Genomic DNA, 55,646 nt, shown 5'->3' with positions numbered 1-55,646 from the left:
TCATCCACTTCCTCGCCGGCTTCCTCCATTTCCTCACCCATTTCATCAGCGGTATCGGAGGCGGACTCGGCAGCGCCCTCTACCGGGCCTTCCTGCGTGCCGGTTGCGTCCTCGAAGGTCTCCTCGGTAGCACTGGCTGCGTCTTCGCCCATTTCCTCAACATTCTCGGCAGCCTCGCCAAAATCCGCGCCTTCTTCGCTGTCGTCGCTGCAGGCAGCCAGCCCCAGAACCAGCATCAGTGTGAAGAAACTCAGCGTCAGCTTTTTCATCAGGTCATTCCTTTTGGTTAGTGAAAATACGGCTTTGGTTGGTGATATTACGCCAGCCCCGAAAACATCGAGACAGGGTTCATGTTTGCCGTGTAGCCACCACCGATACTAGGACACTACCTGTATAAATTGCATTGCCACCAGGTTACCGGATGTCAATAACCGTTGAGGTTATAACCATCGACAATCAGGATGTGATCCACGGCCAGCAGTACGCCCTTGTCCAGGGCGATAAAGTCGCCCCCCGGACGGGTGAACAGATCCCGGATACGTGAATGTACGACCTGAATCTGGCCTGCTGCATCCCGGTAGACCAGTTCAACAATCTGCTGCTGGAGGATGTAATGGGTCAGTTTCGTCCTGAGGGAAGTTTCCAGTAAGGGCCTTGCGTTCGCCATACTCTTGCCTGTGGTGAGCGAAACCGAAAACGGCGAATTCCTGGAAAAACGCCATGCTGGATAATTCTTGTTGGTAGTGATGCAAGTCTGGATCACTTTGACGGTATTTTCCAGAAACCGTGGGCGCCGGGACGGGCACCTGTCAGCCGTTTGCGCCTGTTGTCTGTTCCCTGCCCGGCGTTTTGTTTAGAATAGCCCCGATTCAACAGGTTACCACTCCCCTCCACCTCACCACTTAACAGGATGATCCATGGACTGGCTTCAGGTTGCGATCCTCGCCCTGGTACAGGGAATTACCGAATTCCTTCCGGTGTCGTCCTCTGCCCATCTGATTCTGGTGCCGGTACTGACTGACTGGCAGGACCAGGGCCTGGCCTTCGACGTTGCGCTCCACCTGGGCAGCCTGCTGGCGGTGGTGCTGTACTTCCGCAGAGAGCTGACCGACATGACCGGCAGCTGGTTCCGCTCCTTGCACACCCGCAAGCCGGACGCTGACGCCAGGCTGGCCTGGGCGGTATTGCTGGGCACCATACCGGTGGGGCTGGCCGGCCTGGCGTTCAAGGACACCATTGAAACCGTACTGAGGTCACCGCTGTACCTGTCTGCCGGGCTGATCGTGTTCGGGGTGGCGCTGGCCTGGGCCGACCTGCGTCATCGTGGCAGTCGCTCGGAATACCAGATGACCTGGAAGGACGTGGTGGTAATCGGCTGCGCCCAGGCGGTGGCACTTTTCCCGGGCACGTCCCGCTCCGGCATCACCATCACCGCCGCCCTGTTCATGGGCATGAACCGGGAAGCTTCGTCGCGCTTCTCGTTCCTGTTGTCGATTCCGGTGATCGTTTTGGCCTGCGCCCTGCTGATCAAGGACCTGGTGGAAACGTCGGCCCCCATCCAGTGGGGCGCCATGGCGGCGGGCACCCTGCTGTCGGCGGTGTCCGCCTACCTGTGCATCCACTTCTTCCTGGCCTTCATCAAGCGTATCGGCATGATGCCCTTCGTAGCCTACCGGATCATTCTGGGCATTATTCTGATCGGCGTGTTTGCCTGAACCACAGGCCGGCCCGGGGGAATCAGAACCAGCCTGCCCGCATGTCCAGACAGGTGGTGTCCTGATTCTGCAGCAGCACCAGGTCCTGCGCCACTTCCGGCAGGGTCCAGTGGAAGAAGTAGCGGGCCGCCTGCAGCTTGCCCAGGCAGAAGCTTTCCTCGCCAGGCCCGGCTTCCGCCAGCAGGCGCGCCGCGGCATTGGCCTGTTGCAGCCACATCCAGCCCGCCAGCATCTCGCCGAACAGATGCAGGTAACGGCTGGCGTTGGCCAGCACCCGGTCTCCGGCCCCGCCCTGCAGGCCCTGCCCCAGGCCCTGGGTGACCTTCACCGCCCGTTGCAGGGTTTCACTCAAAGACAGAGCCCACTGTTGGGTGTCCTGGGTGGTGGCGGCCTCCAGATCCTTCTGCAGGGACTGCAGGAACAACTGCAGGCCATGACTCTGATGCTGCCACACCCGCTGACCCAGGAATTCCCGCGCAAGGCGGCCGGATTCATCAGGATCAGGGATCTGGCTGGCATCGCGCGCCCTTCCCAGGCTCACTGAGGTCAGCCACGCGGCGTGCCGTGGCCACCAGGCAAGCAACGGTTCGAGGAATGCCAGCAGGCGTTCGCTGTTCGCTCGCTGGTCCGCCTCGGGGTGGCTTTGCACGTCCTCAGCCAGGGAGGCGCCATACAATCCCATGGCCAGGGCAGCCTCGCTGCGACTTTTCGCCACCAGCAACCGACCTCGCAGATCCGCCGATTCCGGTGCGTCCAGATCCGCCATGTCGAGGGTTGTCAGCAATGTCCGGTAGTCCTGCCACGCACTGACAGATGCGGCCATGGGCGCGGCTATCAGGTCTTCCGAACGGGTACGGAACAGGCGCGATTGCTGGCCGGCGGTTTCGTAGAGGGCATTACCCAGCGTCAGGATGACTTCCGGCACCACGCCAACGGAGTCGCCCGCCAACGCTTCCGCCCGCTCGTCACCGGCACCGCTGCGACCTGCCGAGAGCCGGCCAAAGGTTTCCACCACGGCCCGGAGGGAGCTGTCCGAATGGGCCTGATAGCGTTCGCGGGCGGCCAGAGCACCGGTATCGAGGACGTCAAATAACTGGAACAGAAATTCCCGGGATTCGACCTGACTGGCAAGCATGACTTCTCACTCTTCTGATGGACAACGGGCCAGGGTCCGAAGAACCCCGACTGGCCTGTGGGCGTGGAGGCGACAGCCTCGCACAGGCCAGCCATCAGATCCAGACCAGGTGCGGGATGCTGACCGTCGCCTGCCGGGGGGCGATGTTCCGACCGGCAGGTGCAGCCTGCTGAGCAGAGTCCTGTCAGACCACCCGGGGGTAGACACCGCCGGTGCCACCCTTGGACAGAACCCATTGCCACAACTGGAGGTCCCGGGACCGGAAGGCGCCGGCGCAGGACAGCAGGTAATAACGCCACATCCTGAAAAAACGCTCGCCAAGCTCGTCGGCGAACCGGGGCCAGGCCTCCTCGAAATTGCGGTACCAGGCCATCAGCGTCTTGTCATAGTCCGGGCCAAAGTTGTGCAGGTCCTCCACCACGAACAGGTTGTCCACCGCATCGCCGATCTGGCCAATGGAGGGAAGCTCGCCGTTGGGGAAGATGTATTTGTCTATCCAGGGGTCATTGCCATGGGAGCGCTGGTTCTTGCCGATGGTGTGCAGCAGGAACAGGCCGCCATCTTTCAGACAGCGCTCGGCCACCTCCATATAGGTCCGGTAGTTCTTCTGACCAACGTGCTCGAACATGCCGATGCTGACGATGCGGTCGAAGGTCTCATCCACGTCCCGGTAGTCCTGCAGCCGAAACTCGAGAGGCAGCTCCGGATACTGCCGGCGGGCGTGCTCGGTCTGCTCACGGGAGATGGTGATACCGACACACTCCACCCCGTAATGCTCGGCGGCATAGGCCATGAAACTTCCCCAGCCACAGCCGATATCCAGCACCCGCATGCCGGGTTCCAGCTGCAATTTGCGGCAGATCAGGTCGAGTTTGGCTTCCTGGGCCTCGTCCAGCGTCGTGGCGTCCTTCCAGTAGCCACAGGTGTAGGTCATGCGGGCGTCCAGCATGGCCCCGTAGAACTCGTTACCGAGATCATAGTGCCGCTCACCCACTTCCTTTGCCCGCGAGACGGTCTGCCGGTTGAACAGGCGAGCCTTCAGGTAATGCAGCAGCAACCGCCTCGGTCTTACCTGCTGGGCCAGACGGGCGCGCAGTAGCCGGTAAATGAATTCGTCGAGCGCCTGCGCCTCCCAGGCACCGTCCATATAACTCTCGCCCAGTCCCAGGTTGCCGCCCGCAAAGATACGTTCGGGAACGTCGGGAGCATTAAGCTGCATATCCCAGGGCCGGTCTCCGCCCAGGTCAATATCGGCTTTTGCCAGAAGCTCCCGCAGATAGTCCTGAAGGGGTGACCGACCTGCAACCCTCGCCTTGCCAGTTTGTTTTAACAGCTCCATGAACTTGTCCCTCCTGACATACCGTAGAGTTTATCCGTCTATTTTCAAGATAGACCCAAAACATCCATTTTTTTAATTGGTCTGCTCAATGAGCCCGGAAAAAGCCTTCTATGACGTCAGGAGCGACACGACCATGACGTCACCGACCCTCTCAGGCCAAAAAACGATGACCGTGTCTCAACAAGAAATATTTGATGTAAGACATGTCATATTTTTCGAGACATTTACTGGTTTTGTCTTAATTAACCGTTAGCCTTGCTGTACAGGTTCCGGTTAAGCACCGGTAACCCGATATGAGAGAAACTGGAGTTTCTCCAATAAAAACAGGGCCCGGTGGCCGGCACAGCCATCTCCAGTGGGCCCGAGAAGTGATGAGAGGGAGGTGCCTGTGTCAGAAGACAAACCGTCCAATGTACCCATCAATTCCGGAAGGCGGCAGTTGCTGATAGGCTCCGGCCTGCTTGGTGCGGCAGCCGCAGTGAACCCCGGCATGGCGTTCGCAGGGTGGCGCCGTGGCCATTGGGGCTGGGGTCACCCGGAGGAAAACGTTGAACCCGTTGACTGGACCGTCGAACAACTGCGCACGGCGCTTGATGCACTGAGGGACGATACCTTCTTTGCCATGATTGCCTTTGGCGTTCCCGGCGACGATCCCTACTCCGAGTACCAGGGTGTCAGCACGCCCTATCCCGGTGGTATCACCACCCGGGCGGATCTTTACCTGTCCGGTGGCACCGATCTGCTGGTGCCCATGCCGACGGCATTCATGAACCAGATGCTGGCCTCCATCGCCACCTACCTGCGCCTGTCTCCCATGGACATCCCCGAGATGGCGTCTGAAGACGTGGGCGAGAACGGTGAGTGGATTCTGGAAAACCTCGACCGCACCTTCACCGAGTACCTGGAAGGCGAAGTCTCCAACTCGGTGCTGGTGGCACTGCTGCTGAACCTGGCCGCAACCCGTGTTGCCGGCTCCATCGACGGCCCATTCCCGTCACCCTTTGCCAACCTGTCCTGGGATCAGAAAGCCCGGGTATTCGAGGAACTGGAAAACCAGCACTCCTGGCTGAGGCGAGCCATCACCTGGGCCATCCCCGACTGGCATTACCGGGAAGCCGCCCCTGGCGTACTCAACCTGATGATATCGTTCATGCTGCGCGTCAGTGGCTTTGGCAGTTACTGTGAGTTTGCCGTGTTCAACCCGGCCACCCGTGAAGTGGCCCAGCGTCCGCTGGGTTGGGTTCTGAGCCAATATGCGCCCGATGCACCGCCAAGCGGTATCGGTAGCGACGACTTTATCGGTTATTTCCAGGGTCGGAGGAGTGTCTGATGCGTGATGTGATTATTATTGGCGCCGGTGGCGGTGGCCCCGTAGTCGCCAAGGAACTGGCCGAACGCGGCCTGGATGTATTGATGCTTGAGGCGGGCGCACGCCATGCCAACCCGGAGCAGGAGTGGTCCGCCCTGGAAAACCACATGAACAGCTCGCTTTCCGGCAAGCTGCGCTTCGGGCCCTCGGACCCGGCCAAACCGGCGTGGTTCCGTGAGCAGACCACCCCGGGCTCCTTTTCCCAGGTGGCCGGTGTCGGTGGCACCACCCTGCACTACTATGGCAACAGCCCCCGCGCCATGCCAGGCGTGTTCGCCGGCTATAGTGGTCGTGACCGCCGAATGTACGACCATCGCCACAAGTTCCCGTTCAGCTACGACGAAATGCGTGGTTACTACGAGTGGACCGAGGCGACCCTGCCGGTACAGACTGCGGCCATGGGTACCAAGGAAAAAGCCTTTTTCGATGGTGCCGCGGCAGCAGGCCTCACACCGATCACTGGCAAGGACGTTACCCATGCCGGTTTCCGCCCCCAGGAAAACGCCATACTGCAACCCGGAGGCACCGCCGGCCAGACCAGCGATCCATCACAGCTGAACTACCCCAATGCCACGGGCTGCACCCTGTGTGGCCACTGCTTCCAGGGCTGCATGTTGCCCAAGGGCGCGCCGCGCAACCTGAAGGCCCGTCGTTCTACCGATAACAGCTACACGCCGATGGCGCTGACGGCGGACCTGTGGAAGTCCGGCGGCAAGGCCGTCACCCTGGTCAGCGATGCCTATGTCACCCGCATTCTGTCCGACCGTCGCTGGGGTCGTCGCATGCAGAAGGCAACCGGTGTGGAATGGCGCGACGTCAATACCGGTGAAGTGCACAGCGAGGACGCGAAAGTTGTGGTCATGGCCGGCGGCTGTATCGAGAACCCGCGCCTGTGGATGAACAGCGACCTGCCCGATCCCAACGGCTGGGTAGGCCGTGGCCTGACCGATCATGCTCTGGACTGGGTCACCGGCATCTTCGACCACGACGTGGGCGGTGCCAAGGGTACCTCCTGTTCGTCCCGTGCCGACTTCCCGGGTTATGGCGCCATCCAGAACACCGCCAACACGCCGGGCGCAGCCGCCAACAACCTGGCTCTCAGCGACAGCGGCATCCGCGGTGCCTATACCAATGGTTTGGGCTCCCGGGGCGCCTGGGACGGCGAGGCCGGCCGTGTCTTTGGTACCGAGCTCAAGGACATGATGTCAGACATCAACCGTCAGATGAGCATCCTGGTACTGACCGACGATGACGTGGAACGCCAGAACAGGGTGGATGTCTCCCGCGTGTTCGAGGATGACCATGGCCCTGTGGCCCGGGTCAGCATCGACAAGCGTCGCCGTTCACGTCGCACCCAGCGCAACCGGGACTACCTGGCCAACAAGTCTGCGGAGATCCTGCGGGCCGCCGGCGCGAAGAAAATCATTCGCACCGACTGGACGCCGGTACTATTGCACCTGCACTCCTCAATGCGCATGGGTGACCATCACCGCAACTCGGTGCTGGACCAGAACTGTGAAGCACGGGCCGTGGAAGGCCTGTTCATTGCGGACAACTCGGCCCTGCCGAACTCTCTCGGCGGGCCCAACCCGACCCTGAGCACCCAGGCGCTGGCCACCCGTACTGCCGAGAAGATCTTCCAGCAGTACTTTGACGGCGATGCCTGGGTCGGCAGTGAAAGCCCGATCTGCTCCATTGATGACGTGGTCACCCAGGCCGTGATCAACCGGGGTCTCTGAAACCTGCGCCGCCAGGGGAAGGTGGCCAGAGCCGGAAAGGACTCCGGCGAACGTTGGGGGTAACACTCTGCTTGCAGAGTGTCGTTTGGCCCGGCAGTTTCTGCCGGGCCTTTTTTGTGGCTGACCGTCAGGGTGTCAGCAAATCCAGACAGTGGGAGAGGGTCTGGGTGATGCCGGCATTCAGGCGCAGATCCAGCATGTCATCGGCACGGGTGCGGCCGAGATTGAGCGCTGCCATGGGTTTGCCCCACTCCCTGGCATAGCGGCAGAAACGCAACCCGGAATACACCATCAGCGATGACCCCACCACCAGCAAGCCGTCCGCCTGACGAAGATGGTCCAGCCCATGGTTGACGCGCTCTCCGGGCACAAAGTCTCCGAAAAACACCACATCCGGTTTCAGGATGCCGCCGCAGTGGGGGCAGTCGGCAACGCGAAAGCGGCTGAAATCCGCCTCCAGATCCGCATCCCCGTCGGGAGCAACGCCAGCAGTGAGATGAAGAAACCCGGGATTCAGCTCGGCACACCACTCATGGACCTGATCCCGGTCACAGCGATAAGCGCAGTCCATACACAGCACTTGGTCCGCACGACCGTGCAGATCGATCACCGCCCGGCTGCCGGCCTTCTGATGCAGCCGGTCAACATTCTGGGTGACCAGCAGGTTGGTGTAGCCAAGGCGTTCCAGTTCCGCCAGATGTTGGTGAGCCAGGTTCGGGGTGGCGTTGCGAATCACCGGCCAGCCCAGCAGACTTCGCCCCCAGTAACGCTGGCGAAGCGCCGGGTCTGACAGAAAGGCACTGTGCTGTACGGGCTGACGGCGCTTCCAGGCACCCCGGGCGTCGCGATAGTCGGGAATGCCCGAATCCGTACTGACCCCCGCCCCGGTCAGCACCAGCAGCCGGGGATGGCGGTGAACATAGTCCGCCAGCTGCCCCGCGGCCTCTGCGGCGGCCTGCTCTGCCGGCTCGGGTCCATGGCAGGGCATGGGAACCGACCGTGTTGTGGGACGCATGGATCTCATGACCGGTCTCCGGTTGTCTGCCGTCCATCCAATAATGGCTGCAGAGACATGAGCCTGTCGGTGAGAAAGTTCTGTGCCACACGGATGCGGGCCATCCTGCGCGAGTCCTGCTGCGCCAGCAACCACAGGTCAATGCTCTCTCCTTCCAGGGGGCTGGACAACCGTTTCAGGTCAGCGGTGCGGTCGCCCAGGTAACAGGGTAATACCCCCAGGCCGCCACCCGACCGGATCAGGCCGCACATTCCCAGCAGACTGTTGCACCGCAGGGTTGCCGTCGCCCGGCGCAGGTTTCGCCGGTACCAGCGGCCCGTTGCCAGATGCACGAAACTGTCGTCCGGAATAACCCATACGTGCGTACCGGGCAGATCGGATTCATCGAACGGGTGCCGGTCAAGATAGGCCTGGCTACCGTAAATGGCGGACTCGATACAGCCAATACGCGCGCCCACCTGGGTCTGTTGCGGCTGGTTGGTGGGCCTTAATACCAGGTCAGCGTCGCGCTGGGTCAGACCGGCCACATCCGTGCTGGAAATAGCCTCCAGTTCGATGCCCGGATGGTCGACAAGCAGATCTGCCAGCAGGGGGGCCAGCAGCCCGTTAAGCAGACTGTCAGTAGTGGCAAGGCGGACCCGGCCCTCCGGCTGGGCTTCCTGCCCCACCAGGCGGCGTTCGAGGTTTTCCATATCCACCGACAACCGGTCTGCTTCCCGGAACGCCAGGTCGCCGGCGGGGGTCAGTGCCAGGCCGTCCCGGTTGCGCTCGAACAGTTGAACACCCAGTTCTTCTTCCATCTGGTCCAGCCGCCGCAGCACGGTGGTCTGGTGCACCCCCAGCAATTCTCCGGCCCTGGCCAGAGTGCCGCCATTAGTCAGCGCATGTACGTATCTCAGGTAATCCCAGTCCATATTCAGTACCGGTGTCTCATATTACTGCAAATTTGCAACGGAACTATGGAGTTTAACGTATTTAAACTGCGGATGAGAGCGGTCAAAATACGCACACCCTGACGAATAGGACGTTAACTATCCGCCGGGAGGCAACGACTCATGCAATCAAACCAACCTGAGGAGGTAAGACGTATGCAAGATCGCGCCGTAGTAACCACCCCCGTCCCCTCCACCGTGCTGCACAACGCCGTTGAGGTTCGCCGGGAATATACCCGCCTGGCCGCCCGGAAAGCTGTGAAAATGGTGGCTCGCTGGATGCATACCGCCCAGCACCGTATCTCGCTTTATACCCGGCCCAATCGTCCGGCTGCAGGCTAACGGCAGAAAACCGGCCGGCAAGGCCCAACGGGACTGGCGGAACGCAAAAAGACTTGCCACGGGCACATGGGGCAGGCAGCATTCCGGTTCCATACACAGAACAGGAAACTGATCATGACACAGGCTACCGCCCGCCATATTCTCGTTGAAACCGAAGCCAGGTGCGATGAACTCAAGCAGGCCATCGAGAACGGACAGGATTTCGCCGAAATCGCCCGTGAACACTCCCGCTGCCCATCCGGTCGCAATGGCGGTGATCTCGGTTCATTCGGCCCCGGTCAGATGGTTCCGGAATTCGACAAGGCTGTGTTCAACGGCGAACTGAATACCGTTATGGGTCCGATCCGTACGCAGTTTGGTTACCATCTGCTGGAGGTTACCAGCCGCTCCTGATACCAGGAGCCTTTTGCAATCGGGCCCTCGCTACCGGGCCCGGCGAAAAGTCAGGTTGAAGCGGACATGACCGGTGGCATCACACCGGCCATCCGGGACCGGCGCAATACCATGGTATCGCAGCCGGTCCTCTCCCCCCCATACCAGCACATCCCCATGTTCCAGCCGTAACCTGGCGGGAGATCCACCCCGTTTCAGGCCACCCCACAGCAATATCGCGGGCAGCCCGAGTGACACCGACACCACGGGCCATTGCAGATCCTGCTCGTCCTTGTCCTGATGCAGTCCCATGCGGGCGCCGGGACGATAACGGTTGATCAGGCAGACATCGGGTTCGAATCCTGCAAAACCAGCTCTTTCGGCCACGTCACGGGCCAGCCCCGAAAATGCTGGCGGCATGGCCGGCCAGGGTTTGCCGGTTTCCGGATCCACCTCGCTGTACCGGTAGCCGCGACGGTCGGTCACCCAGCTGACGTCGCCGCAGCCGGTCATGGCAGCCGACATCCGGCGACCACCCGGGGTCATCATCTGGCGAAAGGGAGACAGGGCGGATACCGCCCGGATGCCGTCCAGAAGCTCGCCGGCCAGGGGCGTGGCATATTGCCGGAAAAGGAAGGCTCCCGGCCCCAGCTGTTCCGGCTCTCCGGGTGCGCTGAGCACATCCTGATCTGTAAATAAATCCGGCACTGGTTACCTCACTGATTACCGTCGGAGTTGACCCCCAGGGTCACTATACGGCGCTTTCCGGCGTTTTGCCGGCGCATTCATCGCACCGCATGCTACCTGAATCACGACAAGATGCCTTGTTGACGCGCTTTGTGCCTCGCTGGCCCGGTTTATGCTCCATTCCCTGCAGACGCCAGTTTACCGGCTGTTCGTAAAACAAGCTGACACCACCGGAGAGTCGTCATGACCGTTGTCACCTCAAGCCCGCAGGCGGATCTTCTCCACCGGCTGTACGAAAACAAGCAGAAACAGCTCGTTGCCGCGAGCAAACAGGGCAATTCGCTGCTTTACCGGGTCCTCGAAGCCGAGGCCCGTGCGATCAGTGACGCTCTGGACTCTGCCACCCGCCGCTGAGCTACACCTGCGATCAGAACCTTTCTGTCGCAGCAACCACGAGTGTGGTACATCGGATCGCCACCGGAACTGCTGGCCAGCATTTCGGGACACGCCGCCTCGCAACTGATTCCCGACATCGAGCAGGCCATTGCCGACTACCCCTACCCCGACACCTATGAAGCCTGGCCCGGCCCCAACAGCAATACCTTTGTGGCCTGGGTTATCCGCCGGGTTCCGGGGCTTGATGTCAACCTGCCCAATACCGCCATCGGCAAGGATTATCTTGGCAACGACTATCTCGCCCAGACGCCTTCAGGTGTCGGCTACCAGCTGTCCGCCGGGGGCTACTTCGGCATCCTCGCGGGGGTGCGGGAAGGCCTTGAACTGAATGTGCTCGGCCTGTCTCTGGGCGTTGACCCCCGGCATCTGGCCATCAAACTGCCGGGCATCGGCTCCCTTGGCCTGCTGAACCCCTGGCCGCAGATCTCCCCTGCTCCATGACCCCTTTCTGAACGCTGAATTACCCGAGATTCACCTGCCCCCGCAAATCAGGCAAGTCGATCAAGTTTTGCCTCACGTTTAAGTGAGACTCCTAACAATAACGTCTCATTGTAAAAGCATAATATAGAGGGTGCTAAAGAACCCTGAAGAGGATCTGTAAGCCACCCCTATTTTGAAGCATGCCAAGGAGGCGTTCGTGAAACGAGAGAGAGAAACACTCAACCACCCGCTGAATCCGGGTCGCCGCCGGGTGCTGGTGGGCTCCGGAGTCCTCGGCGCTGCCGCCGCGGTAGCGCCGGGCCTGCTGGTGCCCGGCAGGGCCCATGCCGACCTGGACAACAGTGATGTCCAGTGGACCACGGAACAGCTCAGGGCCGCGCTGGAAGCACTGCGCAATGATACCTTCTTCGGACTGGTGGCCTTTGCGGTGCCCGGTGATGACCCCTACAGCCAGCAGCAAGGCGTCGCCACCGGCATTCCCGGCGGCATCGGAACCCGTGCCGACCTGTATCTTGCCGGCGGTATCGACCGGGTTGTTCCCCTGCCGCCACAGTTCATGAACCAGCTGCTGAACGGCATCGGTGCCTACCTGGACGCTGCTCCCCTTTCCATTCCCGACGATGCCGCCGCCAACCTCGGCGACAACGGCGAATGGGTCCTGGAAAACCTGGATGCCTCCCTCGGGCGGTACCTGGAAGGGGACGTGCCCAACTCCATCATGCTGACGCTGCTGCTGAATCTGGTGGCCAACCAGGTGATTGAGCCGCCGGGCAGCGGGCCATTTGTAGCGCCCTTCTCCAACCTGAGCTGGGAACAGAAGGGCCGGGTCATGGCCGCCCTGGACGGTGAGAATTCGTGGCTCAGGAATGCCTTGCGGTGGACGATTCCCGACGCCGCTTTCCGGGACGCGGCACCGGGGGTGCTGCAGGCGCTCATTTCTTTCGTGATCCGGATTGCCAGCTTCGCCAGTTATAACGAGTTCGCCGTGTTCGATCCGGAGAACCTGACCGTCGCCGAGCGGCCACTTGGCTGGGTACTCAGTGGCTACGAACCGGATGCGCCGCCGATTCCTGATGGCGGCAATGATTTTATGGGTTATTACCAGGGACGGAGGAGTGCAGACAATGCGTGATGTCATTATTATCGGCGCCGGTGGCGGTGGCCCCGTAGTCGCCAAGGAGCTGGCCGAGCGGGGCCTGGATGTGCTGGTGCTGGAGGCCGGCGCACGCCACGCCAATCCGGAACAGGAATGGTCCTACCTTGAAAACCACATGAACAGCACCCTGACGGGCAAGTTCCGGGTGGGTCCTTCCGACCCCACCAGGCCCGGCTGGTTCCGCGAACTGACGAAGCCGGGCAGCATCTCCCAGGTAGCCGGTGTCGGCGGCACCACCCTGCACTATTACGGCAACAGCCCCCGGGCCATGCCGGGCGTATTTGCCGGTTACCGGGGCGCCGACCGCAACCTTTACGACACCCGCTTCCGCTTCCCCTTCACCTATGACGAGATGCGGCCCTACTATGAGTGGACCGAGGCCACCCTGCCGGTACAGACGGCGGCCATGGGCAAGAAGGAGAAGGCCTTCTTTGACAGCGCGGAAGCTGCCGGCCTGTCGCCCCTCACCGGCAAGGACGTCACCCGGGCCGGCTTCCGCCCCCAGGAAAACGCCATCCTGCAACCCGGTGGCAACGCCGGCAAAACCCGGGACAGCTCACAATTGCGATACCCCGACGCCACCGGCTGTACCTTTTGCGGTCACTGTTTCCAGGGTTGCCAGATTCCCAAAGGCGCGCCCCGGAACCTGAAGGCCCGCCGTTCCACGGACAACAGCTACATTCCCATGGCACTCACTGCCGACCTGTACAAGCCGGGAGGCAAGGCCGTCACACTGCTGTCGGACGCCTATGTAACCCGCATCATCAGCGATCGTCCCCGGTTCAGCCTGGGCCGCGTGGCCAGGGGTGTGGAATGGCGCGACACCAATACCGGCGAGACTCACAGTGAGGAAGCCAGGGTGGTGATCATGGCCGGAGGCTGTATCGAAAACCCCAGGCTGTGGCACAACAGTGAGTTGCCGGACTTCAACGGCTGGGTCGGACGGGGCCTCACGGACCATGCCCTGGACTGGGTGGTGGGCCAGTTTCCTCATGATGTCGGTGGTACCGAGGGTGCGGCATCCTCCTCCCGGGCGGACTTCCCCGGCTACGGCTCCATCGAGAATACCGCCAATATGCCGGCCATCCATGCCAACAACCTGAGCGACAGCAATACCGGCATCCGCTCCCTGTACGACAATGGCCAGGCGAACACCGGGTCCTGGGATGGCAAAAGCGGCCGGGTCTATGGCACCGAACTCAAGGACATGATGTCCGATGTCAATCGGCTGATGGCGGTACTGATCCTTACCGATGACGATGTGGAATACCAGAACCGGGTGGACGTATCCCAGGCCTTCACTGACGAGCATGGCCCGGTGGCGAGGGTGCGAATGGAAAAGCGCAACCGTTCGAGGCGTACCGTCCGTAACCGCAACTACCTGACCAATCGTGCCGCGGAAATCCTGCGGGCCGGCGGTGCCTCGAAGATTATCCGTATGGACTGGAACCCGGTCCTGTTGCACATGCAGTCGTCCATGCGCATGGGCGACAGTGCCCGCAACTCGGTGCTGGATGAAAACTGCGAGGCCCGCGCGGTGGAAGGGCTTTACATTGCCGACCATTCCGCATTGCCCAATGCCATCGGGGGGCCCAATCCCACCCTGACGTCCCAGGCACTGGCTACCCGTACTGCGGAGAAAATCTTCCAGAAGCACTTTGGCGGCGACTCCTGGGTTAGCCGGGAAAGCCCGGTCAGCTCCATTAACGATGCCGTAACCCGGGCCGTCATCCAGCGGGGAATCTGACCGCTTCCCCTGCAGTAACAGCCCGGCCCAGCCGGGCTGTCCTTCCTCCTCTTTGCCGGCCCCCGAACCCCGGGCCGGCCTTTTCCCGGGCATACGTTTCAACAATTACCGTATCTGAAACCCGGCTCGCAGTCAGTCGCCGTATGCAGATAATATAATCAATACAAACTCTCACGGAGAAAGCCATGGGTCAGTCCGAACTGCCATTGATCGACCTGTTTATTCGCCTGTCCATCGCCACGGGCCTGGGCTTTTTACTCGGGATTGAGCGAGAGTTACGGGGCAAGCCAGCCGGGCTGCGCTCGCACATGCTGGTGGCCATGGGCTCCGCCGCTTTTGTCATGGTCGGCATGGAGATTCTGTATGCCACGGCCACGGGCGACCCGTCAGCGCGTATTGATCCCACCCGCATCGTCGAGGGTGTTGTTGGCGGGATCGGTTTTCTGGGTGCAGGCTCCATCATCCAGGCGCGGGGCCACATACAGGGCATTACAACCGGGGCGTCCATCTGGATCGCCGGGGCTGTGGGTGTTGCCAGCGGTGTGGGCAACCTCCCTCTGGCCGGGCTTACAGCGGCCTTTGCTCTGGTGACCATCACAGTGCTGGGCTTTTTCGAGAAAGAAGTACTGAGTGACCGGGATCAGTAGAAGTTGCCAACCAGCCGGGTGCCACCCAACTGGTCCATTTGCCGCCGGATCCAGGACACCCTTTCCCGGACGTAGGGCGAGGGATTGCCGGCATCAAATACCTTGGGGTTGGGCAACACTGCTGCCAGTCGCGCTGCCTGGGTGGCGGTCAGCTGATCCGCCGGCACGCCAAAGTGGACCTGGCTGGCGGCCTCGACCCCGTATAGTCCGGGCCCGAACTCCGCCACGTTGAGGTAGACCTCCATAATCCGACGCTTTGGCCAGAGTCCGTCCATGGCCACCGCCAGTGCGGCTTCAACTCCCTTGCGAACATAACTTCGCCCGCCCCACAGAAACAGGTTCTTGGCGGTTTGCTGGGTAATGGTACTGGCACCACGCAGGCCCTCACCGCCCCGGAACTCGTTGACCGCTGTCGCGATGGCGTTGGTATCCAGGCCCCAGTGGGTCAGAAAGCGCTGGTCTTCGCTGGCAATAACAGCCAACGGCATCCAGGGGGAAATCTCGTCCAGAGGCACCCAGTTGTTCCGGACACCGGACAGCGAGCCGGATTCCACCTGGTATCCCAGGATGAAAGCGGTGGTGGGCGGGTTCACGAAACGGAAGAGCAGCAGCACCACCAGGGTCAGGCCGAGGCCCAGTAACACCAGCAGGAAAAGCCACCGCAGGGTGATCCTCACCAGCTTCACGGGTGTTCCCTGATACAGGTTTGTCGACTTTCAGCGTGCCTTTGCGGACGATGGGCACGGCACGGCTGTGCAGCAAGGGGCACTAGCGGGGCTCCAGCATCCGGACCAGCTGATTCCCCACCGAGGAAACCGGTCCCATAATGGCATCGTGGATCGCATCACCGGCGCTGGTGGTATAAGCCTTGCCATCGGTGGATTCCAGGAACCCGAGATAGGCATCGAGGTCCCGATCGGAGAATGGCTCGTACATGGACAGGAACGTCAGATACACCTGTTCCCGAATCTGGCCCTCGATGGCGGGGCGATTGTCCTCGATCCGGGCACGTACCGATTCAACGGATTCGTCTTTGCTCAAGGCCGCCAGGGAATCAGCAAGTTCGAGCTGAACGGCCATCGCGGTTTCCACTGCAGTATCCGTGGCTTGCGTGGCGCGGTTATAGCGCTCGAACAGCTGCTCACGGGGCGTGCCATTGAATTGCTGTCGCAACGAGGGCGCCGCTGCCCTGACGGCTTCCCAGTCAGCCGGCGAGGCCGCGTCTGCCTCCGCACCGGCTATGCGCTGGCCCAGGTCGGACTGATACCACGCCTGTACCGCCTCCAGCTGTGAGGTATCCAGATCTTCGGAGAGATCCGCCGCCAGCCGGGAGCGGATCTGCCGGGGGTCGAACGCGCGGCTGCCAATGCCGGCAATGGTCTCGGCCACAAAGGGGTCAACCTGCCCGGTGCCTGCCAGCCCGTCACGGATGCCGGCCTTCAACATCGCCCGGGAACGATCAGCAATCGCCCCCAGGGGCGAAAGCCGGACCACGGATTCCGCCAGCGGTGATGCCTGCGCCGCCGACGCGAGCAGGCTCAGCAGCAAGCCGGCGATAAGTGCAAGGGCCGCTACCCGTGAATGTGACTGACGCATGACAATACCCCCACCAAAGAATCTCAGGCCCGTTTATGACATGGCGAGCCAACCCGGGCAAGACAAAGCGGAGGGGTTTCGATGACGGTTTGGACATCTGGTGTTCCGACACCAACGGGCACTGCAGCCGGAACCAGGCAGCCGCGGGGCCGGGTCCCGAACGCAAAAAGGCACCCGTTGCAGCGGGTGCCCTTTTTAACGCGTCGGCAACGGACGTCTACAGGCTGGCGAGGGCATCCTCGACAATCTGCATGCCTTCATCGAGTATGTCGTCCTCGATAGTCACCGGCATCAGGAAACGGATGGTGTTGCCATACATGCCGCAGCTGAGCAGGATAAGACCGTGCTGCTTGGCATAGGCCGTCACCTTGGCGGCGAGATCCGCCCGGGGTTCCCTGCCCTGCTTGTCGGTCACCAGCTCGATGGCGGCCATGGCGCCAAGATTGCGAACGTTGTCCACGTGTTCGAACTTTTCCTGCCACTGGGCAAAGCGTTTGCCAAGCTTGTCGCCCAGCGCCTGGCTCTTGCCCAGAATGTCCTCTTCCTCGAACACTTCCATCACTGCCAGAGCCGCCGCGCAGGCGGTGGGGCTGCCAGTGTAGGTGCCGCCCAGGGAATTGGGGCCGGAGGCATCCATCACCTTGTCGGTGCCGACAATAGCCGAAATCGGCATGCCATCGGCCATGCTCTTGGCCATGGTCATGATGTCCGGCTCAACGCCGCTGTGCTCGATGGCAAACAGCTTGCCGGTACGGCCGAAGCCACTCTGGACCTCGTCGACGATCATCAGCATACCGTGCTCGTCGCAGATTTCGCGGATCTTCTTCAGGAAGCTGGTTGAAGCCGGATAGAAGCCGCCCTCACCCAGCACCGGCTCGATCACCACGGCGGCGGTATCTTTCGGGTTGGCATCGGTTTTCAACACCATTTTCAGTCCACGGAGGGCCTCATCCTCGGACACGCCGTGATAAGGCACCGGGAAAGGCGCACGGAAAACCGTGCCTGGCATGGGGCCAAAGTCGGTGGCATAGGGCGCGACCTTGCCGTTCATGGCCATGGTCATGAAGGTACGACCGTGATAACCACCGTCAAAACAGATCACGTTGGTCTTGCCGGTGGCGGCGCGGGCTATCTTGAGCGCATTCTCCAGGGCTTCGGCACCGGAGTTGGCGAGCATCACCTTGCCGTGACCGCGTACCGGTACCACCTGGCTCAGCTTTTCCGCCACCCTGACATAGCCCTCATAGGGCATGACGGTCTGGCAGGTATGCATCAGCTTGTCCAGTTGCGCCTTGACCGCTTCGACCACTTTGGGATGGCGGTGGCCAATGTTGAGCACACCGATACCACCGGCAAAGTCGATCATGCGCTTGCCGTTGGCATCCCACAGCTCGGCGTTACGGGCGTGGTCTGCAAACTGTTCGTTCGGGCTGGCAGCGCCGGCTGCCACATACCGTTCTTTCAGCTTCTGCAATTCTTCGTTGGTCATGCGTCGCCTCAGACTTGTTTCAGAATAGGTTGGATGTGTGTTCAGTATGGTCGAAGGAAGGCCTGTCTTGCCACCCCGCCCGGGGATAAATCCGCTGCCTTTAAGGTATCTATAAATATCTTTTATGTTCTGTTATCAGAATAATTCAGTTGATTGATAGGGGCGCCGGTTTCATAGTGATCTCACTGCACAGGATCTGATCAGCGTTCGCTGTTCAGGCACCACCAACAACCGCCGACGCCCCGGAGGCAGATTATGGATTTCCAGTATTCCGACAAGGTCAAGGAACTGCGCCAGCAACTGCTGACGTTCATGGACGAGTACATCTATCCGAACGAAGAGGTTTACCAGCAACAGAAAGAAGCCAATCAGGCACGTGGCCGCACCTATGCCAAGGTACCCATTGTTGATGAGCTGAAGGAAAAGGCAAAAGCCCAGGGTCTGTGGAACCTGTTCCTGCCGGAAGAGGAATATGGCCCTGGTCTTACCAACCTGGAGTATGCACCGCTGGCGGAAATCATGGGCCGGGTACTGTGGTCCTCGGAAGTGTTCAACTGCGCCGCCCCCGACACCGGCAATATGGAAGTGCTGGCCCGCTATGGCAGCGAAGAGCAGCAGGCCACCTGGCTGCGGCCCCTGCTGGACGGCCAGATCCGCTCGTCCTTCGCCATGACCGAGCCCGCCGTAGCCTCCAGCGACGCCACCAACATCGAAACCCTCATTCAGCGAGATGGCGACGACTACCTGATCAATGGCCGCAAGTGGTTCATCACCGGCGGCTGTGCCGAGGAAACGAAATTCTTTATCGTGATGGGCAAGTCGGACCCGGACAACGCCGACCGCCACAAGCAGCAGTCCATGATTATCGTGCCCAAGGATACCCCGGGCGTGACCATTGTGCGGGACATGCCGGTGTACGGTTACTATCACGCGCCCAAGGGTCACCCGGAAATCCTGTTCGATAACGTGCGGGTACCCGCTGGCAACCTGATTCTCGGTGAAGGCCGGGGCTTTGAAATCGCCCAGGGGCGGCTCGGACCGGGTCGTATTCACCATTGCATGCGGGTGATCGGCCAGGCGGAGCGGGCGTTCGAGATCATGTGCCAGCGGCTGACGTCCCGCGTGGCCTTCCACAAGCCGCTGGCAGATCAGGGCGTTTGGCGCGAGCGGATTGCCGACTGCCGCATTGCCATCGACCAGACCCGTTTAATGGTGCTGCAGGCAGCCCAGATGATGGACCTGGTCGGCAACAAGGTGGCCAAACAGCAGATTGCCATGATCAAGGTGGCCGCCCCGGACATGGCGCTGAAGGTGATCGACTGGGCGATCCAGGCCCACGGCGCCGGCGGCTATACCGAGGACTTCCCCCTCGCCGACATGTGGGTCTATGCCCGTCACCTGCGGACAGCGGACGGCCCCGACGAAGTGCATCGCAATTCCATTGCCAAGGAGGTCCTCAAGGCCTACCGGTAACAACGATAATGGCCCGGCAGGCAAGCCGCCGGGCCATGGTTCCCCTTCTGCATTCTTCGAGTGCCGCTCTGCTCCCTGCCCCCATCATTCCCGCCGCAGCCTGTACCCGAGGCGCACCACAGGGACACAAAGCGTTACGCGCTGTTACGGCACCTGCACTGATCATTAATTACAATTCACTATAATTGCGTGTAATCCCACCAGACGGAGGACGACGCCCATGCCAGCCGGCGCCGACCCCATTGACTGCGACAACCTGCAGGCGCTGTTCGACCTGTGCAATGGACGTTACTTCAACGGCACCCTGCGGTGCAGTGACGCCTTCACCGTGAGCTACAGTGCTGCAGAGCGGCAGATGAGCCGGTTCCGCTACTGCACGGACACCGGGCAACCCCTGGCCATCGACCTGTCTTACCGGCTGCGGGACCACCCAAGGGCGCTGCGCAGCATTCTGGTGCGGGAGATGATCCCGATGCTGGCACTGCAGTGCTACCGGGATACCGGCGACGTCACCTTTCTGGACCGTGAGCCTCTCTACGGTCACCTGTTCATTGAGCCCGGTCTCGGGGCGTTTTTTCTGGCCCAGATGGAACACCTGAACCTGCAGTTCCCGGAGCTTTGCCTGACCGTCAAACCCCGCTTTGGCAGCGGCTCACTGTTTGACCAGAACCGGATCCCCACCGCCCGACTGGTGATCATACCAACGGACCCGGCCAATAACGCCGGCGTCATCTATCGCCTGCACGACAAGGCACCGACCCACTGGCGCGCGCTGCGGGAAATGGCATGGCTTCACCACAACGCCCATGACATCAGTATACTGCGGGTGTCCGGGGCGCTCGCCGAGGCCTACCCCTTGCTGCGCAAGGACCACCAGCCACGGGCCAATGCCCGCGCACATCCGGAAACAGACTTCGATCTGGTGGTTCAGGAACTTCGCGATCACCGCCTGACCGCCGAGCTGAAGGCAACCGGAGTGCCGTCGGAACCGGATGCCGTCAGCGGGCAGTTCGCCGGCTGGCACCCGGAAGCCTACTCGGGCTACTGAAGCGTCCGTCAGGCATTTTCCCCGAACGCCCCGATCACCTTCAGGCTGCCCGGGCGGCAGGTAACGGCAACCGGTGTCTTGCCCGCCACATCCCCATCCACAGTCACCGTCTTGACATGGCGAGTGGTGACCCGGCAATGCGGCCAGGTCAACTTCACAACGGTCTTTTCATCTTTCGGCGTGCGCCCCAGGAAGCGGGTTGTGATGAACGCACTCATCAGGGTCAGTACCGAGGCAGGGCGCACGGCAATCACCACCAGTTCACCATTGGTAAGGCTGGCGCCGGGAACCTTGCTGCCACCCCCGAAATAGCCACCATTGGCAATTGCGATGGAAAGCCAGCGTCCGGCCACGGTCGCCGTATCCGTTGTGATGGTGGCCCGGAACCCACGCCTGGAGAACACGCGCCGGGCCAGGGAAAACAGGTAACTGAGCTGGCCCAGGCGCTTCTTGGCGTCACCATTGGCGCTGGCATCCCGGGCGGGCATGGTGCCCAGGCCGATATGAACAACGTTCAGACACAGACCGCCATCCAACGCCGCCACGTCCACCGGGTGCGGGCTGTACTCGACCAGAGCCTGGCAGATGGCTTCCGGGTCGTTGTCGATACCCAGGTTGCGAAAGAAATCATTGGCGGTGCCCGAGGGCAATACCGCCAGGGTGGCGCCCGTCTCCAGACACAACCCCGCCGCGCGGTTCACCGAGCCATCACCGCCGGCCACGAGGATGCGGTCACCTGGCATGACCTCGCGGACCCAGTCCAGGCGGTCCAGGTCGCAGCCTCTGACGCCATCCAGACCAACTTTGGCGAGGTGCTCCCGCCAGAAGCCCTCATTACGTTCGTCGCCCCCTGCCTGCGGGTTGGCCAGAAGCCAGTCTGTCATCACCCCTCCGGAAGTCTCTGTCATCGGGCATCGGATACGCCGGCGCATTCACTGGCCGGGAACCGGCTCACGCTGCCACTGCCTCCACAGGTTAAACCATCCGGCAGGTGACCGGATGACAATCCGTTCACGGCCCGCATCCACCCGGCACCGGCACGTCAATCGCCGCAGGCCCCAGCGTCACGCAGCAGGTCAACGAATTAATCAGACGGGACACCAGGACACCTGATCAGGGGGCAGCAATCAAAAGTTCAGGAAGCCGGGCTCGTGCCCCGTACGGGTACGGCTGCGCTGAAGGATATTGGCAGGCTCTTCTGCCACACTCTGACGAATGTAAAAATCCACGAGTTTTTCAATGACGAAGCGGCGCACGGGCTTGTGATAGCAGGCCTGCATGCCCGCCTTCAGGCATCGCTGGCGAAACTCGGGCGTATCATTGGTGGTAATCCCGATGATGGGGACATCCGGCGGCAGCAGTTGCCGGAGACGAATCTCCAGTGCGGCTTCGGGCCCATCAAGACGCGGCATCTGGCCGTCCATGAGAATCATGTCCCAACGCCCCCGCTGTACGGTATCCAGTGCTTCCATGCCATCGGCGGCGCTGACGGGGTCAACATTCAGCCTCATCAGCTGCTTGCGCAGAATCATCCGGTTGATCGGATCATCGTCCACCACCAGCACCCGGGGGATGCCTCCATTGCGGACAGACAACTCCGGGTCATCAGCCACCGACGACCGGGAGAAACCGCCGTGCTCCGGCTCCCCGACGGGATCCGGTTGCCTCCGCCGACGCCATACCCGCTCGTTACCGAATTGCAGCATCTTGACCCAGAGGATGAGCGCCACTTCCAGCAACAGAATGCCGCCAATCAGCACAATGGGGCCATGGAACGGCAGTGAAGGCTCACTCCAGGTGTCACCCGGAATACTGAGACTGTTCCAGACCAGCGCCGGCATGATCGCAGCCAGCACAACCACCGTATAACTGATTATGCGGAACCCGCGCGCGCGGCGAGCCCCGGGAAGCCGCGGGAAACGACGCCTGATTTTACCCCATGTCATTGGCGCACGGGGTGTGCCAGACTCGTTCTTTCTGCGGGCAAGTCCCATCAAGGTCCTCCAAACTGGTCATCGAGCCCGCCGAGAAGACGGTTCCCTGATACCCCACCTGGCATATTCGGCCAGACGGCGAACGTTTCGACTCAAAAAACCGGAGGAGCTATCTGAACCTGAGACTGACGGTGGAAGAACCGCCCTTCCGGGGCAGATAACCTGTCCAAAACATGGATTTTTGGTCCATTCAAACTCACACCATGACCTGAGGAACCACAGAACAACAGCTATGGTGTTTGCATTCATTCTTCCCCTTACCAGATTATGGACTGGTTGTAATAGAGAGTGAAAGAGCGAGCCGACAGAATTATGAAGCTGGTAGACATTTAGTGGGAGCCAACATGTTGTCGGACATCAACCCGGTATGGCTGGGTGCCTTTGCAAGTCTGCTGGCCGGTATGGGTACAGGGCTGGGCGCCCTGGGCGTGTTCCTGGTTCGCCGCCTGTCGCCGCGGCTGGAGGACGGGCTTCTCAGTGCCGCAGCCGGAGTCATGCTGGCGGCCTCATTCTTTTCGCTATTGCTGCCGGGCATCGAGTATGGCGAAGCCTTGACCGGCAGGACCTGGCTGGCCTCGCTCATCGTTATCGCGGGGCTGTTGATGGGTGCCGGCGTCCTCTACTGGCTCTACCGGCGCCTTCCCAGCGACAGTGACAGCCTGACGCCGCCGGGACCCCATGCTCCCGAAATAAGGCACGTGCATCGTATCTGGCTGTTCGTGATTGCCATCACGCTGCACAACTTCCCCGAAGGCATGGCCGTGGGCGTTGGCTTCGGCACCGGCGACCTGGGCAAGGGTACGGCCCTGGCCATCGGCATCGGCCTGCAGAACATTCCCGAGGGTCTTGCCGTTGCCGTGTCGCTATTGGGAATCCGCTACTCCCGCACCCAGGCTTTTCTGATTGCCTTTTTCACCGGCCTGCTGGAGCCTCTGGGCGGGTTGTTCGGCAGTACCATGGTGTGGCTCGCCCAGCCAATGATGCCCTGGACCCTGGGCTTTGCTGCCGGCGCCATGCTGTTCATAATCAGCGACGAAATCATTCCAGAGACACACCAGCGGCCCTATAAAACCCTCGCCACCTTCTCACTGCTGGGTGGCTTCGTGATCATGATGTTCCTCGATGCCAGTCTCGGCTAGTGTCCCGCCTGAAGGCACCTGACCGGACCCTGTTGCCCGGAAAGCTGTGATCAGGTCATAATCCACTGTACAAACTGTTACCTGATCATTACTTTTATCAAACAGACGCGACATCGAGCAGCGTCTAGATTTTACCCATATACAACAACAATAGGCCGGAGAAAACACACCTCCGGTACGGGAGTCGTCAAAATGTCAGCACCTGTTGATCGCCTTCAGGAGCGTGTTGTCGATGCCAGCGAACCGCTGGCCGACATCATGCCATCCGCCATCACTCTGGCCATGATGCTTCGCCACCGCAATACAGCCAGCTGGCTCCGGTCGGAGTTCGAGGGTTACGACCAGGCAGCGGAACTGCCCGGCTACCGACACGATGTCAATGGCCACATCGTGGCAAGATCCCCCCAATACGGCTGGATACCAGCCCCCATCGACCGCCACCAACTGCGACAGTTCGGACACCTGGACCTTCGTGACGATGTCCCCGGGCTCGAGCAAACATGCCTGAACTGCAAGAAGGGTACTGGCCACCGCATCAGCCTGCCGGGAGACCAGTTGCTGGAGCTTCAGCACAAGATCAACCTGTCCGCCGAACTGGCCATCAATATCAGCCGCAGCACCTACTGCCAGCTACTGAAAACCATCCGCGGCAGCCTTTACCTGTGGACCAGTGCCATTCTGGAGGCCGGCCTGTCCGGCGATCACAACGCCTTTAGCCAGGATGAAAAGGAAAAAGTGGCCTGCCTGGACAACCCGGACCGTTTCTGGCGGGAGGCCATGGCATCGGTGGATGACCTGCCGGTACCCGGCGTAAGGGAAGCCGGTTTCCTAGAAAGGATGTTCGGCCGCACGGGTTAATCCGGCGACCCCCACATCAAGGGCAGGCGTTCGGGCATCAAGACGTGATGAAGCTAACAAAACCCAGCGATCAGGACGGCACATTTTACAGTTGGTGACAGTTTCGGAACTCCCCCTGTTTATAATGTGGATACATTATCCACCATTGGCTGGCCCTGAATGCCTCCCCTGTTCCGAAAATCTCCGCGCCCGAGAACACCGTCAAGGGTGGTAACCACCCAGCGACAGGTTGATATTCCCGCCTCCCGGGCCCGCATCGGTATGCACGTGGTGGGGCTGGACCGGCCGTGGGAAAACGTGCCGCTGCTGTTCCAGAGCTTTGTCATCGACCAGCCCGAGCAGGTGGAGATTCTCCGCACCCATTGCCAGTGGATCACCGTGGAACGGACCGCCTACACCGAACAGGTCGCGGCGGAAGCGGCTGCCCACCGCAAGGCCATCGCCGACGGCTCCGGTTTCGAAGCCGAACGTCCTTTGTCGGAAGAACTGCCCCACGCCCACCGACGCTACCAGGAAGCCCAGCGTTACATTGACTCCCTGCTACTGAAAGCGGCAGACGGTCAGAGCCTGCCCCTGAAAGAGGCCCGGGATATTGTCCGCAACTGCATCAACAGTATCAGCAGCAACCCCAACGCCATGTTCTGGCTGACAAGAATCCGGCACCGGGACGCCTACACCGCGGAACATTGTGTACGCGTGGGCATCCTGGCCATCAGCTTCGGACGCTTTGTCGGGCTCGATGAAAATCAGCTCGAGACCGTCGGCCTCTGTGGCATGCTTCACGACGTTGGCAAGATGCGGATACCGCCGGAGGTGCTGAACAAGCCGGGCGCACTGGACGCTGACGAGTGGCGCCTGATGCAACGCCACCCCGAGTATGGTGCCGACTTGCTGGGCTCGGACCATGAACTGGAACCGGCTGTCCGCGATGCAGCGCTCTCGCACCACGAACGACTGGATGGCAAAGGCTACCCCAGCGCCCTCACCGGACCGGCCATCAGCCAGCTCACCCGCATGGTCTCGATTGTCGACGCCTATGACGCCATGACCAGCGACCGCGCCTACCGTGAGGGCATCCCGACCCAGGAAGCTCTGAAAATTCTCTACAAAAATCGCGGCAACCAGTTCGACGACCAGCTGGTGGAAGCCTTCATCCGTCTGATCGGCATCTACCCCCCGGGCAGCCTGGTGGAACTCCACACCGGGGAGGTGGCGGTGGTGCTGGCTACGAACTCCCGGCACAAACTGCGCCCCCTGGTGGAGGTGGTACTGGACAGCGACCGGCACGCCTGCCTGCCCAGAGTACTCAACCTTAACCACGGGCCCACCGACGCCGACGGTAACACCTACAGTATCCGCAAGGCCCTGCCCGACGGGGTGCCCGGCTTCAGCCTGGCCGAGCACATCCGTCATCAGAGCGACAACGGGGCCGGGGCTGGCACGCCTAAACCAGAGCCCCGTTGACCATGGCCCGCAATTCCTGCCGCACCGGGTAGGATGACGACGGCATCAACTGGGTCATGAACACCATGACCATCTCCTCCACCGGATCCACAAAGAAATTGGTGCTGGCCAGCCCGCCCCAGCCGTATTCACCGACGGAGCCATTGGTATGAGACTTGGCGACATCGGTCTTCACGGAAAAGCCGAGGCCAAAGCCGTTGCCCTCATAGGGCGTCTCGCTGAAAGCGCCGATGGACAGGCCGGGCAGGTCCTGATTGCCTGGCAGATGATTGGAGCGCATGAACTCCAGAGTCTTGCGACCGATGATGCGCTGCCCCCCGAACTGCCCGCCCTGACACAGGGCCTGGGCAAACCGGAAGTAATCATCCACGGTGGATACCAGACCCGCCCCTCCGGCAAGAAAGGCGGGCCGATGACGATAGCGGGAGGTTTCCGGGTCATCCTGCAGCTTCATGGTATTACCGGGCTGATGCAGGTAGCAGGCGGAAAACCGGTCCAGCTGGTCGTCCCTCACCTGGAACCCGGTATCCGTCATCTGCAGCGGGTCGAAGATATGCTCCTGGAAATACTCGTCCAGTGGCTTGCCGGACAGCAGCTGCACCAGGTAACCCAGCACGTCGGTGGACACCGAGTAGTTCCAGGCGGTGCCGGGGTCGAACTCCAGCGGCAGCTCCGCCAGCTGCTCGACCAGTTTTTCCAGGGTCAACTCCTTGCTGCCATCCAGCTTCAGGGTGCGGTAGGCGGCGTCCAGGTTGGAGCGGAACAGGAAACCATAGGTCAGCCCCGACATATGGGTGAACAGGTCCCGGATGGTCATGGTGGTGGTTGCCGGACGTGTCAGCATGTCGGGATAAACGCCACTCTGATACACCCGGCGATGCTTCCACGACGGAATATACTTGTGCACCGGATCATCCAGCAGAAAACGCCCCTGCTCATACAGCTGCATCATGGCGATGGAGGTGACCGGCTTGGTCATGGAATAGATCCGGAACAGGGTGTCGCGCTGTGCCGGCTTGTTCCTTTCCACATCCATCAGCCCCTGGGCCTTTACCCAGGCGATCTCGCCCTTGCGGGCCACCAGGGTCACGGTGCCCGGGAGCTTGCCCGGGCGGATATAGTTTTCGTCCAGGTGGCGGGTGATATTCTCCAGTCGGTCCAGGGAGAGACCGGCAACAAGGTTCGAGTCTGACATGGGGGTTCCTGTTATTGTTGGATCGTTTGCGACAAAACGCCATTGAACCGGCCTGACACCGGCACCATAAATGAAATAACGCACAGCTTATTTCATAGCGTAAAACAGGAGAAGCCCTTGCGCCTTGTTTTGACACTGCTTTTACTACTGGCCACGGTGGCAGTGGTGGGTTACACCCATTGGCAGCTGGTTAGGCAGGTAAGGCCCCTGCTTCAACGCGCGCTGGGACATGGGCTGGTGGTGCTGGTGGCAGCCGCCTTTGCCTGGACGGTGTCCGCTACCTATATGGGCGCCGAGGAAGGCGGCGGCCTGGCGGCGTTCCTGATGGCTTTCGGCGTGGCTCATATGCCACCGGCCATCGTCCTGTTTCTGAAGCAGCAGGAAAAGCAATAAAACCGGGATTGTGCCAGCCCATTGTCGCAAGTAACATGTCTGATACTGTACAAATGAACAGTATCAGGTGACAACATGAAAAGCCGCGGCACCGCACTCAATCCCCACAACCGCTTCCAGCTCCTGGCAACAGACCGTGACCACGATGACGGCTGGTATCAGGATCCGGAAGATGAGCTGTGCCCGGACTCCATGGCCACGGAAGTGATGGACGAGCAGGTCCGCACCATTATCAGCCGCAACCAGTCACCGGATATTCCCTTTGACCGGTCCATCAACCCCTACCGTGGTTGCGAGCATGCCTGCATCTATTGTTTTGCCAGGCCGACCCATGCCTACTGGGACATGTCTCCCGGCCTCGACTTCGAGACCCGGCTGATTGCCAAACCCAACGCCGCCGAACAGCTGCGGCGGGAACTGGACCACCCCGGCTACCGGCCGGCGCCCATCGCCCTGGGCATCAATACCGACGCCTACCAGCCGGTGGAGCGCCAGCGCCGCATTACCCGGCAACTGCTGGAGGTGCTGCTTGAATACCGGCATCCGGTCACAATACTCACCAAGGGCGCCCTGATCCTGCGGGACCTGGACCTGCTATCGGAACTGGCAAGCCACGGGCTGTGCTCGGTGGGGGTCAGCCTGACCACCCTGGACAACCCGCTCAAACGCATCATGGAACCCCGTACCGCCGCGCCCGCCACACGGCTGAAAATCCTTCGGCAACTGTCTGCGGCGGGCGTACCCACCAGCATGATCATGGCGCCGGTCATTCCGTTCGTGAACGATCATGAGCTCGAGCATATCCTCAAGGCCGCGGCCGAAGCCGGCGCCACCCGGGCAAGCTGGGTGATGCTGCGACTGCCCCTGGAGCTGGATGAACTGTTTCAGGACTGGCTACAGCGACACCTGCCCCAGCGGGCGGAGCACGTGATGAACCGTATCCGCGACTTGCGGGAAGGCAAGAGTTACCAGAGTGAATTCGGCAAGCGAATGACCGGCTCCGGGCCTTACGCCGACCTGATACGCCAGCGCTTCAATCGCCAGGCGCGGGCCTTGGGCCTTAATCAGGGGAAAGAACCCGCCCTGCGCACCGACCTGTTCCGGCGGCCCGCAGGGGAGCAAATGGGACTGTTCTGAAAGAACTCCCGGCAGTGATCTGCCGGGAGGTGAAAGGCCGTTTTACCAGCGGTAGCTCAGGCTGCCGATGACACTGCGGGATTCGCCGTAGTAGCAGTAGTAGTCACAGCTGGCCACGTATTCCTCGTCGGTCAGGTTATTCACATTAACCTGCGCGCGCCAGTTCTGGCTGAAATCATAGCGAGCCATCAGGTCAGTGACGGTATATGAATCGACCTCAACCTTATTGGCACCGGAGGAGGAGTGGCCAACAGATTCGCCGTTGTAGCGAAGCCCGCCGCCAACGGTAAGCCCGGGCACCCAGCCGGAGAGATTATAATCTGTCCAGAAAGATGCCATGTGCCGGGGAATCAACGGCAACTGATTCAGCACTTCATCATCCTTATTTTCCGCATCGGTATAGGTATATGCCAATGTCAGCTGCCAATCGTCCGTCAGGTATGCGTTACCTTCCAGCTCAAAACCACGGTTCTCTTTTTCACCTTTCTGAACCGTCTGTTGTCCTTCCTGAACAAGACTGTTTTCCTCGGTCAGCTCAAACACCGCCGCTGACACATAGCCATCAAGCCAGGTCGGCGCGTATTTGACACCCGCCTCCAGCTGTTTGCCCTCCAGCGGTTTGTAGAGGTCGCCATCGGTTTCAGTTGCCAACAGGGGCTGGAAAGACTCGCTATAACTTACATAAGTCGACAATCCATTATCGGCGAGGTACATCACGCCACCGGACAGGCTCCACTGGCTATCGTCCGCCTTCTCGGTATCGGCTCCGGTCTGCGCTTCGGTTTCGGCCCAGTCGTGACGTGCACTGGCCAGAATCACCCAGCGGTCATCAATGCGAAGCTGATTCTGGAGGTATGCCCCGACCTGCTCCTTGGTCGTGTCGCTCTCCAATAGCTGGGCTTCGGTGACAGGCGTGTAATTGCCATAGACCGGATCAAACATGTCGACGGAGCCGAAAGCGAGGAAGTCATCGTACTGGTCGCCATCAGCCGAAAGGTTCTGGTAATCCAGCCCTGCCAGCACGGTGTTTTCAGTGTGCTCGGTAAAGAATCGACCAGTAACACGGTTGTCAACGGTCAGACCGTCCGTTGTGCCTTCGCGAAAGACTACCCCCTGGACCACAGTCCTCGGATCGACAGCATCCTGATATGACGCATAGGTGCTGCGTAATTCAAGATCCAGGCGGTTGTAACGCAGGTTCTGCTGGAACGACCACTGGTTGTTAAAGGCATGTTCAAGTTCGTAGCCAATGGCTACCTGGGTACGCTCGTTCTTGTCATAACCGGGCTGCCCCAGGTTGGTAGACCTGTCCACCTTGCCATAAGGGGTATCATCAACCGTGCCGTAAGGGAGCTTGAAGGCGTTCACCGGTACACCGTCGTCCTTCTGGAGGCTGGACAGGACCGTCAGCCGGGTCTGCTCCGTCAGGTCAATCGCAATGCTGGGCGCGAGGTAGTACCGCTCATTCTCGGTATGGTCCAGATCCCCTTCCCGGTCCTTGTACACAGCAACCAGACGATAGCTGGCGCTGTCCGTGAGCGGGCCCGTGGTGTCGACGTTCAGTTGGCGGTGCTCCCGGTTGCCTGTCTGCACTTCAATGATGCCGGAGACCTCGCCGGATGGGCGCTTACTGACCGCATTGATTATCCCCCCGGTGGGCGCCTCACCATAGAGGATAGACGCCGGTCCCTTCAGAACTTCCACCCGGTCCAGGCCGAAGGTCTCGGGCAACCACTGGTAATAACCTTCACGGTAGATCCGCAGGCCGTCCTGGTAGGTAGCCTGGTCAAACCCACGCACCTTGAACCAGTCGGTATCGTTGTCGGCGCCGTAGTGGCCGGAGACAACACCAGACCGGTACCGGAAACTCTCATCCAGCGACTGCACATTGCGGTCGTCCAACTCTTCCCGACTGACCAGTGATGCCGGTTGGGGCGTTTCCGCCAGCGGCACACCCACCTTCAGGACACTGCCGGTGACCTCCAGTGCATTCAGCTCAACGGGGTCCTGCGCTTCGCCGGTTGATTGTGCCACGGCGACAGGCGCCACCGTCGCGAACATGATTCCCAATCCCGTGAGACGAACAATCCCCTTCAGCCGAAAACGGCCGCCAGCCTGATCAGGCAGCATAGTGCTTCTCCAGATAGTGATCACAACAGGAGCGTCTAGCAGACTGTCGAACTTAAGGCTGATCTACTGCGCCGATGGGAAAGCGGCTCAAATTCCCACCTTGCTCGTGACGATCGCTTAAGTCCGACAGGCTGCTAGCCCCCGAGACGACAATCGGGAACAGATATTAATGAGAATTAATACCACCTGCAATGAAAACTCATCAGAGAAACGCTTCTATCAAACCCACCAGACTGACCGACAGCAACACCACGCCCAACACCCGGAAAAACACCGGCGTCTCCGCCTGCAGCATTCGCTGATGCACTTTCAGGCCGATGACATGCCCCACGGCGGCGCAGGGCAGCAACCAAAGATGATGCATCAGCTGAAGATCCACACCAGCCCAGATAAAGGCGGCCAGTTTGATGAACACCAGGATGAACCAGAGCGCAAACAGGGTGTCCCGGAGTTTGTGCTTTGGCAGGTGTTGCGCCGCGACGGCAATGATCAGGGGTGCCCCGATCAGCGACGTACCGCTGATGTAGCCACCCACCATCAGAAACACCACGTCGACCGCCCGACTGCCACTGCGAAATGGCCGGTTGAAAATGTAGGACAATGAGTACACCGCCACGATCACAAAGATGATGGCGCTGAGAACTTGCGATGGCAGGGTAATGAGCCCGAACACACCGATCAGTTTGGGTACAATCATCACCCCCAGCAGATACCACAGATAACGCCAGTCAACCGTGCTTTCATGGGGCTGTGCGGCGGACTTCCCGCTACGGCGGTTATTCATCCAGATAGTCAGGGAGGAAAACACCAGCAGGTGAACCGCAATGATGGGCAGGAATACCAGTGGCTTGTTATGAACCAGCAGCAGAAAAGGCAGGGACAGCACGGCGCCACCGAAGCCCAGACCAGAACGGACAAACCCGCTCCAGACGAAAATCAGTGCAATAAGAACATACTGGTAGTCGACCAGGGACGACATCGGGTACAGCTCCCGGGTTATACTCTGGTAAAAAGGGCTGTTGATCATACAGGGAATGCCGTCGCCTTACAGGCCGTCAGTGGGCGGCAGGGCTTCCCGACAACCGTCCATAACCCATATTACCCATCCCGTCAGGAGGCTTCATGAGCAAGGGCAAACCCGCTGATCCACAGCAACCGGAAAACGCTCAGGACGAGGACGCCATTGCCTTTGCCCAGGGGATCTTCGACCTGGCCCGTAACGGTGGTGCCACCCTGCTTGCGCCGCTGCTGGAGGCCGGCGTACCGGTGGACATGCGCACCAGCGACGGCGAGACACTGCTGATGCTGGCCACCCGCCATGGCCACCCCGAAACCGTCCGCCTGTTACTGGCCCAGGGCGCAAACCCGGACCAGGCCGACAGCCAGCAGCAGACCCCGCTGATGCACGCCGCCATGGCTGACCGCGTCGATCTGCTTGACCAGCTGGTGGCTGCCGGGGCGAGCCCAGGACTCACCGACGCCGACGGCCACACCGCACTGGACCTGGCCCGGAACAGCCAGGCAACAGAGACGACCCGGCGCCTGGAATCGTTGATGTAGCCTATGCCGATGGCCGACGCGAGCGGTCGTCTTTTTCCTGTTTTAGATTGTGCACAATATAGTTGCAGGCAACCTTATAGCCGTGTAGGGTGTTCTTAGTGTCAGCGAGCCCAGCGGGCTCCACCCAAACCGAAAGAAGGAGAACATCATGTCCCTGGAAAAAGTCCTTTATACCGCCTCAGCAGAAGCCACCGGCGGTCGTGATGGCCGCGCCATCTCATCCGACGGCGTACTGGACGTTGCCCTTACCACCCCACAGGCACTCGGTGGTGCCGGCGGCGACGGCACCAATCCCGAACAGCTGTTTGCAGCCGGCTATTCCGCCTGCTTTATCGGTGCCATGAAGGTGGTTGCCGGCAAGGCGAAGCTGCCGATGCCAGAGGATACGTCCGTGGAAGGCCTGGTCGGCATTGGTCCGCTTGGTAACGGCTTTGGCATTCAGGTGGAACTGCGCATTTCCCTGCCGGGTATGGATGGCGAGCAGGCGCAACAGCTGATCGATATGGCTCACCAGGTATGCCCCTACTCCAACGCCACCCGTGGCAACGTTGATGTCACCCTGACCCGGACAGACTGAGCCGGGACACGGGCCGGCCCAATCACCCGGCCACCCGGTAAAGGCCACCAGCGGCATGCATTCCGCTGGTGGCCTTTACTGTTCAGCCTGACGTATACCTGCCAGAATTGTGTGCAAACCCTAACCCGGAGGGATACACCCGATGTCATGGATCAAGGCATTTATCAGCGGCTTCCTCGCCACTCTGGTATTTCATCAGGGCCTGTTCGGCCTTTTCTATCTGGCTGATGTGGTCCCGGCGGCACCCTTCAACCTCAGCCCGGTGCCACCGTTTGGCGTGCCTGCTGTCGTCTCACTGGCGTTCTTTGGCGGGCTCTGGGGCATTGTCCTGTGGGCGTTGCTTGGCCGTCTTGGCAAGCCGGCCTTCTGGAGCCTGATGGTCATCCTCGGGGCCATTGGCCCCACCGCCGTGGCCATGCTGGTGGTATTCCCCCTCAAGGGAATGGAGGTAACCTCCCAGACCTGGATCGGGGGCCTGATCCTGAACGGTTTCTGGGGGCTGGGGGTAGCGGTATTCCTTACCCTGCTGGGCGCTCGCAGGTTGGCAACAGCGGATAACCGTCGGCTGTGAGGTCTGGCGTCCGGTCTGGCTAGTGTGCCGTGCGGTTAATTCGCTGATTGACTGGCGAGTCTGGCCATTAACTTGCGCCAGGCAATGGGTAGCACCTGCTCCAGGTCATTCAGGACCGGGTCGGTTGGCGACAATAGCGGTACACGCTGTCTTGCTGCCAGCAGGACGGTGTTATTGGTCTTGCTGGTGTAACAGAACAGGGTGCCGAATTGCTGCCGCAACTGGCGGAAAAGCCGACCGTCCGGGTCCGGCGGACGATGGTAGTTCACCGCCAGCCAGCCCTGATCGGACAGAGTCCGGTGGCACAGGTCGATGAAGTGCCGGCGGGACTGGGCGGGACTCATGCGGTCCGCGCCATAGAGGTCCGCCATGATCAGATCCGCACTGCCCTCCGGCATGTCCGCCAGCGCCTGGCGAGCTTCGGCGATGGTCATGTGGACCCGACCGGTCTGTGGCAGGCTGAAGTAATCCTGAGCGACCCGAACCACCTCACGGCGCAGATCTACCCCGTGGATCTCGCACTCCGGCAGCAGATGGTGAAGCGCGCCGACCAGGGTGCCACCACCCACACCCAGCACCACCGCACGGGACGGCCGGTGCCAGGCAACCGGTAGCAACATGGCCCGGTTGTATTCGTGCACCGGCAGCCAGGGCCGCTGCCGGTCAATCTTGCTCTGTTCGAACACTGAATCGAAGGTCAGCACCCGGTGCCGGCGATAGTCGATCACCATGATAGGCCCGACGCGGTCCCGGGTGTGGTGCACCACGTCTCCTGACAGGGATGGTCTCAGCATGGCAGATCTGTCGCTCCTCGCTGGCGGGAAAGCTGGTTCATCGACTTCGTATTGCCCAACTTTAATCCATCCCCCGGGTTTTATTGCTAGTCTTCATCACAAGACTGGGTAGCAAGCTGGTTGAAACAAGGATACCGGCAAGCGGGCCATGGATAGCAGGCCCGGTCAACCGAAACAGGCCGTCAAGGAGTTGTCCCATGGACCTGATCCGAATTCTGATTGCGATTCTGCTGCCACCGCTGGGTGTTTTCCTCCAGGTGGGTATCGGCAAACACTTCTGGATAAACATCCTGTTGACCCTGCTGGGGTATATCCCCGGTATTGTGCACGCAGTCTGGGTAATCGCGAAAAAGTAACTCCGCGCTCAGACAGGGCTGCGCCGAGCAGCCCTGTTCTCTTCCAGCCCCTGCCCTCCCCGGCCATCGGCAAACCCTTCTCTCTCGTATACAGTGGCGTCATAGCAATCCGGAATCTCTTTGCCGGAACCATGCACCAACCATAACGAGAGCCCCATGACCAAGCTCCAGATCGATATCGTTTCCGACATTGCCTGCCCCTGGTGCGCCATCGGCTATGCCCGGTTGCAGCAGGCCATGGAACAGCTGACGGATGACATCAGTTTCCAGATCCAGTGGCATGCCTTCGAGCTGAACCCGGACGCCTCCGGCGACGGCGAGCCCATCCTTCAGGCACTGGCCCGCAAGTACGGTCGCAGTCCCGGGGAAATGGAGGCTGCCCAGGCCGACATGATGCGCATTGCCACGGAACTTGGGCTGAATTTCTCGCGGATGCAGGAACGTTATACCCGCAATACGTTCGACGGTCACCGTCTGGTGAAATGGGCCGGCGAACATAACCGGCAGACTGAAATGAAGATGGCGTTATTCGACGCCTATTTCGGGCACGCCGCCAATATTGCCGACCACGACGTGCTTCAGGATCGGGCCGAAAGCATCGGCCTGGACGGCAACCAGGCACGGGAGCTGCTCGAATCCGACCGCTACGCCGATGAGGTCCGCCAGGAAGAAGCTTACTGGCAGCAAGCAGGGGTTACCGGCGTACCTGCCTTTATCCTGAACCGGCGGTATATGATCTCCGGTGCCCAGGAACCGGAGACTCTGGTGGAAGCCCTGCGCAAGGTCGCCGGTGAAGTGGCTGATGAGGCGTGACAGTCCCTGGCAGACATTTATGAAACCAGTTGCACAAGAAACCGGTCACTGGTAATTTTATGCAACTGGTTGCACCAGAGCCTCCCGGCTTCCCTGGTGGCACCGTGTCATCCGCCAAACCCTTTCCACCGACAGCTCTCCCGGTTGTCGGTGGGCCTGCTCAGGAGCTGTCATGTCATTACCGGATAACCTCAAGGGCCTGTCACTGCCGGCAGTAGCCTCTCCCCTGTTTATCATTTCCAACCCGGACCTGGTCATCGCCCAGTGCAAGGCCGGCATCGTGGGATCATTCCCCGCACTCAATGCTCGCCCGGCGCACGTGTTGGAGGAGTGGCTGGAGCGGATCACCACCGAACTGGCGGAATACAACGCACAAAATCCGGACAAGCCGGCGGCGCCGTTTGCGGTCAACCAGATCGTCCACCGTTCCAATGATCGCCTGGAACACGACCTGGACCTGTGTGCCAAATACAAGGTGCCCATTATCATTACCTCCCTCGGCGCCCGGGAAGACCTGAACCAGAAGGTCCACGAGTGGGGCGGCATCACACTCCATGATGTGATCAACAACCGCTTCGCCAAAAAAGCCATCGAAAAGGGCGCCGACGGCCTGATCGCCGTTGCCGCCGGTGCCGGTGGTCATGCCGGCACCCAGTCACCGTTCGCGCTGGTTCAGGAAATCCGCGAATGGTTCGACGGCCCGCTGTTGCTCTCGGGCTCCATTGCCAACGGCAATGCCGTGCTGGCCGCCCAGGCAGCGGGCGCCGACCTGGCCTATATCGGCTCTGCCTTCATTGCCACCAGAGAAGCCAACGCCGACGAAGCCTACAAGCAGATGATTGTCGACAGCGGCGCCGAGGACATCGTCTACTCCAACCTGTTCACCGGCATCCACGGCAATTACCTGAAGAAGAGCATCGAGGGCGCCGGGCTGGACCCCAACGCCCTGCCCGAATCCGACCCGTCGAAGATGAATTTCGGTTCAGGCAGCAGCTCCAAGAATAAAGCCTGGCGGGATATCTGGGGTGCGGGCCAGGGTGTCGGCGCGGTCAAGGACGTGGGCGACGTGAACACGCTGGTTACCCGTCTGATCCGCGAGTATGGCCAGGCCCGCCAACGGCTGGCGCTGAATGAAACTAACGCCGAAGCCATGGCAGAACCCGCCTGATCGAGGGGCGCGTAGTGAAATCGGTGCTGCAGATTATCCGCGATCTGCCAGCACCCGCGGAAAGAACCGGGCCTCGGCACCGGGCTGGTGTCAGAGCAGTGGCAGTGTCTCCCGGGCCCATTGCAACCAGTCCTCCTCGGCGGATATCCCCTTGAGCAACACACGATGCTGCAGGTGCTGGGCCCGGGTCATCTCCGGCACCGGGAAGTCCCGCGCCTCAATGGCCCGGTAGCTGGCAAGCCGTTGCTCATGCCAGTTGATCAGGCGCTCCAGCTCATAACGGACACCGATCGGCCCCAGCACCGCCTCGGCACGGATTTTCACCATCAACGCCTCATTGCTGGCACCGGAACTGCCAGGTTCCGCTGCCCAGCGCACCAGTTCCTCCCGCCCCTCGGGAAGAACATGGTAAACCTTGCGCTTGCGGCTGCCGTCATCGCCCTTTGCTTCCACTTCCACCCAGCCGGCGGCGGCCATGCGGCGAAGTTCGCGGTAGATCTGCTGATGGCTGGCTTGCCAGAAATGGCCGATGGACCGGTCAAATCGACGGGCGAGCTGATAGCCGGTTGAGGGTTTCTCGAGGAGCGAAGTCAGTAGGGCGTGTTGAATCGACATGGCGGTGATTCTATCCGCAATGGTCTGCCGCGCCAATTCGGATTCCCGGGTTGGCGCTCTGCCGCCGTCATCAAATCGCCGCAGAATCCGCAACCAGCCCATGACCCCAGTGGCAAAATCCATCGTGTTCTGGCAAATGGCCAACCTTTAACCCACGACCTTTTGTGACACAGTTACGATGGAGTGCCAATTTGTGAAAGCCGCTTCCCTCGGGGTCCACTAGAGTTGCCCTGAAGGATGACCAAAAAATAAACAAAAACAGGCCATTAGATTATCCGCGATTGCTCCGCCAGCCTGCAGCTGGCTTCCCGTACAGCAATGTCTCCGATGCAGTGAACAGGCTTCAGGAATTGTGAACTGCATTGTGTAACCGGAGTCACGGGCCGGCAGGTGGCTGCTATTACTTATAACGGACAGACGCCGTTGTCGGTCCGCCTCTCCCTCAAGCGGGTGAGGCGACTGATCTATGGCCCCCGATAACACAACAAAGGATTCCCCGCTGGCCGGCATTCAGCAGGGCGATACAATGACCAACAAGAACAATAGCAATCATTTACCCTGCAAGAGGCCACGACTGCTGATCTGGAGTCGGGAGGTCATGTTCCTTGGTACCTGCTTCAGTCGCCAGGAGCCCTATCGAACAACGCAAGAGCTCATGGTGGTCTGCCTGCAGGGCAGCCTTGGCGTGAAATCGGCCAGAGGGACCACGATATCGACTCGCACCTGCCTGATACCCGCCGGGGTCCGGCTGGAGCCGGACCTGGTCGAAAACCGGCAGGCGGTGCTGGGCATCTACTTCCTGGCGCCCTTCTCCCAGGACCACGCGGCGCTCGCCAGCCAGATGACAGAGATTGGTAGCGGTATCTTCTGCCATCACCCGGACGAAGCGGCAGTGATAAGGGCCATGACGCAGGTCCGAAACCAGCCGGTGACCACTACACGGGAGGCCCGGTCAGTAGTCCGCGATGCCCTGATCCCCAAATCCCTGCAGGGGCTGGTGTTCCGGGACTATGACCCGCGCGCACTGACGGTTGCCAAACGTATTCGCGCCGATCTCCATGATGCACCGAGCCTGGCCACGCTGGCGGAGGAAGTGAACCTGTCGGAGTCGCGCCTGGAGAAACTCTTCAAGGAACAGGCAGGCCTGCCCATTACCCAGTACCGGGTTCGCTATCGAGTCTTTATCAGCACCATCATCATGGCCCTGGGTTACTCCATTACCGAAGCCGCCCTGCTGTCAGGCTTTTCCAATTCGGCCCACCTTTCCCGCTGCTATCGCCAGGTCAACGGCGTGACGCCTTCTTCCACCTTCCTGAACCCACCCTATATCGATTCGGTTCTCGATCCCTCCGCCATCAGCCTGGTGGAACCCATGCTGGATGGCCAGCCGGTATTCTGAAAAAGCCCCTGTCCGACACCAGAGACAGCACCGGCCCGTAAAAAGAAGGCTGATAGCTACCAGGACAACTGGTCGTCATTTTTTGTGGCGAAAACCGCCGGTCATCAGTGCCGGTTTCATGATAACGCCCACGGATTGCTGCTATTTTATGGGACCACCACGCAGCACAAGGGAGCCTGATGTACGATCCGACCAGTGACTGGAAAGACCTGACACCGCAACAGGCCATCCAGCTTCAGCAGCAGTCAGCCAGCCAGGTCATTACCCGGGACGACCTGCCCACGATAACCACCGTCGCCGGGGTCGACGTGGGCTTCGAGAACCGGGACATTGCCCGCGCCGCCATCGTGGTGCTGCGGCTGGCTGACCTGAAACCCATCGACTACGCCATCGCCCGTCAGCCAGTGCCGATGCCCTACATCCCCGGCCTGCTGTCCTTCCGGGAATGCCCGGTGATCCTCGAGGCCCTGGCAAAACTCGACCGCAAACCAGACCTTTTGCTGTGTGATGGCCAGGGTATTGCCCACCCTCGACGACTGGGGGTTGCCTCCCATACCGGTATCCTCACCGGCCTGCCCGCCATCGGCGTTGGCAAGAGCAGGTTGACCGGAACCCACGGCCCGGTCCCGGATGACAAGGGCGCCTGGGTTCCGCTTGAGGACAAGGGTGAAACGATCGGCGCTGTCCTGCGTACCCGTCAGGGGGTCAAGCCACTCTACATTTCACCCGGACACCGCATCAGCCTGCCCACCGCCATCCACTATGTAATGGCCTGCGTGACCCGCTATCGCCTGCCGGAAACCACTCGCTGGGCCGATGGCATTGCTTCCGGACGGGGCTGGAAGTGGCTCGACCAGTTACCCGAAAGACGTTGAACGCGAAAGCATGAACGCTACTGGCGGGACAGCCGATCCCGGGTGGACAACCGCCCTTCCCGCCGTATTTCGGCACCGTCGTATCGTCGTTTCTGGTCCTCCGTCTCCGGGGTGACGGCCGGCACATCCACCGGCTTGCCGTCATCATCCAGGGCGACGAATGTGAAATAGGCTGACAGGATATGCCGCACCTCGCCGGTGTAACTGTTTTCCGCTTCCACCTGCGCCCCGATCTCCATGGAGGAGCCCCAGCTGCGATTCAGGGAAAGGCTGAACAATAGCGTGTCATTGCCCTTGGCCGGGGCCCGGAAATGAATGGAGTCCACCGCTGCCGTCACACAAACCCGGGCCGAGTGCCGTTCGGCGACAACCAGTGCCAACCGGTCGCACTTGGCCATGATCATGCCCCCGAAGACGGTATTCTGGGCATTCATATCGTTGGGAAAGACTTTGTAGACGTGCTTGTCGATGGCGGACGCCGCCACGGGCTTGCTGTTTTTTGAAGACATGCCTGGAGCACTCTCCTGCTGCCGGAAAAGGTAGATGATGATTCCTACTATACCCCAGTGTCCGCCCTGAGTGGCGCCGACATCAGCTGCCCCGTCTTCAGACACCCGGACACCTGCACTCAGGTTCGACACCATTACACTTTTGACACAGAACTACGGTCAAAGGCACCCGAAAAGCCCCCATACCGCCCCATAAGTCAGTCGAGAAATATTGTTTTTAGCAACCGTGATTCATGCACGTTTTCCTGCCAATTCGTGAAAGCTCACTTCGCGCACGACACACTAGTTTACGTTCCGGGGATGCGGTGTCCCCGACAACAACACACAACAAAGTACTGCAACAGGAATAACAATATGTTCAAACACAATGCCAACAACCCGCTGCGGTCACTGATCGCAGCAAGCTCCTTGCTGCTCTCCGCTACGGCCTTTGCCGCTGGTGGCGGTGGCAGCGATGATGGTGACAACGGTTGCACCAGTGACTGTGGTTTCGAGCGAGGCCCGGATCCCACGGTATCTTTCCTGGAGGCCTCCAGCGGCCCCTACTCCGTAGATACTGACCGCGTGTCCAGTTTTGTGGGCGGTTTCGGTGGCGGCACCGTGCACTATCCCACTGGCACCACGGGTACCATGGCAGCGGTCGTGGTGATCCCGGGCTTCGTGTCCGCCGAGTCATCCATCGAATGGTGGGGGCCGAAGCTGGCTTCGTACGGTTTCGTGGTCATGACCATCGACACCAACAGCGGGTTTGACCAGCCGCCCAGTCGTGCCACCCAGATCAATAATGCCCTGGATTACCTGATCGATGAGAACGATAGCAGCACCAGTCCTTACAGCGGCATGATCGACACCAGTCGCCTGGGTGTTATCGGCTGGTCCATGGGCGGGGGCGGCACCCTGCGGGTTGCAGCCGAGGGCCGCATCCAGGCAGCGATCCCGCTGGCACCCTGGGATACATCCAGCTTCCGGTTCCGCGATATCCAGACGCCCACGATGATCTTCGCCTGTGAGTCTGACATTGTCGCGCCGGTTCGCAGCCACGCCGATCCGTTCTATGACGCCATTCCGGACTCCACCGACAAGGCCTTCTTCGAGCTGAATAACGGCAGCCACTATTGCGGTAACGGTGGCAACAGCTACAACGACGAACTGGGTCGTCTGGGCGTGTCCTGGATGAAGCGGCACCTGGACAACGACCAGCGCTATAACCAGTTCCTGTGCGGACCGGATCATGAGTCCGACTGGGACATCTCCGAGTACCAGGGAACCTGCCCCTACTGAGAGGGCAGTACACATAAAGTCATAGCAAACTGATCAGATGAGTGCTGGCTCCCTGCCAGCCTTGACGGGTCGTGGTTCGCCACGGCCCGTTTTCCGTTTCATACCCGGTTTTTCCCCCTGCCTCACAGCGTTTTCTCCGCTCAATCGACTGTTATCTGATCCAACCGATAAAAAAGAGCGAGCGCTCGAAACGCCAAATTCAGGCCAATCATGAAAGACAGGACTCGTTTGCCGACAACAACGTGATGAATGCACTAACCGGTGCCAATTCGTGAAAGCTGCATCCCGACGACGGGGCTACTGTTCGTGCCGGGGAGAGCAGTCCCCGCTAACAATGCACAACAAAACAAAACAGGGAAATCATTATGTTCAAGCAGATCGGTAAGAAATCAGCCCTGTCGCTGATAGCGGCGGGCAGCCTGATGCTCTCGGCCTCCGCGTTTGCCATCAGTGGTGGCGGTAACGATGGCGGCGGTGGTGATGATGGCGGTTGCGAAAGCGACTGTGGCTTCGAGCGCGGCCCGGATCCCTCCGTGTCCATCCTGGAGTCCAGCCGTGGCCCATACAGCGTACGGACCAGCAACGTATCCAGCTTCGTCAGCGGTTTCGGCGGCGGCACCATCCACTATCCAACCGGTACTACCGGCACCATGGCGGCTGTTGTGGTTATTCCCGGCTTTGCATCCTCCGAGTCGTCCATTGCATGGTGGGGGCCGAAGCTGGCGTCTCACGGTTTCGTGGTCATGACCATCGATACCAACAGTGGCTTCGACCAGCCTGCCAGCCGTGCCAACCAGATAAACAGCGCGCTGGACTATCTGATCGACCAGAGCAACAGTGGCTCCAGCGCGATCAGCGGCATGGTCGATACCACCCGTCTGGGCGTTGTCGGTTGGTCCATGGGCGGTGGTGGCACCCTGCGGGTGGCGACCGAGGGCCGTATCAAGGCGGCCATTCCGCTGGCACCGTGGGACACCTCCAGCCTGCAGTTCCGCAGCATTTCCACGCCCACGCTGATCTTCGCCTGTGAAAACGACACGATTGCACCGGTACGCAGCCATGCCGATCCGTTCTACGACGCGATCCCCGACTCTACCGACAAGGCCTTTGTGGAGATCAACGGTGGCAGCCACTATTGCGGTAACGGCGGCAACAGCTACAACGATGTGCTGAGCCGTCTGGGCGTGTCTTGGATGAAACTGCACCTGGACCAGGACCAGCGATACAACGAGTTTGTCTGCGGGCCGCGCCACGAGTCTGATCGGGATATCTCCGAGTATCGCGGCACCTGCCCATACTGAAACGCTATTCCTGAAGTTTGCAGTACTGTCAAAATTGCAGGCCAGACAAATAAGTAGCCTGAACCGGGCTGCGGTGATTCCGTAGCCCGGCTTTTGCTTTAACCGATCTGGACGACTACTTTCTTGCCTTTGAAGACCGGCCCTACGCTCACGGGGACAAGGACGTGAACGACCTGGTGGTGTATGTTCACAGGTCGCCCCCTGCAGAGACCGGCCCCGGCTATCAACCGCCCTCCGGCTTTACCTCTGCCGGCGTGTCGTCTCCGAACTCCGGAGACGTATCCATCAGGCGCGCGCGCAGGCGGGGCAGCTGAGAGGGATAATTCTGCTGGATAAACGTCACCAGCCCTTCCCGGATGGCGCATCGCAGGTCCCAGCTCTGGGTGGAGTCCGGGGCACTCATCAGGAAACGAACCTGCACGGCCTGATCATTGGAATCGGTGACCTGAACGGTCGCCAGGATGCCATCCCACTGCGGCAGGTTATGCAACAGGCGGGAAAACTCCTGGCGCAGTGGTTCGATGGGCATGGTGTAATCCACCCAGATAAAGACCGGGACAAGCAGTTCCGACGAACTCCGGGACCAGTTCTGGAAAGGATGCTCGATAAACCACTGCAAGGGCACGATAAGCCGGCGCAGGTCCCACACTCTCAGCACCACGTAGGTCGCGGTTACTTCCTCAACCCAGCACCATTCATCCTGAACGTACAGCACATCATCAATGCGGAACGGCTGGGTGAGCGCAATCTGCATACCCGCAAGCAGATTACTGAGTACCGGCCGGGCCGCGAAACCCAGGATGATGCCACCAACACCCGCGGACGCCAGCAGACTGGCACCGATCCTCTGTACCGACTCGAAGGTCATCAGCGCGGCACCAATGCCCACGATAACAATGAGAACATTCAGGCAGCGGACCAGGAAGCGGGTCTGCGTTTCCACCTTGCGGGCCCGTTTCCATTGCCCTTCCAGCACGGGGTTCAGCAACACGATGACCTCGCCAATGACAGAGGTCAGGCGAACCGCCGCCCACGTCAAGGCCAGAATCAGCAGCAACAGGGTTGTCTGCTCCACCGCCGGCAGAAGCGGCAGATCATCCGGTGACGCGTTGAGCATCGCCTGCAGCACCAACAGGCTGGTCACCACCCCCAACGCCTTGGCTGCTGCATCCAGGAACAGGCGGGGAACGGTGCGACGCTCCGAAAAACGACGGACCAGTGCCAGCGTGACACGATAGGTGATATAAGTGGCTATCACCGCAAACAATGCCAAAAGGCCTGGTACAAGCCACGCCTGCAACCCCTCTTCCAGAGCCCCGGCAACCTCCACAGCATCCAGCATTGCACATTCCTTCCAGGTGATGGTCTCTGCGAATAACGTAAGGGATGCAGCTCCGAAAGGCCAGAAAGTCACTTCGCTGCCCCACTGATCATCTCGCGCGAGCGGCCTGACGACCTGTTCAAGTTCGTGGATTCGCACGGGCCCGCCTGCTGGCAGTCAGCCCATCGTTTTCATTGCTGTCCGGCAAAATTCCTCATAAATACCTTGAAATTACAGAGCTTCGTCATAAGCTCTTGAAGTATACGCAACACCGTTCGACCCTGAACTCACCATACACCCATTGCGGAGAGCCACATGGCAGGAGCAAGCGACGGTTACCATGAGCCTATTGAGCAACTGACCGACAAGACCCGGGACATGCATCGCGCCCTGGTTTCCGTACAGGAAGAACTGGAAGCCGTGGACTGGTATCAACAGCGTGCAGATGCAACCGAGGATGAGGAGCTCAAGGGCCTGCTGCTCCACAACATGCGGGAGGAAATCGAACACGCCTGCATGGTGTTGGAATGGCTGCGGCGCAATCATCCGGATTTTGCCGAACAGATGGATATCTACCTCTACACCAAAAAGCCCATTCTGGAGGCAGAGGAAGACGACGCGAATCTCAGCGGCGCCGGTGAAGACAGCCCCGCCAGATCGCTGAACAAATTCACCATCGGTTCCATGAAGGGTGAGTAAACGCCATGAACTATCTTAATCGTGAAAACGCCTCTTTTTCCAAGGACATCTGGGAGAGGATAGATGAAGCCGCTGTCAGTTCGGCACGGGAAGTCCTCACCGGCCGTCGCTTTCTGGAAGTCGACGGCCCCTATGGTGTCGGCCTGACCGCCATTGAAGTGGGCGAGGAAGGTTACTGCCGTCAGCCGGCCGCGGATGAAGCCGGCGCCGTGCTCAGCCGCGCCAGCGCCATCCCCATGCTGCGCAAGAGCTTTGGCCTGAGCGTGCGCCGTATTGAAGGTTACGAGTCCATGGGCCAGCCCCTGGATCTGCGTTCCGTGGAAGACGCTGCCGAAGCCGTCGCCCGCCGTGAGGAAGAGTTCATCTACTACGGCCAGCCGGATTTCGGACTGGAAGGCCTGCTGACGGCGAAGGGCCGCAACGAGGTCAAGTGCGAGGACTGGAGCAAGATCGAACAGGCCCTGGAGAACGTGCTCTCGGCGGTCAATCACCTGGACGACAAGGGCTTTCACGGACCCTACGCGCTTGTCCTGTCACCCACCTGGTACAACCTGTTGTTCCGCCGCTACGAAGGCACCGACATGCTGCAACTCGAGCATCTCAAGCGCCTGTGTGAAGTCGGTGTTTTCAAGGCGGAAATCGAAGGTGCCGTACTCCTGGACCCGCGTGTCGGCCGCATTATCGTCGGACAGGACCTGATGACCGGGTATTCTTCCAACGACGGCATCCATCACCAGATGTTTGTCAGTGAGAGCCTGGCGCTACAGGTGGAGGAGCCCGGGGCCATCTGCACCCTGACCCGGAAGAAGTAGGCCCGTCATGGCTACCGAAACGGACCTTTCCCGGGGGCGGCAGGTCGCCAGGCAGGCGCTGGTGGAGCTGGATGATGTGAGCCAGCGCCAGGTCGCCTGCGGCGATGACAACCTGCGCTCGACCCTGCAGGCTATCGGTCAGCGCAAGTCGGGGCAAGCATGGCGTTTGCTGGCGTGGTTGCAGCAGCACGACGGACACATGCCCGCATCACAAGGGCAACAACCAACCGCGCCCCGGCAACCAGGTGAGGCCGCGGCAGCGGCGGAGCCCGGCCCGTCCGCCTCCGGTTCGGAGTCTCCGGATTCGGTAACGGACACCCCCCATGCCGCAGCGACAGCTGACGCGGCACTGGTGATCGAACGCCGCGACGTAACGCCGGACCTGATCGTGTTCCGGGTTGCCCGGCCAGGGGATTTCGAGTTCTCACCGGGCCAGTCAGTCAAGCTGGGCCTCGGGGACATTCGGCGCTCCTACTCGATTGTGTCCGCTCCCCACGAGGCGTTCCTCGAGTTCTTCGTGGAACTCGCCCCTGGCGGACAGATGTCCGAGCAGTTACGACGGCTGCAGGTGGGAGACACCCTCACCCTCGGCCCACCCAAAGGCGGCCTGCGGTTTGATGGCCGGATGCCAAACCATCTGATGATCGCCACGGTCACCGGCATCAACCCGTTCATCAGTATTCTGCGGGACTGTCTTCACCGTGGGCAGCGGGCACACCGGATGGTGCTCATGCAGGGAGCCAGCTATCAGGACGAGTTCGGCTATCGGCAGGAACTGGAGGCGCTGGCGGCGGCCCACCCTGACCTTCTGACCTACCTGCCCACAGTCAGCCGCCCGGACGAGGCCCGCAACCAGGGCTGGACGGGCGTTACCGGTCGTGTCGACACCCTGGTGGAGGAGGTTCTCACCCATCATGGGCTGGAGCCCCGGGACACCCTGGCCTACGCCTGTGGTCACTCAGGCATGCTGGAGTCGGTGGCCGGGCACCTCCACCCAAGGGGGTTCCGGCTGGAAACTGAAAGCTACGACTGAGCCGCTCCAGTGAAAGCCGTATGAAAGAGCTCGGAAGTTCAATCCAGTTGAACGAATCGGGCGGATTTATCCGTTATCACTTGGCGACCGGTGTGACTATCTTGGTATGACTTGATCGACTCCGTTATCCGGAGCGACATTCAACAGCCATTCGGTGAAGGAAGCACAGACCATGTCACTCAAGCTCCAGACCATCATCTGCAGTACCCGTCCAGGACGGGTTGGCCCATCCGTCGGCCGCTGGTTCAATGAATTCGCCAACAAACAGGGTAAGTTCGAGAGCACCCTGGTGGACGTGGCAGACTTCAACCTGCCGGTGTTCGACGAACCCAATCATCCGGCCATGCAGAAATATGAAAACGAACACACTGTAAAATGGTCAGAGACCGTGGCTGAAGCCGACGCCTACGTGTTCGTGATTCCGGAGTACAACTACTGCCCGCCGCCCTCCTTCTTTAACGCTGTTGATTTCCTTTACAAGGAGTGGAACTACAAGCCCTGCGGCTTCGTCAGCTATGGCGGTGCGTCCGGGGGCATCCGCTCTGCCCAGATCGCCAAGCAGCTGGTGACCACCGTGCGCATGATGCCAATGGTGGAAGGCGTCATGGTGCAGATGCCATGGGATCATTTCGACGAAGAGAAACAGTTCCAGGCGCTGGACCTTCACACCGATTCGGCGTCATCCATGCTGGACGAAATGAAGAAATGGGCCACCGCCCTGAAAACCATGCGCCAGTAACCGCCAGGGCGACTCCTAGTGTGCCGTGCGGTCAATTCGCTGACCTACTGCGTGACGCTGGGGCTTCTGGCCAAGGCGCCAGTCCGCCGGTGTGGTGGTTCCACATCAAGGGCTGGCAACACCGGCCAGAAGTCCCAGCGTCGCGCCCTTCGGGAGCCCCTGAGGGCCTTGATAGCCGCGTTGCGCTGCCTCGATTTGGAACCACCAAACCTTCGCCACCGCGCCTTGCTTTCAAGGCCCTCAGGGGCTCAGTAGATCAGCGAATTGACCGCACGGCACACTAGCCCACTAGGAACCGTATCAGCGCTGCCGCCGCGATACCGGCACCAATCGCCGGCAATACCCGCCTGGTCGCCAGCATGATCACGGTGGTGGTGGCGAGGGCAGCAATGGCGCCCGCATCCCCGCTGAACGCCATGGGTACGATAATGGCAATCAGGACCGAGCTGGCCATGGTGTTGATAAAGCTTTCGATGCGCGGGTTGATACGCACGAACGACATAATGAATACGCCACCCCAGCGGGTGGCCAGAGTCACCAGCGCCATCAGGGCAATAATGATCAGAATGCCGGTTGTCGAGGTTTCCAGGGTCATGATCTGTCTCCCTCGGGCTCTGGCTCAGCGACCCTGCGCGGCTCCAGCCAGAAAAAACCGATAGCACCGCCAGCAAGGGCTCCCACCACCACATGGGTATTCGGCGGCAGCCAGTACCAGGCCATCATTGAGGCCACCCCCGCAACAACCCAGGCCACCAGGGTTCTGGGGGTCTTGTTTCCGCCAAGGGCCATGGCCAGCAGAAAGCAGCCCAGCACCATATCCAGGCCCAGGCTGTGGGGATCCTGAAGCAGTCCGCCGAAGTAGACGCCCAGACTGGTCCCCAGCACCCACGCCAGCCACAGGGCAAGGCCACCGCCAAGGATCACTTCCAGGTTCCGCCGCCCACTCTGGTACTGCTGGGCAGACACCGCCCAGTTGGCGTCGGTCAGCAACAGTAGCAGAGCATAACGGCGCCCCGGAGACATGTCTCGCAACATGGGATACAGCGATGCCCCCATCAGCAGATGCCGTGAGTTGATGGCAAACACCACGGCCATCATCGGCACCAGCGAGACCTGGGGTCCCCACATATCCACCGCCGCAAACTGGGACGCGCCGGCAAACACCACGGTGCTCATCAGCAGGGCCTGCAAGGGCTCCAGCCCCTGCTGTACGGCGGCGAGACCAAACGCCGCGCCGAATGCCACCACAAACAGCGAGATCGGAAGCAGCCGGAAAAATTCAGCGCGAACCCGGGTCGGCTGGAATCGATAGGAATAAACATTGTCGGTCATCCGGGGAATCTAGCAGACTTCGTCCGGGGCAGGCACCGGATATAAGTATAAGCCGCAGCCTGGCAACCCATAATGCCGATGTCGGGTCTTTATCTGCGCGGTATCAATGAAAAATCTTTCTTGCAGGTCCATAGTGGTCATCAAAGAATCAGACACTGGGATTGGCATATGAAACTTCGCTTTCTGGGTGGTGTTGGCACGGTGACCGGATCACGGCACCTGCTCAGCAATGACAAACACCGGCTGCTGGTGGATTGCGGCATGTACCAGGGCGTCAAGTCCCTGCGACGCCGGAACTGGGCGCCGTTTCCGGTTGAGCCTCGCACCATCGATGCGGTAGTGCTGACCCATGCCCATATCGACCACAGCGGCTACCTGCCGGCGCTGGTCAAAAACGGGTTCCGGGGGAAAATCTACTGCACCAAAGCCACCCACGAGTTGTGCAAGGTGCTGCTACCCGACGCCGGCTTCCTGCAGGAAGAAGACGCCCGTTACGCCTACCGCAAGAAGTTCTCCAAGCACGATAAACCAGAACCCCTGTTCACCGAGAAAGACGCCTACGAGGCCCTGAAGCATTTCGAGTCACTGCACTACCATGAACCCTTCGAACCGGTACCCGGGTTCAGGGTCGAATTCACACCGGCCGGCCATATTCTGGGTTCTTCCTGTGTGCATGTCACTGATACTACCAGTGACCGGACCGTGGTCTTCAGCGGCGATGTGGGTCGCCAGGACGATGTCATCATGCGTCGGCCCGAGCCCATCGGCAAGGCTGATGCCCTGGTGTGTGAAAGCACCTATGGCAATCGGCGCCACGGCGAAACAGACCCGGAGCAGGTGCTGGCCGAGATAATCGGCAAAACCGCCGCCCGTGGCGGCGTGGTGCTGATGCCAGCATTTGCAGTAGGGCGCGCCCAGATGCTTCTGTACCTGGTGCACAAGCTTATGGCCGAGAACCGGATTCCGAAGCTACCCGTTTACCTGAACAGCCCCATGGCCATCCGGGCTACCGAGATCTTCAGCCGCCACCACAAGGAACACCGACTGAGCCAGGCCCAGTGCGGGCTGATCGACGAGAACACCAGATTCGTGCGCACCGTGGAGCAGTCCATCGAGCTGACCACCAAAAAGTTTCCCGCCGTTATCATCTCCGCCAGCGGCATGGCCAGTGGCGGACGGGTGCTGCACCACCTGAAGATGCTGCTGCCCAACCCCCGCAACAGCATCATTTTCGCCGGTTTCCAGGCCCCCGGCACACGGGGGGATGCCATGGTAAACGGCGTCGAGTCAGTGAAGATTCACGGCGAGTACTGGCCGGTGAAGGCAGAGATCCACAACCTGGATTCCCTCTCCGCCCACGGCGACTACGAGGAAATCCTCACCTGGCTGGAGCAGGGCCAACTGACCCCGGACCATGTCTATATCACCCATGGCGAGCTGGTGGCGGCGGATGAGATGCGCAAACACATCCGCGAACGCCTGGGCTGGAACACCAAAGTGCCAGAGCTGTACGACGAAGTAGAGATCTGAGTCCTACAGCTCCTCGGTTTTTGGCGGCGCCCCCACTTTGGTGTCGGAGAGGTGTTCCTTCGACAGTCCTCGAAGCAGCGCGAACATCATGGCAAACACCAGGATAAACATGGGCAGGCCAACCACGGTGATAACCTGCTGCAGCGCCGTCAACCCGGCTTCTCCGGCCAGCACGACCAGCATCGCCGCCAGGGCACCCTCCGATACACCCCAGAACACCCGCTGGTGCCAGGGCCCCGGTTCAGCGGTGCCGGTACAGAGCATATCCACCACCAGCGATGCCGAGTCCGACGAGGTGGCGAAGAAAATTGCCACGATCACCACGGCCAGCCCCTGAATCAGGGTTGATGCCGGGAAGTTCTCGAAGAAGGCGAACATGGCCAGAGGAATGCTCTCCTCCACCGCCGCAGCCAGGGACCCGGCCTGAGCACCAAGCGCAGCCCGGGCCTCGGCACCGATACCGTCGATTTCCATGGCCGACCAGCCGAAAATGGCAAACCAGATCAGCGTGAAGATGGACGGGGCAAACAGCACCCCCAGGACAAACTCACGAATCGTACGCCCCCGGGAGATACGCGCCACGAAAATGCCGATAAAGGGTGACCAGGTTACCGTCCAGGCCCAGTAGAAGACCGTCCAGCCACCCTGCCAGCCCCACTCACCCTGGCCTTCATTGGCATATTCCGCCAGCGCATCGTTCCAGAAAGCCATGGGCAGGATGTTCGTGATATACAGGCCGAACGTCTCTACCACCGCCCGCAACAGAAACACCGTGGAACCGGTGAACAGCACGAAAAGCATCAGGCCCACGGCCATTCCGATGTTGACGTTGGACAGCATCTTTATGCCCTTGTCCAGGCCGGCAACAATGGAGCAGACCGCCACCGTGGTCAGCACAACAATAATGATGACCTTGGTGGTAACGGAGTCCGGCACCCCCAGCAGCTCCGACAGACCGGCATTGATCTGCTGAGTGCCCAGACCAATGGAAACCGCCACACCGAACAGGGTGCCGAGAATGGCAAACACATCCAGAGTCTTGCCAACCGGTCCGTAGATACGTTCACCAATCAGCGAATAAAACACCGAGCTGAATCGCATGGGCAGGTTATAGCGATAGATGAAATAGGCAAACGCCAGACCCGGCAAGGTAAAAATCGCCCAGGTATGCAGCCCCAAATGGTAAATTGCGAACCCCATGGCATCATCGGCCGCCTCTACCGTGAACGGATCAACGTCCGGTCGTGGAGGATTGGCGAAATGCGAGATGGGTTCGGCCACCCCCCAGAACATCAGTACCGTGCCGATACCACCGGCGAACAGCATGGTGAACCAGGAGATATTGCCATAGTCCGGCGTGGCATCGTTGCCACCGAGGCGGATCGAGCCGAAGCGACTGATGGCTACCCAGAGCAGAAACACCACCCAGATGGTCACCCCGAAAATAAAGAACCAGCCAAGGTTGGTCGCGATCCAGTGCCGCCCCGCACCGAAGGCAGTGCCAATGGGACCAGGCGCGATCAGCAAGGCCACCAGAAACACCACCATGATGCCGGCGGAGACGAAAAATATGGTCGGGTCAGTCCTGAGCCCGAGCTTTCTCGCGAGTTCTTCCATCACATGCCCTCCTCTCTTAGCTGAAAGGTAGGAGCTGTGAAAAGTATGAGCCAGTTCATTAGCAATATGTCATGTGCTATTGGGCCCGGCCCATCCACCAAGCGGGAAATACCGATGCCTTCGGCCCTCGTCATCAGCACCGTGCCAGGTTATTCGCCCACCTGACCAAACAGCACCACATGCATCAGCCGCCCCGGAAGCAGGGTAAAGACGCCCGCTCCGATCACGGCAAACAGGAACAGCGACGCCATGATCATGCCGTGACGTCGCATATTGCCCTGCCTTGCGGCCTGTATGGCCAATGTCAGGTAGACCAGCGTTACCACTGACAGGATATGGATCGGGCTCCACGGCCCCACCAGCTGGATCCGATGAATGAAAAACGATGACACTGCCGTGACCGCCATGGCGACAACCCAGCCCCACCCCATGGTCCGGTGCAATGAGGTACCCCGCTTCAGTACCAGCTGTAGCAGCCCGATCACCAGGGCGAGCATGACTGTCACCACATGGATCTGAATTGGCAGACTGGCCGCCAGCAACGCGTTCAGGTTCATTTTTTCCTCTCCCTGTTATGCACTTTTTTGCATAATATTCTTTACCGAATAACTATGCAACAATATGCATAACGATGTCCGAAGGAGTTTCCATGTCGCTGAAATTCGCCGTGCTGGCCGCCCTCCACGAACAACCGGCAACCGGCTACGACCTGACCCGGAATTTCCGTACCCGCATGGCGAATGTATGGAATGCCAGCCACCAGCAGATCTACCGGGAACTGTCGAAAATGACCGAAGAAGGCTTACTGGAAGTGGAGGATGTACCCCAGGACAGTCGGCCGGACCGGAAGCTTTACCGCCTGTCGGACGCCGGCATCGCTGACCTGGCAAATTGGCTCACAGAATCCCAGGGGCGGCCACCTACCCGTGATCCACTGCTGGTCAAGCTGTTTGGGGGCGACCTGGTGGACCCTGAATCGCTAATGGCAGAAATCACCCGCCAACGGCAGAACTGGCGGCAAGAGCTCGACCGGTACCGTGATATTGAGGCGGAATACTTCTCGGCGCCGGAGCAAGTGCCCTTCCGCTTCCGGCTGCAGCATCTGGCCCTCAGGAAAGGCATCCGGTCCATGGAATCAAACCTGGCATGGGCGGATGAGGTCGTTGCCGTGCTGAATCATGAAATCAAAAGCAGATCATAGCCGGACGCTATGACATTTCCCGGTATCGTGATCACCGAGTCAACGTTAGCTCTGATACCATATCCGTCAGGCAATACGTCCATATTTGCAAAAATATGCCTTCACGAACCCCCAAGGAGCTCCCCCTGATGAAATCCCGCGCCGCCGTAGCCTTCGGGCCCAACAAACCCCTCGAGATCGTCGAAGTCGACGTGGAGCCGCCCAAAGCCGGCGAAGTGCTGGTGCGCATTGTCGCCACCGGCGTCTGCCACACCGATGCCTACACCTTGTCAGGAGCAGATCCCGAAGGACTGTTCCCCACCATCCTTGGTCACGAGGGTGGCGGCATTGTGGAAGCTGTGGGCGAAGGCGTGACCTCCGTCGAAGTGGGCGACCATGTGATCCCGCTGTACACCGCCGAATGCGGCAAGTGCAAGTTCTGCACCTCCGGCAAGACCAACCTGTGCAGCGCAGTCCGGGCCACCCAGGGCAAGGGCGTGATGCCCGATGGCACCAGCCGTTTCAGCTACAACGGCGAACCGCTGTATCACTACATGGGAACCTCCACGTTCTCCGAATACACGGTGTTGCCGGACGTCTCCCTGGCGAAGATCCCCAAAGAGGCGCCGCTGGACAAGGTCTGCCTGCTGGGTTGTGGCGTCACTACCGGTATCGGTGCGGTGCTCAATACCGCCAAGGTGGAAGAGGGCGCTACCGTCGCCATCTTCGGTCTGGGTGGCATCGGCCTGGCCGCCATTATCGGTGCCAAAATGGCCAAAGCGAGCCGCATCATTGCTATCGACATCAACCCGTCCAAGTTCGAGATCGCCGAGGAACTGGGCGCCACGGATTTCGTCAACCCGAAGGACCACGACAAGCCCATCCAGGAAGTCATTGTTGAAATGACCGACGGCGGTGTGGACTACTCCTTCGAGTGCGTCGGCAATGTCGAGCTGATGCGCTCAGCCCTGGAGTGCTGCCACAAGGGCTGGGGTGAATCCATCATTATCGGCGTGGCGGGCGCCGGGGAAGAGATTCGCACCCGTCCCTTCCAGCTGGTTACAGGGCGAGTCTGGAAAGGTTCCGCTTTCGGTGGCGTGAAGGGCCGTACCGAATTGCCGGACTATGTGAGGAAGGCCGAAAGCGGCGAGATCCCGCTGGACACTTTCATTACCCACAACATGAAGCTGGAGGACATCAATGATGCCTTCGAGCTGATGCATGAAGGCAAGAGCATCCGCACGGTGATTCACTACTGATCGATCCGTGCCACAGGAAGTCCGCCGGAGAGGGATGCCCCGGCGGACCTCCTGCCCCCTACCCGTTCGCAGCCGCCAGGTAACGGCGATGGCTGACCTTCGCCAGCACAACGGCGGGGATAATCAGCACCGCACTGATCACTGACAGTTGCAGGTTAGTGAGCGGAACCGGTCCTCCACCGGGCACCGCCAACAGCAGCCCCCCGACGATCAGCGCCAGCCTGACCGGCCACTGCAATACACCACTGGCGGCCAGATTTCCCACCCCCAACAACCAGCCCTGCATGGCTCCGGCAATCAGCACCACTCCGGCCAGCGCCTGCAGGATAACCACCAGCACCTCGTTCCAGACGCCCTGAAAAATCAGCGCCGGATTCAGCACGAACAGGAACGGGATAAAGTAGATCACACTGCCCAGACGCATGGCCTGGATACCGGTTTCCATAGCGCGGGAGCCGGCCACCGTGGCGGCAGCAAACGCCCCCAGGGCCACCGGTGGCGTAATGAAACTGAGCATTCCCCAGTAAAGGATAAACAGGTGCACCGCCAGCGGATCCATGCCGCCACCGCTTATCAGGGCAGGTGCCAGTGCCACGGCCAGGAAGATATAGGCGGCGGTCACGGTCATACCGATACCCAGAATGAAACTGGTCACCGCACCCATCATCAGCAACACCAGCGTGTTGCCCCCGGCCAGAAAGATCAGGTCATTGGCGATGGTGCCGGAGAGCCCGGTAACTGACAGGGCTCCGACCAGCAGCCCGACGCCCGCCAGGATGGCAATCAGCTCCGCGAAAAGCTTGCCCGCATCAAAGAAGAAGTCTTTCACGTCCTGCCAACCCCAGCGCTGGTAAGGCAGCACCTGGTTGATCACCAGCAGCAGCGCCGTGGCATAGAATGGCGCGGTGGCCTCCTGACGCAGGAAAAACAGCAACCAGATCAGCAACACGAACACGAAAATGAAATACCAGCCTTCCTTGAGCGTTTTCTTCAGCGATGGCAACTCATCCGCTGGCAGCCCCTTGAGGTCATGGCGGGCGGCATAGGCGTCGATCTGGATAAACAGGCCCAGGAAATACAACACCGACGGCACCACCGCTGCCAGCGCAATGGTGCCATAGGGAATATTCAGGAACGCTGCCATGATAAAGGCCGTTGCGCCCATGACCGGTGGCATCAGCACGCCCCCCGTCGAGGCACAGGCTTCCACCCCCGCCGCGTAGGACCTGCCAAAACCCACCCGGCGCATGGCCGGAATGGACATCACGCCGGTGGTCATCACATTGGTGATCACACT

General features: G+C 60.4%; 58 protein-coding genes (2 of these 58 cut by a window edge). 34 read left to right on the top strand and 24 right to left on the bottom strand.

Annotation, left to right across the window (positions count from 1 at the left end):
- Together IE079_RS11580 and IE079_RS11575 are read right to left on the bottom strand one after the other, a co-directional pair.
- On the bottom strand, window positions 1-269 hold the 5' portion of the coding sequence (locus IE079_RS11580) for a hypothetical protein (RefSeq protein WP_189576580.1). The gene continues 13 nt to the left of window position 1, outside the view; only the first 269 of its 282 coding nucleotides appear in the window; its start codon is at window positions 267-269; its stop codon lies beyond the left edge, outside the window.
- Window positions 270-424: 155 nt separating this feature from the next.
- Window positions 425-667: a hypothetical protein gene (locus IE079_RS11575; protein WP_189576578.1), complete on the bottom strand. Its 243-nt coding sequence runs from the start codon at window positions 665-667 to the stop codon at window positions 425-427.
- Window positions 668-917: 250 nt separating this feature from the next.
- On the opposite strand from IE079_RS11575, the gene IE079_RS11570 reads away from it, so the two are divergent.
- Entirely contained in the window at window positions 918-1,715 is a 798-nt protein-coding gene (locus tag IE079_RS11570; RefSeq protein ID WP_189576576.1) for an undecaprenyl-diphosphate phosphatase, read from the top strand.
- A gap of 22 nt (window positions 1,716-1,737) precedes the next feature.
- Here the strand turns inward: IE079_RS11570 and IE079_RS11565 are convergent, their stop codons facing one another.
- Both IE079_RS11565 and cfa read right to left on the bottom strand, forming a co-directional pair.
- Window positions 1,738-2,850, bottom strand: a complete 1,113-nt coding sequence (locus IE079_RS11565; RefSeq protein ID WP_189576575.1) for an acyl-CoA dehydrogenase C-terminal domain-containing protein — start codon at window positions 2,848-2,850, stop codon at window positions 1,738-1,740.
- A 184-nt stretch (window positions 2,851-3,034) separates the two neighbouring features.
- Window positions 3,035-4,189: a cyclopropane fatty acyl phospholipid synthase gene (gene cfa, locus IE079_RS11560; protein WP_189576573.1), complete on the bottom strand. Its 1,155-nt coding sequence runs from the start codon at window positions 4,187-4,189 to the stop codon at window positions 3,035-3,037.
- Between the two features lie 388 nt (window positions 4,190-4,577).
- Here cfa and IE079_RS11555 point away from each other — a divergent pair, with 388 nt between their 5' ends.
- Together IE079_RS11555 and IE079_RS11550 are read left to right on the top strand one after the other, a co-directional pair.
- A complete protein-coding gene (locus tag IE079_RS11555) occupies window positions 4,578-5,519 on the top strand; it encodes a hypothetical protein (protein WP_189576571.1) in 942 nt (313 codons plus the stop codon).
- Entirely contained in the window at window positions 5,519-7,297 is a 1,779-nt protein-coding gene (locus IE079_RS11550; protein WP_189576569.1) for a GMC family oxidoreductase N-terminal domain-containing protein, read from the top strand. Before IE079_RS11555 ends, IE079_RS11550 begins: the two co-directional genes overlap by 1 nt.
- A 127-nt stretch (window positions 7,298-7,424) precedes the next feature.
- Here IE079_RS11550 and IE079_RS11545 read toward each other — a convergent pair whose 3' ends face one another.
- Together IE079_RS11545 and IE079_RS11540 are read right to left on the bottom strand one after the other, a co-directional pair.
- The gene (locus IE079_RS11545; protein ID WP_227712464.1) at window positions 7,425-8,321 is read right to left on the bottom strand and encodes an NAD-dependent protein deacetylase; all 897 of its coding nucleotides are present in this window, start codon (window positions 8,319-8,321) and stop codon (window positions 7,425-7,427) included.
- A complete protein-coding gene (locus tag IE079_RS11540; RefSeq protein ID WP_189576567.1) occupies window positions 8,318-9,226 on the bottom strand; it encodes a LysR family transcriptional regulator in 909 nt (302 codons plus the stop codon). The genes IE079_RS11545 and IE079_RS11540 overlap by 4 nt, the downstream gene beginning before the upstream one ends.
- A 174-nt stretch (window positions 9,227-9,400) precedes the next feature.
- Here IE079_RS11540 and IE079_RS11535 point away from each other — a divergent pair, with 174 nt between their 5' ends.
- Both IE079_RS11535 and IE079_RS11530 read left to right on the top strand, forming a co-directional pair.
- The gene (locus IE079_RS11535; RefSeq protein WP_189576565.1) at window positions 9,401-9,586 is read left to right on the top strand and encodes a hypothetical protein; all 186 of its coding nucleotides are present in this window, start codon (window positions 9,401-9,403) and stop codon (window positions 9,584-9,586) included.
- Between the two features lie 114 nt (window positions 9,587-9,700).
- On the top strand, window positions 9,701-9,979 hold the full coding sequence (locus IE079_RS11530) for a peptidylprolyl isomerase (protein WP_189576562.1): 279 nt from the start codon (window positions 9,701-9,703) through the stop codon (window positions 9,977-9,979).
- Between the two features lie 30 nt (window positions 9,980-10,009).
- On the opposite strand, the gene alkB is transcribed toward IE079_RS11530, so the two are convergent.
- Window positions 10,010-10,666: a DNA oxidative demethylase AlkB gene (alkB, locus tag IE079_RS11525; RefSeq protein ID WP_189576560.1), complete on the bottom strand. Its 657-nt coding sequence runs from the start codon at window positions 10,664-10,666 to the stop codon at window positions 10,010-10,012.
- 222 nt (window positions 10,667-10,888) lie between these two features.
- Between alkB and IE079_RS11520 the strand changes: the two genes are divergently transcribed.
- The 5 genes from IE079_RS11520 (at window position 10,889) to IE079_RS11500 (ending at window position 15,092) form a co-directional block, all read left to right on the top strand.
- Window positions 10,889-11,059, top strand: a complete 171-nt coding sequence (locus IE079_RS11520) for a hypothetical protein (protein WP_189576558.1) — start codon at window positions 10,889-10,891, stop codon at window positions 11,057-11,059.
- 12 nt (window positions 11,060-11,071) lie between these two features.
- A complete protein-coding gene (locus IE079_RS11515; RefSeq protein WP_189577052.1) occupies window positions 11,072-11,542 on the top strand; it encodes a DUF3750 domain-containing protein in 471 nt (156 codons plus the stop codon).
- A gap of 196 nt (window positions 11,543-11,738) precedes the next feature.
- The gene (locus IE079_RS11510) at window positions 11,739-12,674 is read left to right on the top strand and encodes a hypothetical protein (protein WP_189576556.1); all 936 of its coding nucleotides are present in this window, start codon (window positions 11,739-11,741) and stop codon (window positions 12,672-12,674) included.
- Window positions 12,667-14,445 (top strand): GMC oxidoreductase, encoded by a 1,779-nt coding sequence (locus tag IE079_RS11505; protein WP_189576554.1) that lies wholly within the window; start codon window positions 12,667-12,669, stop codon window positions 14,443-14,445. The genes IE079_RS11510 and IE079_RS11505 overlap by 8 nt, the downstream gene beginning before the upstream one ends.
- A gap of 185 nt (window positions 14,446-14,630) precedes the next feature.
- Window positions 14,631-15,092: an MgtC/SapB family protein gene (locus IE079_RS11500; protein ID WP_189576552.1), complete on the top strand. Its 462-nt coding sequence runs from the start codon at window positions 14,631-14,633 to the stop codon at window positions 15,090-15,092.
- On the opposite strand, the gene mtgA is transcribed toward IE079_RS11500, so the two are convergent.
- From mtgA to gabT, 3 genes are all read right to left on the bottom strand, one after another.
- Window positions 15,086-15,772, bottom strand: coding sequence for a monofunctional biosynthetic peptidoglycan transglycosylase (mtgA, locus tag IE079_RS11495; protein ID WP_227712491.1), 687 nt, complete (start codon window positions 15,770-15,772; stop codon window positions 15,086-15,088). The genes IE079_RS11500 and mtgA overlap by 7 nt on opposite strands.
- An 88-nt stretch (window positions 15,773-15,860) precedes the next feature.
- Window positions 15,861-16,688: a DUF2059 domain-containing protein gene (locus tag IE079_RS11490; RefSeq protein WP_189576548.1), complete on the bottom strand. Its 828-nt coding sequence runs from the start codon at window positions 16,686-16,688 to the stop codon at window positions 15,861-15,863.
- A gap of 217 nt (window positions 16,689-16,905) precedes the next feature.
- On the bottom strand, window positions 16,906-18,177 hold the full coding sequence (gabT, locus tag IE079_RS11485) for a 4-aminobutyrate--2-oxoglutarate transaminase (RefSeq protein ID WP_189576546.1): 1,272 nt from the start codon (window positions 18,175-18,177) through the stop codon (window positions 16,906-16,908).
- Between the two features lie 255 nt (window positions 18,178-18,432).
- Between gabT and IE079_RS11480 the strand changes: the two genes are divergently transcribed.
- The gene (locus IE079_RS11480; protein WP_189576544.1) at window positions 18,433-19,650 is read left to right on the top strand and encodes an acyl-CoA dehydrogenase family protein; all 1,218 of its coding nucleotides are present in this window, start codon (window positions 18,433-18,435) and stop codon (window positions 19,648-19,650) included.
- A 220-nt stretch (window positions 19,651-19,870) separates the two neighbouring features.
- Window positions 19,871-20,698 (top strand): hypothetical protein, encoded by an 828-nt coding sequence (locus IE079_RS11475; RefSeq protein ID WP_189576542.1) that lies wholly within the window; start codon window positions 19,871-19,873, stop codon window positions 20,696-20,698.
- An 8-nt stretch (window positions 20,699-20,706) separates the two neighbouring features.
- On the opposite strand, the gene IE079_RS11470 is transcribed toward IE079_RS11475, so the two are convergent.
- A complete protein-coding gene (locus IE079_RS11470; RefSeq protein WP_189576541.1) occupies window positions 20,707-21,582 on the bottom strand; it encodes a diacylglycerol/lipid kinase family protein in 876 nt (291 codons plus the stop codon).
- A 243-nt stretch (window positions 21,583-21,825) separates the two neighbouring features.
- Window positions 21,826-22,539: a response regulator gene (locus IE079_RS11465; protein ID WP_189576539.1), complete on the bottom strand. Its 714-nt coding sequence runs from the start codon at window positions 22,537-22,539 to the stop codon at window positions 21,826-21,828.
- A gap of 497 nt (window positions 22,540-23,036) precedes the next feature.
- Here IE079_RS11465 and IE079_RS11460 point away from each other — a divergent pair, with 497 nt between their 5' ends.
- The 3 genes from IE079_RS11460 to IE079_RS11450 all read left to right on the top strand — a co-directional run bounded on the left by IE079_RS11460 (window position 23,037) and on the right by IE079_RS11450 (window position 26,153).
- The gene (locus IE079_RS11460; RefSeq protein ID WP_189576537.1) at window positions 23,037-23,831 is read left to right on the top strand and encodes a ZIP family metal transporter; all 795 of its coding nucleotides are present in this window, start codon (window positions 23,037-23,039) and stop codon (window positions 23,829-23,831) included.
- Window positions 23,832-24,023: 192 nt separating this feature from the next.
- A complete protein-coding gene (locus IE079_RS11455; protein WP_189576535.1) occupies window positions 24,024-24,689 on the top strand; it encodes an AbiTii domain-containing protein in 666 nt (221 codons plus the stop codon).
- Window positions 24,690-24,896: 207 nt separating this feature from the next.
- Window positions 24,897-26,153: a cyclic di-GMP phosphodiesterase gene (locus tag IE079_RS11450; protein WP_189576533.1), complete on the top strand. Its 1,257-nt coding sequence runs from the start codon at window positions 24,897-24,899 to the stop codon at window positions 26,151-26,153.
- Here the strand turns inward: IE079_RS11450 and IE079_RS11445 are convergent.
- Window positions 26,134-27,348: a serine hydrolase domain-containing protein gene (locus IE079_RS11445; protein WP_189576531.1), complete on the bottom strand. Its 1,215-nt coding sequence runs from the start codon at window positions 27,346-27,348 to the stop codon at window positions 26,134-26,136. The two genes, IE079_RS11450 and IE079_RS11445, sit on opposite strands and share 20 nt — an antisense overlap.
- A 117-nt stretch (window positions 27,349-27,465) precedes the next feature.
- Here IE079_RS11445 and IE079_RS11440 point away from each other — a divergent pair, with 117 nt between their 5' ends.
- Window positions 27,466-27,741, top strand: coding sequence for a hypothetical protein (locus IE079_RS11440; RefSeq protein ID WP_189576529.1), 276 nt, complete (start codon window positions 27,466-27,468; stop codon window positions 27,739-27,741).
- Between the two features lie 75 nt (window positions 27,742-27,816).
- Complete coding sequence (locus IE079_RS11435; protein ID WP_189576527.1) at window positions 27,817-28,878, top strand: PA0069 family radical SAM protein; 1,062 nt, start codon at window positions 27,817-27,819, stop codon at window positions 28,876-28,878.
- Window positions 28,879-28,920: 42 nt separating this feature from the next.
- On the opposite strand, the gene IE079_RS11430 is transcribed toward IE079_RS11435, so the two are convergent.
- On the bottom strand, window positions 28,921-30,939 hold the full coding sequence (locus tag IE079_RS11430) for a TonB-dependent siderophore receptor (protein WP_189576525.1): 2,019 nt from the start codon (window positions 30,937-30,939) through the stop codon (window positions 28,921-28,923).
- A gap of 271 nt (window positions 30,940-31,210) precedes the next feature.
- Window positions 31,211-31,987, bottom strand: coding sequence for a sulfite exporter TauE/SafE family protein (locus IE079_RS11425; RefSeq protein ID WP_189576523.1), 777 nt, complete (start codon window positions 31,985-31,987; stop codon window positions 31,211-31,213).
- A gap of 143 nt (window positions 31,988-32,130) precedes the next feature.
- Here IE079_RS11425 and IE079_RS11420 point away from each other — a divergent pair, with 143 nt between their 5' ends.
- From IE079_RS11420 to IE079_RS11410, 3 genes are all read left to right on the top strand, one after another.
- Complete coding sequence (locus IE079_RS11420) at window positions 32,131-32,568, top strand: ankyrin repeat domain-containing protein (RefSeq protein WP_189576521.1); 438 nt, start codon at window positions 32,131-32,133, stop codon at window positions 32,566-32,568.
- A gap of 148 nt (window positions 32,569-32,716) precedes the next feature.
- A complete protein-coding gene (locus IE079_RS11415; protein WP_189576519.1) occupies window positions 32,717-33,145 on the top strand; it encodes an organic hydroperoxide resistance protein in 429 nt (142 codons plus the stop codon).
- A gap of 142 nt (window positions 33,146-33,287) precedes the next feature.
- Window positions 33,288-33,716 carry a hypothetical protein gene (locus tag IE079_RS11410; RefSeq protein WP_189576517.1) on the top strand — a complete coding sequence of 143 codons (429 nt, stop codon included), beginning with the start codon at window positions 33,288-33,290 and terminating at the stop codon, window positions 33,714-33,716.
- A 35-nt stretch (window positions 33,717-33,751) separates the two neighbouring features.
- Here the strand turns inward: IE079_RS11410 and IE079_RS11405 are convergent, their stop codons facing one another.
- A complete protein-coding gene (locus tag IE079_RS11405) occupies window positions 33,752-34,510 on the bottom strand; it encodes a spermidine synthase (protein WP_189576515.1) in 759 nt (252 codons plus the stop codon).
- Window positions 34,511-34,707: 197 nt separating this feature from the next.
- Here IE079_RS11405 and IE079_RS11400 point away from each other — a divergent pair, with 197 nt between their 5' ends.
- The 3 genes from IE079_RS11400 (at window position 34,708) to IE079_RS11390 (ending at window position 36,847) form a co-directional block, all read left to right on the top strand.
- Entirely contained in the window at window positions 34,708-34,866 is a 159-nt protein-coding gene (locus IE079_RS11400; protein WP_091849886.1) for a YqaE/Pmp3 family membrane protein, read from the top strand.
- Window positions 34,867-35,022: 156 nt separating this feature from the next.
- Window positions 35,023-35,679 (top strand): DsbA family oxidoreductase, encoded by a 657-nt coding sequence (locus IE079_RS11395; protein WP_189576513.1) that lies wholly within the window; start codon window positions 35,023-35,025, stop codon window positions 35,677-35,679.
- A gap of 172 nt (window positions 35,680-35,851) precedes the next feature.
- On the top strand, window positions 35,852-36,847 hold the full coding sequence (locus IE079_RS11390; protein WP_189576511.1) for an NAD(P)H-dependent flavin oxidoreductase: 996 nt from the start codon (window positions 35,852-35,854) through the stop codon (window positions 36,845-36,847).
- Between the two features lie 90 nt (window positions 36,848-36,937).
- Here the strand turns inward: IE079_RS11390 and IE079_RS11385 are convergent, their stop codons facing one another.
- Window positions 36,938-37,585 carry a PadR family transcriptional regulator gene (locus IE079_RS11385; RefSeq protein ID WP_227712463.1) on the bottom strand — a complete coding sequence of 216 codons (648 nt, stop codon included), beginning with the start codon at window positions 37,583-37,585 and terminating at the stop codon, window positions 36,938-36,940.
- Between the two features lie 475 nt (window positions 37,586-38,060).
- Here IE079_RS11385 and IE079_RS11380 point away from each other — a divergent pair, with 475 nt between their 5' ends.
- Window positions 38,061-38,861, top strand: coding sequence for a helix-turn-helix domain-containing protein (locus IE079_RS11380; protein ID WP_189576509.1), 801 nt, complete (start codon window positions 38,061-38,063; stop codon window positions 38,859-38,861).
- 179 nt (window positions 38,862-39,040) lie between these two features.
- A complete protein-coding gene (gene nfi, locus IE079_RS11375; RefSeq protein ID WP_189576508.1) occupies window positions 39,041-39,736 on the top strand; it encodes a deoxyribonuclease V in 696 nt (231 codons plus the stop codon).
- 17 nt (window positions 39,737-39,753) lie between these two features.
- Here the strand turns inward: nfi and IE079_RS11370 are convergent, their stop codons facing one another.
- Entirely contained in the window at window positions 39,754-40,245 is a 492-nt protein-coding gene (locus IE079_RS11370; RefSeq protein WP_189576506.1) for an acyl-CoA thioesterase, read from the bottom strand.
- A gap of 354 nt (window positions 40,246-40,599) precedes the next feature.
- Between IE079_RS11370 and IE079_RS11365 the strand changes: the two genes are divergently transcribed.
- Together IE079_RS11365 and IE079_RS11360 are read left to right on the top strand one after the other, a co-directional pair.
- Complete coding sequence (locus IE079_RS11365; RefSeq protein WP_189576504.1) at window positions 40,600-41,526, top strand: alpha/beta hydrolase family protein; 927 nt, start codon at window positions 40,600-40,602, stop codon at window positions 41,524-41,526.
- Between the two features lie 365 nt (window positions 41,527-41,891).
- Window positions 41,892-42,827 carry an alpha/beta hydrolase family protein gene (locus tag IE079_RS11360; RefSeq protein WP_189576501.1) on the top strand — a complete coding sequence of 312 codons (936 nt, stop codon included), beginning with the start codon at window positions 41,892-41,894 and terminating at the stop codon, window positions 42,825-42,827.
- A 223-nt stretch (window positions 42,828-43,050) separates the two neighbouring features.
- On the opposite strand, the gene IE079_RS11355 is transcribed toward IE079_RS11360, so the two are convergent.
- Window positions 43,051-44,169, bottom strand: coding sequence for a mechanosensitive ion channel family protein (locus IE079_RS11355; RefSeq protein ID WP_189576499.1), 1,119 nt, complete (start codon window positions 44,167-44,169; stop codon window positions 43,051-43,053).
- A gap of 294 nt (window positions 44,170-44,463) precedes the next feature.
- Here IE079_RS11355 and IE079_RS11350 point away from each other — a divergent pair, with 294 nt between their 5' ends.
- The 4 genes from IE079_RS11350 to IE079_RS11335 all read left to right on the top strand — a co-directional run bounded on the left by IE079_RS11350 (window position 44,464) and on the right by IE079_RS11335 (window position 47,431).
- Window positions 44,464-44,847 (top strand): encapsulin-associated ferritin-like protein, encoded by a 384-nt coding sequence (locus IE079_RS11350; protein ID WP_189576497.1) that lies wholly within the window; start codon window positions 44,464-44,466, stop codon window positions 44,845-44,847.
- 5 nt (window positions 44,848-44,852) lie between these two features.
- Complete coding sequence (locus tag IE079_RS11345; RefSeq protein ID WP_189576495.1) at window positions 44,853-45,659, top strand: family 1 encapsulin nanocompartment shell protein; 807 nt, start codon at window positions 44,853-44,855, stop codon at window positions 45,657-45,659.
- 7 nt (window positions 45,660-45,666) lie between these two features.
- Window positions 45,667-46,692, top strand: a complete 1,026-nt coding sequence (locus IE079_RS11340) for an FAD-binding oxidoreductase (RefSeq protein ID WP_189576494.1) — start codon at window positions 45,667-45,669, stop codon at window positions 46,690-46,692.
- Window positions 46,693-46,864: 172 nt separating this feature from the next.
- Window positions 46,865-47,431, top strand: a complete 567-nt coding sequence (locus IE079_RS11335; protein WP_189576492.1) for an NADPH-dependent FMN reductase — start codon at window positions 46,865-46,867, stop codon at window positions 47,429-47,431.
- A 280-nt stretch (window positions 47,432-47,711) separates the two neighbouring features.
- Here the strand turns inward: IE079_RS11335 and IE079_RS11330 are convergent, their stop codons facing one another.
- The gene (locus IE079_RS11330) at window positions 47,712-48,026 is read right to left on the bottom strand and encodes an AzlD family protein (protein ID WP_189576489.1); all 315 of its coding nucleotides are present in this window, start codon (window positions 48,024-48,026) and stop codon (window positions 47,712-47,714) included.
- A complete protein-coding gene (locus IE079_RS11325; protein ID WP_189576487.1) occupies window positions 48,023-48,763 on the bottom strand; it encodes an AzlC family ABC transporter permease in 741 nt (246 codons plus the stop codon). Before IE079_RS11325 ends, IE079_RS11330 begins: the two co-directional genes overlap by 4 nt.
- Window positions 48,764-48,931: 168 nt before the next feature.
- Here IE079_RS11325 and IE079_RS11320 point away from each other — a divergent pair, with 168 nt between their 5' ends.
- A complete protein-coding gene (locus IE079_RS11320; RefSeq protein WP_189576485.1) occupies window positions 48,932-50,293 on the top strand; it encodes an MBL fold metallo-hydrolase RNA specificity domain-containing protein in 1,362 nt (453 codons plus the stop codon).
- A gap of 3 nt (window positions 50,294-50,296) precedes the next feature.
- Here the strand turns inward: IE079_RS11320 and IE079_RS11315 are convergent, their stop codons facing one another.
- Window positions 50,297-51,910 carry a BCCT family transporter gene (locus IE079_RS11315; RefSeq protein WP_189576483.1) on the bottom strand — a complete coding sequence of 538 codons (1,614 nt, stop codon included), beginning with the start codon at window positions 51,908-51,910 and terminating at the stop codon, window positions 50,297-50,299.
- 149 nt (window positions 51,911-52,059) lie between these two features.
- Window positions 52,060-52,467, bottom strand: coding sequence for a DUF2306 domain-containing protein (locus IE079_RS11310; RefSeq protein ID WP_189576481.1), 408 nt, complete (start codon window positions 52,465-52,467; stop codon window positions 52,060-52,062).
- 92 nt (window positions 52,468-52,559) lie between these two features.
- Here IE079_RS11310 and IE079_RS11305 point away from each other — a divergent pair, with 92 nt between their 5' ends.
- Window positions 52,560-53,111, top strand: coding sequence for a PadR family transcriptional regulator (locus IE079_RS11305; RefSeq protein ID WP_189576479.1), 552 nt, complete (start codon window positions 52,560-52,562; stop codon window positions 53,109-53,111).
- 125 nt (window positions 53,112-53,236) lie between these two features.
- Window positions 53,237-54,349 carry an S-(hydroxymethyl)glutathione dehydrogenase/class III alcohol dehydrogenase gene (locus tag IE079_RS11300; protein WP_189577048.1) on the top strand — a complete coding sequence of 371 codons (1,113 nt, stop codon included), beginning with the start codon at window positions 53,237-53,239 and terminating at the stop codon, window positions 54,347-54,349.
- A 58-nt stretch (window positions 54,350-54,407) separates the two neighbouring features.
- Here the strand turns inward: IE079_RS11300 and IE079_RS11295 are convergent, their stop codons facing one another.
- Window positions 54,408-55,646, bottom strand: partial view of a TRAP transporter permease gene (locus IE079_RS11295; RefSeq protein ID WP_189576477.1) — the 3' portion only. It continues 756 nt past the right edge of the window; 1,239 of the gene's 1,995 nt are visible here — the last part of the coding sequence; the start codon falls outside the window, past its right edge; the stop codon is at window positions 54,408-54,410.

This window comes from Marinobacter zhanjiangensis, assembly GCF_014651935.1.
Lineage (GTDB): Bacteria > Pseudomonadota > Gammaproteobacteria > Pseudomonadales > Oleiphilaceae > Marinobacter > Marinobacter zhanjiangensis.
Note: the sequence above shows the minus strand (reverse complement) of the source record. Positions and strands in the feature narration are given on the sequence as shown.

Excerpts from the sequence above, each read along its gene's own strand:
- IE079_RS11575 (WP_189576578.1), bottom strand. The coding sequence starts at position 667 with ATGGCGAACGCAAGGCCCTTACTGGAAACTTCCCTCAGGACGAAACTG.
- IE079_RS11570 (WP_189576576.1), top strand. The coding sequence starts at position 918 with ATGGACTGGCTTCAGGTTGCGATCCTCGCCCTGGTACAGGGAATTACC.
- IE079_RS11565 (WP_189576575.1), bottom strand. The coding sequence starts at position 2,850 with ATGCTTGCCAGTCAGGTCGAATCCCGGGAATTTCTGTTCCAGTTATTT.
- cfa (WP_189576573.1), bottom strand. The coding sequence starts at position 4,189 with ATGGAGCTGTTAAAACAAACTGGCAAGGCGAGGGTTGCAGGTCGGTCA.
- IE079_RS11550 (WP_189576569.1), top strand. The coding sequence starts at position 5,519 with ATGCGTGATGTGATTATTATTGGCGCCGGTGGCGGTGGCCCCGTAGTC.
- IE079_RS11545 (WP_227712464.1), bottom strand. The coding sequence starts at position 8,321 with ATGAGATCCATGCGTCCCACAACACGGTCGGTTCCCATGCCCTGCCAT.
- IE079_RS11540 (WP_189576567.1), bottom strand. The coding sequence starts at position 9,226 with ATGGACTGGGATTACCTGAGATACGTACATGCGCTGACTAATGGCGGC.
- IE079_RS11535 (WP_189576565.1), top strand. The coding sequence starts at position 9,401 with ATGCAAGATCGCGCCGTAGTAACCACCCCCGTCCCCTCCACCGTGCTG.
- IE079_RS11530 (WP_189576562.1), top strand. The coding sequence starts at position 9,701 with ATGACACAGGCTACCGCCCGCCATATTCTCGTTGAAACCGAAGCCAGG.
- IE079_RS11520 (WP_189576558.1), top strand. The coding sequence starts at position 10,889 with ATGACCGTTGTCACCTCAAGCCCGCAGGCGGATCTTCTCCACCGGCTG.
- IE079_RS11505 (WP_189576554.1), top strand. The coding sequence starts at position 12,667 with ATGCGTGATGTCATTATTATCGGCGCCGGTGGCGGTGGCCCCGTAGTC.
- IE079_RS11500 (WP_189576552.1), top strand. The coding sequence starts at position 14,631 with ATGGGTCAGTCCGAACTGCCATTGATCGACCTGTTTATTCGCCTGTCC.
- IE079_RS11490 (WP_189576548.1), bottom strand. The coding sequence starts at position 16,688 with ATGCGTCAGTCACATTCACGGGTAGCGGCCCTTGCACTTATCGCCGGC.
- gabT (WP_189576546.1), bottom strand. The coding sequence starts at position 18,177 with ATGACCAACGAAGAATTGCAGAAGCTGAAAGAACGGTATGTGGCAGCC.
- IE079_RS11480 (WP_189576544.1), top strand. The coding sequence starts at position 18,433 with ATGGATTTCCAGTATTCCGACAAGGTCAAGGAACTGCGCCAGCAACTG.
- IE079_RS11475 (WP_189576542.1), top strand. The coding sequence starts at position 19,871 with ATGCCAGCCGGCGCCGACCCCATTGACTGCGACAACCTGCAGGCGCTG.
- IE079_RS11470 (WP_189576541.1), bottom strand. The coding sequence starts at position 21,582 with ATGACAGACTGGCTTCTGGCCAACCCGCAGGCAGGGGGCGACGAACGT.
- IE079_RS11465 (WP_189576539.1), bottom strand. The coding sequence starts at position 22,539 with ATGCCGGCGCTGGTCTGGAACAGTCTCAGTATTCCGGGTGACACCTGG.
- IE079_RS11460 (WP_189576537.1), top strand. The coding sequence starts at position 23,037 with ATGTTGTCGGACATCAACCCGGTATGGCTGGGTGCCTTTGCAAGTCTG.
- IE079_RS11455 (WP_189576535.1), top strand. The coding sequence starts at position 24,024 with ATGTCAGCACCTGTTGATCGCCTTCAGGAGCGTGTTGTCGATGCCAGC.
- IE079_RS11445 (WP_189576531.1), bottom strand. The coding sequence starts at position 27,348 with ATGTCAGACTCGAACCTTGTTGCCGGTCTCTCCCTGGACCGACTGGAG.
- IE079_RS11435 (WP_189576527.1), top strand. The coding sequence starts at position 27,817 with ATGAAAAGCCGCGGCACCGCACTCAATCCCCACAACCGCTTCCAGCTC.
- IE079_RS11430 (WP_189576525.1), bottom strand. The coding sequence starts at position 30,939 with ATGTTCGCGACGGTGGCGCCTGTCGCCGTGGCACAATCAACCGGCGAA.
- IE079_RS11425 (WP_189576523.1), bottom strand. The coding sequence starts at position 31,987 with ATGTCGTCCCTGGTCGACTACCAGTATGTTCTTATTGCACTGATTTTC.
- IE079_RS11420 (WP_189576521.1), top strand. The coding sequence starts at position 32,131 with ATGAGCAAGGGCAAACCCGCTGATCCACAGCAACCGGAAAACGCTCAG.
- IE079_RS11415 (WP_189576519.1), top strand. The coding sequence starts at position 32,717 with ATGTCCCTGGAAAAAGTCCTTTATACCGCCTCAGCAGAAGCCACCGGC.
- IE079_RS11410 (WP_189576517.1), top strand. The coding sequence starts at position 33,288 with ATGTCATGGATCAAGGCATTTATCAGCGGCTTCCTCGCCACTCTGGTA.
- IE079_RS11405 (WP_189576515.1), bottom strand. The coding sequence starts at position 34,510 with ATGCTGAGACCATCCCTGTCAGGAGACGTGGTGCACCACACCCGGGAC.
- IE079_RS11400 (WP_091849886.1), top strand. The coding sequence starts at position 34,708 with ATGGACCTGATCCGAATTCTGATTGCGATTCTGCTGCCACCGCTGGGT.
- IE079_RS11395 (WP_189576513.1), top strand. The coding sequence starts at position 35,023 with ATGACCAAGCTCCAGATCGATATCGTTTCCGACATTGCCTGCCCCTGG.
- IE079_RS11390 (WP_189576511.1), top strand. The coding sequence starts at position 35,852 with ATGTCATTACCGGATAACCTCAAGGGCCTGTCACTGCCGGCAGTAGCC.
- IE079_RS11385 (WP_227712463.1), bottom strand. The coding sequence starts at position 37,585 with ATGGATTTTGCCACTGGGGTCATGGGCTGGTTGCGGATTCTGCGGCGA.
- IE079_RS11380 (WP_189576509.1), top strand. The coding sequence starts at position 38,061 with ATGTTCCTTGGTACCTGCTTCAGTCGCCAGGAGCCCTATCGAACAACG.
- nfi (WP_189576508.1), top strand. The coding sequence starts at position 39,041 with ATGTACGATCCGACCAGTGACTGGAAAGACCTGACACCGCAACAGGCC.
- IE079_RS11370 (WP_189576506.1), bottom strand. The coding sequence starts at position 40,245 with ATGTCTTCAAAAAACAGCAAGCCCGTGGCGGCGTCCGCCATCGACAAG.
- IE079_RS11365 (WP_189576504.1), top strand. The coding sequence starts at position 40,600 with ATGTTCAAACACAATGCCAACAACCCGCTGCGGTCACTGATCGCAGCA.
- IE079_RS11360 (WP_189576501.1), top strand. The coding sequence starts at position 41,892 with ATGTTCAAGCAGATCGGTAAGAAATCAGCCCTGTCGCTGATAGCGGCG.
- IE079_RS11355 (WP_189576499.1), bottom strand. The coding sequence starts at position 44,169 with ATGCTGGATGCTGTGGAGGTTGCCGGGGCTCTGGAAGAGGGGTTGCAG.
- IE079_RS11350 (WP_189576497.1), top strand. The coding sequence starts at position 44,464 with ATGGCAGGAGCAAGCGACGGTTACCATGAGCCTATTGAGCAACTGACC.
- IE079_RS11345 (WP_189576495.1), top strand. The coding sequence starts at position 44,853 with ATGAACTATCTTAATCGTGAAAACGCCTCTTTTTCCAAGGACATCTGG.
- IE079_RS11340 (WP_189576494.1), top strand. The coding sequence starts at position 45,667 with ATGGCTACCGAAACGGACCTTTCCCGGGGGCGGCAGGTCGCCAGGCAG.
- IE079_RS11335 (WP_189576492.1), top strand. The coding sequence starts at position 46,865 with ATGTCACTCAAGCTCCAGACCATCATCTGCAGTACCCGTCCAGGACGG.
- IE079_RS11330 (WP_189576489.1), bottom strand. The coding sequence starts at position 48,026 with ATGACCCTGGAAACCTCGACAACCGGCATTCTGATCATTATTGCCCTG.
- IE079_RS11325 (WP_189576487.1), bottom strand. The coding sequence starts at position 48,763 with ATGACCGACAATGTTTATTCCTATCGATTCCAGCCGACCCGGGTTCGC.
- IE079_RS11320 (WP_189576485.1), top strand. The coding sequence starts at position 48,932 with ATGAAACTTCGCTTTCTGGGTGGTGTTGGCACGGTGACCGGATCACGG.
- IE079_RS11315 (WP_189576483.1), bottom strand. The coding sequence starts at position 51,910 with ATGGAAGAACTCGCGAGAAAGCTCGGGCTCAGGACTGACCCGACCATA.
- IE079_RS11310 (WP_189576481.1), bottom strand. The coding sequence starts at position 52,467 with ATGAACCTGAACGCGTTGCTGGCGGCCAGTCTGCCAATTCAGATCCAT.
- IE079_RS11305 (WP_189576479.1), top strand. The coding sequence starts at position 52,560 with ATGTCGCTGAAATTCGCCGTGCTGGCCGCCCTCCACGAACAACCGGCA.